Origin of the sequence: Caballeronia glebae, from assembly GCF_001545035.1 — a bacterium.
GTDB lineage: Bacteria > Pseudomonadota > Gammaproteobacteria > Burkholderiales > Burkholderiaceae > Caballeronia > Caballeronia glebae.
The window spans coordinates 1-55,284 of record NZ_FCOJ02000023.1; the positions used below are offsets into that span (position 1 = coordinate 1).

General features: G+C 60.9%; 60 protein-coding genes, 4 tRNA genes and 1 rRNA gene (1 of these 65 only partly in view). 60 read left to right on the top strand and 5 right to left on the bottom strand.

The window, feature by feature from the left end:
* Positions 1-28: 28 nt before the first annotated feature.
* The 50 genes from rrf to dsbD all read left to right on the top strand — a co-directional run bounded on the left by rrf (position 29) and on the right by dsbD (position 38,117).
* Positions 29-141: ribosomal RNA gene (rrf, locus tag AWB82_RS17115) — 5S ribosomal RNA — on the top strand.
* A 152-nt stretch (positions 142-293) separates the two neighbouring features.
* A tRNA-Tyr gene (locus AWB82_RS17120) sits at positions 294-379 on the top strand.
* Between the two features lie 30 nt (positions 380-409).
* Positions 410-483 (top strand) — tRNA-Gly (locus AWB82_RS17125).
* A gap of 15 nt (positions 484-498) precedes the next feature.
* A tRNA-Thr gene (locus tag AWB82_RS17130) sits at positions 499-573 on the top strand.
* Positions 574-635: 62 nt separating this feature from the next.
* On the top strand, positions 636-1,826 hold the full coding sequence (gene tuf / locus AWB82_RS17135) for an elongation factor Tu (RefSeq protein ID WP_062608713.1): 1,191 nt from the start codon (positions 636-638) through the stop codon (positions 1,824-1,826).
* Between the two features lie 67 nt (positions 1,827-1,893).
* Positions 1,894-1,969, top strand: a tRNA-Trp gene (locus AWB82_RS17140).
* Positions 1,970-2,003: 34 nt separating this feature from the next.
* Positions 2,004-2,384: a preprotein translocase subunit SecE gene (gene secE / locus AWB82_RS17145; protein WP_008343790.1), complete on the top strand. Its 381-nt coding sequence runs from the start codon at positions 2,004-2,006 to the stop codon at positions 2,382-2,384.
* A gap of 1 nt (position 2,385) precedes the next feature.
* The gene (gene nusG, locus AWB82_RS17150; RefSeq protein ID WP_086969248.1) at positions 2,386-2,943 is read left to right on the top strand and encodes a transcription termination/antitermination protein NusG; all 558 of its coding nucleotides are present in this window, start codon (positions 2,386-2,388) and stop codon (positions 2,941-2,943) included.
* A 147-nt stretch (positions 2,944-3,090) separates the two neighbouring features.
* Entirely contained in the window at positions 3,091-3,522 is a 432-nt protein-coding gene (rplK, locus tag AWB82_RS17155; protein ID WP_086969250.1) for a 50S ribosomal protein L11, read from the top strand.
* The gene (gene rplA, locus AWB82_RS17160) at positions 3,523-4,221 is read left to right on the top strand and encodes a 50S ribosomal protein L1 (RefSeq protein WP_086969252.1); all 699 of its coding nucleotides are present in this window, start codon (positions 3,523-3,525) and stop codon (positions 4,219-4,221) included. It begins immediately after the preceding gene.
* Positions 4,222-4,524: 303 nt separating this feature from the next.
* Positions 4,525-5,022, top strand: coding sequence for a 50S ribosomal protein L10 (gene rplJ / locus AWB82_RS17165; protein WP_086969254.1), 498 nt, complete (start codon positions 4,525-4,527; stop codon positions 5,020-5,022).
* Positions 5,023-5,105: 83 nt separating this feature from the next.
* Positions 5,106-5,480: a 50S ribosomal protein L7/L12 gene (gene rplL, locus AWB82_RS17170; RefSeq protein WP_035511392.1), complete on the top strand. Its 375-nt coding sequence runs from the start codon at positions 5,106-5,108 to the stop codon at positions 5,478-5,480.
* Positions 5,481-5,846: 366 nt separating this feature from the next.
* Positions 5,847-9,953 (top strand): DNA-directed RNA polymerase subunit beta, encoded by a 4,107-nt coding sequence (gene rpoB / locus AWB82_RS17175; RefSeq protein WP_086969256.1) that lies wholly within the window; start codon positions 5,847-5,849, stop codon positions 9,951-9,953.
* 21 nt (positions 9,954-9,974) lie between these two features.
* The gene (rpoC, locus tag AWB82_RS17180) at positions 9,975-14,216 is read left to right on the top strand and encodes a DNA-directed RNA polymerase subunit beta' (RefSeq protein ID WP_086969258.1); all 4,242 of its coding nucleotides are present in this window, start codon (positions 9,975-9,977) and stop codon (positions 14,214-14,216) included.
* 178 nt (positions 14,217-14,394) lie between these two features.
* Complete coding sequence (gene recQ, locus AWB82_RS17185; protein ID WP_086969260.1) at positions 14,395-16,242, top strand: DNA helicase RecQ; 1,848 nt, start codon at positions 14,395-14,397, stop codon at positions 16,240-16,242.
* Positions 16,243-16,460: 218 nt separating this feature from the next.
* Entirely contained in the window at positions 16,461-16,841 is a 381-nt protein-coding gene (rpsL, locus tag AWB82_RS17190; RefSeq protein WP_006053290.1) for a 30S ribosomal protein S12, read from the top strand.
* Positions 16,842-17,022: 181 nt separating this feature from the next.
* Complete coding sequence (gene rpsG, locus AWB82_RS17195; protein WP_006053291.1) at positions 17,023-17,493, top strand: 30S ribosomal protein S7; 471 nt, start codon at positions 17,023-17,025, stop codon at positions 17,491-17,493.
* A 131-nt stretch (positions 17,494-17,624) separates the two neighbouring features.
* The gene (fusA, locus tag AWB82_RS17200; RefSeq protein WP_086969262.1) at positions 17,625-19,727 is read left to right on the top strand and encodes an elongation factor G; all 2,103 of its coding nucleotides are present in this window, start codon (positions 17,625-17,627) and stop codon (positions 19,725-19,727) included.
* A 54-nt stretch (positions 19,728-19,781) separates the two neighbouring features.
* A complete protein-coding gene (tuf, locus tag AWB82_RS17205) occupies positions 19,782-20,972 on the top strand; it encodes an elongation factor Tu (protein WP_086969264.1) in 1,191 nt (396 codons plus the stop codon).
* Between the two features lie 138 nt (positions 20,973-21,110).
* Positions 21,111-21,422 (top strand): 30S ribosomal protein S10, encoded by a 312-nt coding sequence (gene rpsJ, locus AWB82_RS17210; RefSeq protein WP_006998489.1) that lies wholly within the window; start codon positions 21,111-21,113, stop codon positions 21,420-21,422.
* Between the two features lie 210 nt (positions 21,423-21,632).
* The gene (rplC, locus tag AWB82_RS17215) at positions 21,633-22,292 is read left to right on the top strand and encodes a 50S ribosomal protein L3 (RefSeq protein WP_086969266.1); all 660 of its coding nucleotides are present in this window, start codon (positions 21,633-21,635) and stop codon (positions 22,290-22,292) included.
* Complete coding sequence (gene rplD, locus AWB82_RS17220; RefSeq protein WP_086969268.1) at positions 22,292-22,912, top strand: 50S ribosomal protein L4; 621 nt, start codon at positions 22,292-22,294, stop codon at positions 22,910-22,912. Before rplC ends, rplD begins: the two co-directional genes overlap by 1 nt.
* A complete protein-coding gene (rplW, locus tag AWB82_RS17225) occupies positions 22,909-23,223 on the top strand; it encodes a 50S ribosomal protein L23 (RefSeq protein ID WP_008343846.1) in 315 nt (104 codons plus the stop codon). Before rplD ends, rplW begins: the two co-directional genes overlap by 4 nt.
* Before the next feature lie 2 nt (positions 23,224-23,225).
* Positions 23,226-24,053, top strand: coding sequence for a 50S ribosomal protein L2 (gene rplB / locus AWB82_RS17230; protein ID WP_086969270.1), 828 nt, complete (start codon positions 23,226-23,228; stop codon positions 24,051-24,053).
* A gap of 10 nt (positions 24,054-24,063) precedes the next feature.
* Positions 24,064-24,339: a 30S ribosomal protein S19 gene (rpsS, locus tag AWB82_RS17235; protein WP_086969272.1), complete on the top strand. Its 276-nt coding sequence runs from the start codon at positions 24,064-24,066 to the stop codon at positions 24,337-24,339.
* Positions 24,340-24,351: 12 nt separating this feature from the next.
* Positions 24,352-24,681 carry a 50S ribosomal protein L22 gene (gene rplV / locus AWB82_RS17240; RefSeq protein WP_086969274.1) on the top strand — a complete coding sequence of 110 codons (330 nt, stop codon included), beginning with the start codon at positions 24,352-24,354 and terminating at the stop codon, positions 24,679-24,681.
* 11 nt (positions 24,682-24,692) lie between these two features.
* Positions 24,693-25,487 carry a 30S ribosomal protein S3 gene (gene rpsC, locus AWB82_RS17245; RefSeq protein ID WP_086969276.1) on the top strand — a complete coding sequence of 265 codons (795 nt, stop codon included), beginning with the start codon at positions 24,693-24,695 and terminating at the stop codon, positions 25,485-25,487.
* Positions 25,488-25,489: 2 nt separating this feature from the next.
* On the top strand, positions 25,490-25,906 hold the full coding sequence (gene rplP, locus AWB82_RS17250; RefSeq protein WP_061170924.1) for a 50S ribosomal protein L16: 417 nt from the start codon (positions 25,490-25,492) through the stop codon (positions 25,904-25,906).
* A gap of 10 nt (positions 25,907-25,916) precedes the next feature.
* Positions 25,917-26,111, top strand: coding sequence for a 50S ribosomal protein L29 (rpmC, locus tag AWB82_RS17255; protein WP_086969278.1), 195 nt, complete (start codon positions 25,917-25,919; stop codon positions 26,109-26,111).
* A complete protein-coding gene (gene rpsQ / locus AWB82_RS17260) occupies positions 26,108-26,380 on the top strand; it encodes a 30S ribosomal protein S17 (protein ID WP_008343854.1) in 273 nt (90 codons plus the stop codon). The genes rpmC and rpsQ overlap by 4 nt, the downstream gene beginning before the upstream one ends.
* Positions 26,381-26,682: 302 nt before the next feature.
* Positions 26,683-27,051: a 50S ribosomal protein L14 gene (gene rplN / locus AWB82_RS17265; RefSeq protein ID WP_006052212.1), complete on the top strand. Its 369-nt coding sequence runs from the start codon at positions 26,683-26,685 to the stop codon at positions 27,049-27,051.
* Between the two features lie 9 nt (positions 27,052-27,060).
* Positions 27,061-27,369 (top strand): 50S ribosomal protein L24, encoded by a 309-nt coding sequence (gene rplX, locus AWB82_RS17270; protein ID WP_086969281.1) that lies wholly within the window; start codon positions 27,061-27,063, stop codon positions 27,367-27,369.
* A 14-nt stretch (positions 27,370-27,383) separates the two neighbouring features.
* The gene (gene rplE, locus AWB82_RS17275; protein ID WP_016346472.1) at positions 27,384-27,923 is read left to right on the top strand and encodes a 50S ribosomal protein L5; all 540 of its coding nucleotides are present in this window, start codon (positions 27,384-27,386) and stop codon (positions 27,921-27,923) included.
* Positions 27,924-27,930: 7 nt separating this feature from the next.
* The gene (rpsN, locus tag AWB82_RS17280) at positions 27,931-28,236 is read left to right on the top strand and encodes a 30S ribosomal protein S14 (protein WP_086969283.1); all 306 of its coding nucleotides are present in this window, start codon (positions 27,931-27,933) and stop codon (positions 28,234-28,236) included.
* A gap of 14 nt (positions 28,237-28,250) precedes the next feature.
* Positions 28,251-28,646 (top strand): 30S ribosomal protein S8, encoded by a 396-nt coding sequence (rpsH, locus tag AWB82_RS17285; protein WP_035506756.1) that lies wholly within the window; start codon positions 28,251-28,253, stop codon positions 28,644-28,646.
* A gap of 18 nt (positions 28,647-28,664) precedes the next feature.
* Entirely contained in the window at positions 28,665-29,195 is a 531-nt protein-coding gene (gene rplF / locus AWB82_RS17290; protein ID WP_086969285.1) for a 50S ribosomal protein L6, read from the top strand.
* A 12-nt stretch (positions 29,196-29,207) separates the two neighbouring features.
* The gene (gene rplR / locus AWB82_RS17295) at positions 29,208-29,573 is read left to right on the top strand and encodes a 50S ribosomal protein L18 (RefSeq protein WP_086969287.1); all 366 of its coding nucleotides are present in this window, start codon (positions 29,208-29,210) and stop codon (positions 29,571-29,573) included.
* A gap of 14 nt (positions 29,574-29,587) precedes the next feature.
* Positions 29,588-30,106 carry a 30S ribosomal protein S5 gene (rpsE, locus tag AWB82_RS17300; protein ID WP_061170928.1) on the top strand — a complete coding sequence of 173 codons (519 nt, stop codon included), beginning with the start codon at positions 29,588-29,590 and terminating at the stop codon, positions 30,104-30,106.
* 10 nt (positions 30,107-30,116) lie between these two features.
* Entirely contained in the window at positions 30,117-30,299 is a 183-nt protein-coding gene (rpmD, locus tag AWB82_RS17305) for a 50S ribosomal protein L30 (protein WP_010106952.1), read from the top strand.
* A 31-nt stretch (positions 30,300-30,330) separates the two neighbouring features.
* On the top strand, positions 30,331-30,765 hold the full coding sequence (gene rplO, locus AWB82_RS17310) for a 50S ribosomal protein L15 (RefSeq protein ID WP_086969289.1): 435 nt from the start codon (positions 30,331-30,333) through the stop codon (positions 30,763-30,765).
* Between the two features lie 41 nt (positions 30,766-30,806).
* On the top strand, positions 30,807-32,153 hold the full coding sequence (gene secY / locus AWB82_RS17315; RefSeq protein WP_086969290.1) for a preprotein translocase subunit SecY: 1,347 nt from the start codon (positions 30,807-30,809) through the stop codon (positions 32,151-32,153).
* 8 nt (positions 32,154-32,161) lie between these two features.
* Entirely contained in the window at positions 32,162-32,380 is a 219-nt protein-coding gene (gene infA, locus AWB82_RS17320) for a translation initiation factor IF-1 (RefSeq protein WP_004521905.1), read from the top strand.
* 20 nt (positions 32,381-32,400) lie between these two features.
* Positions 32,401-32,517, top strand: coding sequence for a 50S ribosomal protein L36 (gene rpmJ, locus AWB82_RS17325; RefSeq protein WP_004199844.1), 117 nt, complete (start codon positions 32,401-32,403; stop codon positions 32,515-32,517).
* A 41-nt stretch (positions 32,518-32,558) separates the two neighbouring features.
* Positions 32,559-32,924, top strand: coding sequence for a 30S ribosomal protein S13 (rpsM, locus tag AWB82_RS17330; RefSeq protein WP_061179113.1), 366 nt, complete (start codon positions 32,559-32,561; stop codon positions 32,922-32,924).
* A 28-nt stretch (positions 32,925-32,952) separates the two neighbouring features.
* On the top strand, positions 32,953-33,357 hold the full coding sequence (gene rpsK / locus AWB82_RS17335; protein ID WP_035506748.1) for a 30S ribosomal protein S11: 405 nt from the start codon (positions 32,953-32,955) through the stop codon (positions 33,355-33,357).
* A 160-nt stretch (positions 33,358-33,517) separates the two neighbouring features.
* Complete coding sequence (gene rpsD, locus AWB82_RS17340) at positions 33,518-34,141, top strand: 30S ribosomal protein S4 (RefSeq protein ID WP_086969292.1); 624 nt, start codon at positions 33,518-33,520, stop codon at positions 34,139-34,141.
* A 134-nt stretch (positions 34,142-34,275) separates the two neighbouring features.
* Positions 34,276-35,253 (top strand): DNA-directed RNA polymerase subunit alpha, encoded by a 978-nt coding sequence (locus tag AWB82_RS17345; protein WP_086969294.1) that lies wholly within the window; start codon positions 34,276-34,278, stop codon positions 35,251-35,253.
* A gap of 138 nt (positions 35,254-35,391) precedes the next feature.
* Positions 35,392-35,787 carry a 50S ribosomal protein L17 gene (rplQ, locus tag AWB82_RS17350; RefSeq protein ID WP_086969296.1) on the top strand — a complete coding sequence of 132 codons (396 nt, stop codon included), beginning with the start codon at positions 35,392-35,394 and terminating at the stop codon, positions 35,785-35,787.
* 157 nt (positions 35,788-35,944) lie between these two features.
* The gene (gene cutA / locus AWB82_RS17355) at positions 35,945-36,277 is read left to right on the top strand and encodes a divalent-cation tolerance protein CutA (RefSeq protein ID WP_086969298.1); all 333 of its coding nucleotides are present in this window, start codon (positions 35,945-35,947) and stop codon (positions 36,275-36,277) included.
* A complete protein-coding gene (gene dsbD, locus AWB82_RS17360) occupies positions 36,270-38,117 on the top strand; it encodes a protein-disulfide reductase DsbD (RefSeq protein WP_086969300.1) in 1,848 nt (615 codons plus the stop codon). The genes cutA and dsbD overlap by 8 nt, the downstream gene beginning before the upstream one ends.
* A 55-nt stretch (positions 38,118-38,172) precedes the next feature.
* On the opposite strand, the gene hemB is transcribed toward dsbD, so the two are convergent.
* Positions 38,173-39,171 carry a porphobilinogen synthase gene (hemB, locus tag AWB82_RS17365; protein ID WP_086969302.1) on the bottom strand — a complete coding sequence of 333 codons (999 nt, stop codon included), beginning with the start codon at positions 39,169-39,171 and terminating at the stop codon, positions 38,173-38,175.
* 255 nt (positions 39,172-39,426) lie between these two features.
* Positions 39,427-40,089, bottom strand: coding sequence for a ribosome biogenesis GTP-binding protein YihA/YsxC (gene yihA, locus AWB82_RS17370; protein WP_086969304.1), 663 nt, complete (start codon positions 40,087-40,089; stop codon positions 39,427-39,429).
* A 348-nt stretch (positions 40,090-40,437) separates the two neighbouring features.
* Between yihA and AWB82_RS17375 the strand changes: the two genes are divergently transcribed.
* From AWB82_RS17375 to msrQ, 5 genes are all read left to right on the top strand, one after another.
* Entirely contained in the window at positions 40,438-41,112 is a 675-nt protein-coding gene (locus AWB82_RS17375) for a c-type cytochrome (protein ID WP_086969418.1), read from the top strand.
* Positions 41,113-41,288: 176 nt separating this feature from the next.
* On the top strand, positions 41,289-43,520 hold the full coding sequence (locus tag AWB82_RS17380) for a cytochrome c biogenesis protein ResB (RefSeq protein ID WP_086969306.1): 2,232 nt from the start codon (positions 41,289-41,291) through the stop codon (positions 43,518-43,520).
* Positions 43,521-43,524: 4 nt separating this feature from the next.
* Positions 43,525-44,727, top strand: coding sequence for a c-type cytochrome biogenesis protein CcsB (gene ccsB, locus AWB82_RS17385; RefSeq protein ID WP_086969308.1), 1,203 nt, complete (start codon positions 43,525-43,527; stop codon positions 44,725-44,727).
* Positions 44,728-44,859: 132 nt separating this feature from the next.
* Complete coding sequence (gene msrP / locus AWB82_RS17390) at positions 44,860-45,849, top strand: protein-methionine-sulfoxide reductase catalytic subunit MsrP (RefSeq protein WP_086969310.1); 990 nt, start codon at positions 44,860-44,862, stop codon at positions 45,847-45,849.
* The gene (gene msrQ / locus AWB82_RS17395) at positions 45,849-46,511 is read left to right on the top strand and encodes a protein-methionine-sulfoxide reductase heme-binding subunit MsrQ (protein ID WP_086969312.1); all 663 of its coding nucleotides are present in this window, start codon (positions 45,849-45,851) and stop codon (positions 46,509-46,511) included. The genes msrP and msrQ overlap by 1 nt, the downstream gene beginning before the upstream one ends.
* Positions 46,512-46,561: 50 nt before the next feature.
* On the opposite strand, the gene lysA is transcribed toward msrQ, so the two are convergent.
* On the bottom strand, positions 46,562-47,824 hold the full coding sequence (gene lysA / locus AWB82_RS17400) for a diaminopimelate decarboxylase (protein ID WP_086969314.1): 1,263 nt from the start codon (positions 47,822-47,824) through the stop codon (positions 46,562-46,564).
* 43 nt (positions 47,825-47,867) lie between these two features.
* Positions 47,868-48,176 (bottom strand): LPS translocon maturation chaperone LptM, encoded by a 309-nt coding sequence (gene lptM / locus AWB82_RS17405; protein ID WP_086969316.1) that lies wholly within the window; start codon positions 48,174-48,176, stop codon positions 47,868-47,870.
* 35 nt (positions 48,177-48,211) lie between these two features.
* Here lptM and cyaY point away from each other — a divergent pair, with 35 nt between their 5' ends.
* Positions 48,212-48,529: an iron donor protein CyaY gene (gene cyaY, locus AWB82_RS17410; protein WP_086969318.1), complete on the top strand. Its 318-nt coding sequence runs from the start codon at positions 48,212-48,214 to the stop codon at positions 48,527-48,529.
* Between the two features lie 53 nt (positions 48,530-48,582).
* On the opposite strand, the gene AWB82_RS17415 is transcribed toward cyaY, so the two are convergent.
* On the bottom strand, positions 48,583-50,991 hold the full coding sequence (locus tag AWB82_RS17415) for a penicillin-binding protein 1A (RefSeq protein ID WP_086969320.1): 2,409 nt from the start codon (positions 50,989-50,991) through the stop codon (positions 48,583-48,585).
* 262 nt (positions 50,992-51,253) lie between these two features.
* Between AWB82_RS17415 and pilM the strand changes: the two genes are divergently transcribed.
* The 4 genes in view from pilM to AWB82_RS17435 are tightly spaced (at most 35 nt apart) and all read left to right on the top strand, a layout consistent with a single transcriptional unit that may run on beyond the window.
* A complete protein-coding gene (gene pilM, locus AWB82_RS17420; RefSeq protein ID WP_086969420.1) occupies positions 51,254-52,255 on the top strand; it encodes a pilus assembly protein PilM in 1,002 nt (333 codons plus the stop codon).
* The gene (locus tag AWB82_RS17425) at positions 52,252-52,923 is read left to right on the top strand and encodes a fimbrial assembly family protein (RefSeq protein ID WP_200818132.1); all 672 of its coding nucleotides are present in this window, start codon (positions 52,252-52,254) and stop codon (positions 52,921-52,923) included. Before pilM ends, AWB82_RS17425 begins: the two co-directional genes overlap by 4 nt.
* Positions 52,920-53,789 carry a type 4a pilus biogenesis protein PilO gene (gene pilO / locus AWB82_RS17430; protein WP_086969322.1) on the top strand — a complete coding sequence of 290 codons (870 nt, stop codon included), beginning with the start codon at positions 52,920-52,922 and terminating at the stop codon, positions 53,787-53,789. The genes AWB82_RS17425 and pilO overlap by 4 nt, the downstream gene beginning before the upstream one ends.
* A gap of 35 nt (positions 53,790-53,824) precedes the next feature.
* Positions 53,825-55,284 carry the 5' portion of a type IV pilus secretin PilQ gene (locus AWB82_RS17435; RefSeq protein ID WP_086969324.1) on the top strand. Its footprint extends 22 nt past the window's final position, so only the first 1,460 of its 1,482 coding nucleotides appear in the window; its start codon is at positions 53,825-53,827; its stop codon lies off the right edge, out of view.

Consider the following 55,284-nt stretch of genomic DNA (forward strand, 5'->3'; position numbering starts at 1 on the left):
GCCTCAAGGCCCACAACAACAAGTCATGCCTGATGACCATAGCGAGTCGGTCCCACCCCTTCCCATCCCGAACAGGACCGTGAAACGACTCCACGCCGATGATAGTGCGGGTTCCCGTGTGAAAGTAGGTAATCGTCAGGCTCCTCATGCTGAAAAGCAAGCAAAAGCCCCGACTCCGAGAGTTGGGGCTTTTGTGTTTTCGTCCTACCTATAGGTGAGAGCCTCGATTGTTTCGGGTCGTAAGAAACGCTTGACATCAATGCGTTGTTACCCCATAATCGATAGTTCTCTGCGGAGGGGTGCCCGAGTGGCTAAAGGGGGCAGACTGTAAATCTGTTGGCTTACGCCTACGTTGGTTCGAATCCAACCTCCTCCACCAGAATTCAAGCGGTAAGGGAATCCAACCCTCGCGGGTGTAGCTCAATGGTAGAGCAGAAGCCTTCCAAGCTTATGACGAGGGTTCGATTCCCTTCACCCGCTCCAGTGTCGGTTTGTAGTGCCCATGTGGCTCAGTGGTAGAGCACTCCCTTGGTAAGGGAGAGGTCGGCAGTTCGATCCTGCCCATGGGCACCAGCTGTATCAGTCTAGTAAGTTGCGCGCGGCGCAAGGTGCGAAAATCCTGTTAGGAGTCGAAAATGGCCAAAGGTAAATTCGAGCGGACCAAGCCGCACGTGAACGTGGGCACGATCGGTCACGTTGACCACGGCAAGACCACGCTGACGGCAGCGATCACGACGGTGCTGACCAAGAAGTTCGGTGGCGAAGCGAAGGCATACGACCAGATCGATGCAGCGCCGGAAGAAAAGGCACGTGGTATTACCATCAATACCGCGCACGTCGAGTACGAAACGGCTAACCGCCACTACGCACACGTCGACTGCCCGGGCCACGCCGACTACGTGAAGAACATGATCACGGGTGCAGCGCAGATGGACGGCGCGATCCTGGTGTGTTCGGCCGCTGACGGCCCGATGCCGCAAACGCGTGAGCACATCCTGCTGGCTCGCCAGGTTGGCGTGCCGTACATCATCGTGTTCCTGAACAAGTGCGACATGGTGGACGACGCCGAGCTGCTCGAACTCGTCGAAATGGAAGTGCGCGAGCTTCTCTCGAAGTACGACTTCCCGGGCGACGACACGCCGATCATCAAGGGTTCGGCCAAGCTGGCGCTGGAAGGCGACACGGGCGAGCTGGGTGAAGTGGCAATCATGAGCCTGGCCGACGCGCTGGACACGTACATCCCGACGCCGGAACGCGCAGTTGACGGCTCGTTCCTGATGCCGGTGGAAGACGTGTTCTCGATCTCGGGTCGCGGCACGGTGGTGACGGGCCGTATCGAGCGCGGTGTGGTGAAGGTCGGCGAGGAAATCGAAATCATCGGCATCAAGCCGACGGTGAAGACGACCTGCACGGGCGTGGAAATGTTCCGCAAGCTGCTCGACCAAGGTCAGGCAGGCGACAACGTCGGTATCCTGCTGCGCGGCACGAAGCGTGAAGACGTGGAGCGTGGCCAAGTTCTGGCCAAGCCGGGTTCGATCACGCCGCACACGCACTTCACGGCTGAAGTGTATGTGCTGAGCAAGGACGAAGGCGGCCGTCACACGCCGTTCTTCAACAACTACCGTCCGCAGTTCTACTTCCGTACGACGGACGTGACGGGCTCGATCGAGCTGCCGAAGGATAAGGAAATGGTGATGCCGGGCGACAACGTGTCGATCACGGTCAAGCTGATCGCTCCGATCGCCATGGAAGAAGGTCTGCGCTTCGCCATCCGCGAAGGCGGCCGTACCGTCGGCGCCGGTGTCGTGGCAAAGATTATCGAGTAAGAGCCAGAAATCTTCTCGGTAGTTAGCGGTTTCGGGGTCGGCGAAATCCGTCGACCCCAAATGGTTTAGGGGTATAGCTCAACTGGCAGAGCGTCGGTCTCCAAAACCGAAGGTTGGGGGTTCGATTCCCTCTGCCCCTGCCAAATTCTCGCGCCAAGTGGCGCTGTTTAAGGTGTTATGGCGAATCCTTCCGTCGAAACTGTAAATACTTCCGGCGACAAGTTGATGTTGGTGGCGGGCGTATTGTTGGTCTTGGCCGGGTTCGTTGGCTTTTTCTGGCTTTCGGGCCAAGAATGGTACGTCCGCGGCGCAGCGCTTGCTGTTGGTGTCATCGCGGGTGTCGCAGTCGGTCTTCTCTCTGCGCCGGGCAAAGGTTTCATCGCTTTTGCCAAAGACTCGTACAAGGAAGTCCGCAAGGTTGTCTGGCCGACTCGCAAAGAGGCCACGCAAACGACCTTGGTGGTCTTCGCGTTTGTTTTGATCATGGCCATCTTCCTTTGGCTTAGCGATAAGTCGATCGAGTGGGTGATCTTCTCGGCGATTCTGGGTTGGAAATGATATGAGCGATACTCCGGCATCCCCGAGTGGAAAACGTTGGTATGTGGTGCACGCCTACTCCGGCATGGAGAAGAGCGTGCAACGTGCGCTTCAGGAGCGCATCGAACGCGCAGGCATGCAGGACCAATTCGGTCAGATTCTCGTCCCGACTGAAGAAGTTGTTGAAGTAAAGGGCGGCCACAAGTCGGTCACCGAGCGTCGTTTCTTCCCGGGCTACGTCCTGGTCGAAATGGAAATGACGGACGAAACGTGGCACTTGGTCAAGAATACGGCCAAAGTGACCGGTTTCGTCGGCGGTGCGCGTAATCGCCCGAGCCCAATCTCGCCGCGTGAAGTCGAAAAGATCATGTCGCAGATGCAGGAAGGCGTCGAGAAGCCGCGACCCAAGACGCTCTTCGAAGTTGGCGAGATGGTTCGCGTGAAGGAAGGTCCGTTCACCGACTTCAACGGCAACGTCGAAGAAGTGAATTACGAAAAGTCCCGAGTCCGTGTCTCCGTCACGATCTTCGGGCGATCGACGCCGGTCGAACTTGAGTTCGGTCAGGTCGAAAAAGTTTAATCGAATAGATCGCGCGTGGCTTTCGGGCCATCGCGCGATTCGCGCTTACGGTCCGCGTAATGGCCGTTGAGGAGCGTCAGTAGCCGGCAACGTCGAACGCGCGCTATCACTCACCGAACGCTCACGCGTTCAGCAGAGGTTTTCAACATGGCAAAGAAAATTGTCGGCTTTATCAAACTGCAGATTCCTGCAGGTAAAGCCAACCCGTCGCCGCCGGTCGGTCCGGCACTGGGCCAGCGTGGCCTGAACATCATGGAGTTCTGCAAGGCGTTCAACGCGCAGACTCAGGGCATGGAGCCGGGCCTGCCGGTGCCGGTCGTCATTACGGCATTCGCGGACAAGAGCTTCACGTTCATCATGAAGACGCCGCCGGCTACCGTTCTGATCAAGAAGGCAGCTGCAGTGCAGAAGGGTTCGCCGAAGCCCCACACCGACAAGGTCGGCAACATCACCCGCGCTCAAGCGGAAGAAATCGCGAAGACCAAGATGCCGGATCTTACGGCAGCTGATCTCGACGCAGCCGTGCGTACGATCGCCGGTAGCGCGCGTTCGATGGGCATCACTGTGGAGGGCGTGTAAATGGCTAAGCTTTCTAAGCGCCTTAAGGCATTCGCGGCCAAGGTTGATCGTCAGAAGCTGTACGCGATCGACGACGCACTGATCCTCGTGAAGGAATGCGCGAGCGCGAAGTTCGACGAGTCGATCGACGTTGCGGTGCAACTCGGCATCGACGCGAAGAAGTCGGATCAAGTGGTTCGTGGCTCCGTGGTTCTCCCGGCCGGTACCGGTAAGTCGGTTCGCGTGGCAGTGTTCGCGCAAGGCGAAAAGGCGGAACAAGCACGCGCAGCTGGCGCAGATGTGGTCGGTATGGAAGATCTGGCTGAGCAAGTCAAGGCCGGCAATCTGAATTTCGACGTCGTGATCGCTTCGCCGGACACGATGCGCGTGGTCGGTACGCTCGGTCAGATTCTCGGTCCGCGTGGCCTGATGCCGAACCCGAAGGTCGGCACGGTTACGCCGGACGTCGCCCAAGCGGTGAAGAACGCGAAGGCGGGTCAGGTTCAGTTCCGCGTGGACAAGGCCGGTATCATTCACGGCACGATCGGTCGCGCATCGTTCGAATCGGCATCGCTGCGTCAAAACCTGTCCGCGCTGATCGAAGCGCTGCAAAAGGCAAAGCCGGCGACGAGCAAGGGTGTGTACCTGCGCAAGATCGCCGTGTCGAGCACGATGGGCGTTGGCGTTCGCGTCGATCAAGCCACGCTCGCGCAGCAGTAAGAAATTCTAGCGTGGTCGGATGACCGCGCTTCATATGGGCTTTGGGCGGTTGCAAGATTGCGGTTTCGAGTCGGGCAACCGGTTGTCAAAGACCGTTGGTGGTAATGCAGCAGGCAGGCAGTGCCTTAATTCAAGCCAACGCAGATGGCGAACCCGGAACAGTTTTGTAGTGGTTGAAGTCGGTTATCGAGCGTCGTGAGACGTCTCACCAATCGATCGAAATACTCCTAACAGTCGGACGCCGTTGTTGAACGTGGTGCACAAGGGTTGGTACCCGAATGCATCGAATCTGGAGGTTTAACCGTGCCACTGAACAAAGAAGATAAGCAGGCAGTTGTCGCTGAAGTCGCCGCGCAAGTCGCGAAGGCTCAGACGATGGTGCTCGCTGAGTATCGTGGGATCACGGTTGGCGATCTGACCAAGCTGCGCGCGAAAGCGCGTGAGCAACAGGTGTATCTGCGCGTGTTGAAGAACACGCTGGCGCGTCGCGCTGTGGAAGGTACCCCGTTCGCTCCGCTGGCTGAGCAGATGACCGGTCCTCTGATCTACGGCATCTCGGAAGATGCCATTGCCGCTGCCAAGGTCGTCAACGACTTCGGTAAGAGCAATGACAAGTTGATCATCAAGGCTGGTTCCTACGAAGGCAACGTGATGGACAAGGCAGGCGTGCAAGCGCTGGCCAGCATCCCGAGCCGCGAAGAACTGCTCTCCAAGCTGCTGTACGTCATGCAAGCACCTGTTTCCGGCTTCGCGCGCGCTTTGGCCGCGCTCGCCGAGAAGAAGCAAGGCGAAGCTGCATAACGTCCGCACTTGGGCACCAGTTGCTCAGTTAGGTATTAGCTAGATCGCTAGCTCGATCCGAATTCAATTTAGGAGTATTTCAAATGGCAATCGCAAAAGAAGACATCCTGGAAGCCGTTGGCTCGATGTCGGTTCTCGAACTGAACGAACTGGTCAAGGCGTTCGAAGAGAAGTTTGGCGTGTCGGCTGCTGCTGTGGCAGTTGCTGGCCCCGCTGGCGGCGGCGCTGCTGCTGCAGTCGAAGAGCAAACCGAGTTCACCGTGAACCTGCTTGAAGTGGGCGCGAACAAGGTTTCCGTGATTAAGGCTGTTCGCGAACTGACGGGTCTCGGCCTGAAGGAAGCGAAGGACCTGGTCGACGGTGCACCGAAGCCTGTCAAGGAAGCGGTTCCGAAGGCTGCTGCTGAAGAAGCGAAGAAGAAGCTGGAAGAAGCAGGCGCGAAGGCTGAAATCAAGTAAGGTTTTCGGCGCTATGCGAAGGCTGGCGGTTTTCCACCGCCGGCCTTTTTGTGCTTTGTGGGGACGCAGTTTTTATGCTTGTCAGCAAGCATAAATGTCTCCGCAGAAGCCAAAGAGAACGCCCGGAACGGCAGAATTTTCCGATCGTTCTCTTTGTCTTCTGAAGCGACTGCAGAAGGCAAGTTTGGTCGGGTAGCGGGAAGTACAGGCATCCGCTGCCGTCAGCCAGCGGTTGGTAGCGGCCAACCACCAAGCTTCTAGATTCGCGCGTCTCCTTGGGGCTGGCGCGAGTCTCAGTCGGTGAACACCGGGCTGTGGCATCGAGGTATCCCGCCTCGGTAACGCCCGCCGTGATTCGGAGATCGTATGCAATATTCCTTCACCGAGAAGAAGCGTATTCGCAAGAGTTTCGCGAAGCGCCCCATCGTTCACCAAGTTCCCTTTTTGCTGGCGACCCAGCTTGAATCATTCCAGACGTTTCTGCAAGCGGACACGTCTTCTTCGCAGCGCAAGTCAGAAGGCTTGCAGGCTGCGTTCAGCTCTGTTTTCCCGATCGTCTCGCACAACGGTTTCGCGCGACTCGAATTCGTCAGCTACATGCTCTCGTCGCCCGCGTTCAACATCAAGGAATGCCAGCAGCGCGGTCTGACGTACTGTTCGGCCCTGCGCGCGAAAGTGCGCCTGGTTTTGCTCGATAAGGAGTCCCCGAGCAAGCCGGTCGTCAAGGAAGTGAAGGAGCAGGAAGTGTACATGGGCGAAATTCCGCTCATGACGCCGACGGGCTCGTTCGTCATCAACGGTACGGAGCGCGTGATCGTGTCGCAGCTCCACCGTTCGCCTGGCGTGTTCTTCGAGCATGACAAGGGCAAGACGCACAGCTCCGGCAAGCTGCTGTTCTCGGCTCGGATCATCCCCTACCGCGGTTCGTGGCTCGACTTCGAATTCGATCCGAAGGACGTGCTGTATTTCCGCGTCGACCGGCGCCGCAAGATGCCGGTCACGATCCTGCTGAAAGCCATCGGCATGTCGCCGGAGCAGATCCTCGCGAACTTCTTCGTATTCGACAACTTCGGTCTGATGAGCGAAGGCGCGCAAATGGAATTCGTTCCTGAGCGTCTGCGTGGCGAAGTCGCGCGTTTCGACATCCAGGATCGCGATGGCAACGTCATCGTCACGAAGGACAAGCGGATCAACGCGAAGCACATTCGCGACCTCGAAAACGCCAAGACGAAGTTCATCTCGGTGCCGGAGGAGTACCTTCTTGGCCGCGTGCTGGCGAAGAACGTGATCGATCCGGAAACGGGCGAAGTGATCGCGAACGCTAACGAGGAAATCACCGAAACGGTCCTCGAAAAGCTGCGTGAAGCGAAGGTCAAGGACATCCAGACGCTCTACACGAACGATCTGGATCAGGGACCGTACATTTCGTCGACGCTGCGTATCGACGAAACGGCCGACAAGATGGCCGCGCGTATCGCGATCTACCGCATGATGCGTCCGGGCGAGCCGCCGACCGAAGAAGCGGTCGAGGCGCTGTTCAACCGTCTGTTCTACAGCGAAGACGCCTACGACCTGTCGAAGGTCGGCCGCATGAAGTTCAACCGCCGCGTGGGCCGTGACGAAATCGTCGGCCCGATGACGCTGCAGGACGACGACATTCTCGCGACCATCAAGATCCTCGTCGAGCTGCGTAACGGCAAGGGCGAAGTGGACGATATCGACCACTTGGGCAATCGTCGCGTGCGTTGCGTCGGCGAACTCGCGGAGAACCAGTTCCGCGCGGGTCTCGTGCGTGTCGAGCGTGCTGTGAAGGAACGCCTCGGCCAGGCCGAAAGCGAAAACCTGATGCCGCACGACCTGATCAACTCGAAGCCGATTTCATCGGCGATTCGCGAGTTCTTCGGTTCGTCGCAGCTCTCGCAGTTCATGGACCAGACCAACCCGCTGTCGGAAATCACCCACAAGCGCCGTGTATCGGCTCTTGGCCCGGGCGGTCTGACGCGTGAGCGTGCTGGCTTTGAAGTCCGCGACGTGCACCCGACGCACTACGGTCGCGTGTGCCCGATTGAAACGCCGGAAGGTCCGAACATCGGCCTGATCAACTCGCTGGCTCTGTACGCGCACCTGAACGAATACGGCTTCCTCGAAACGCCGTATCGCAAGGTGACGGACAGCAAGGTCACGGATCAGATCGACTATCTGTCGGCGATCGAAGAAGGCCGTTACGTGATCGCTCAGGCGAACGCCGCGGTGGCCGAAGACGGCACGCTGACCGACGAACTCGTGTCGTCGCGTGAAGCGGGCGAAACGCTGATGGTCACGCCGGACCGTATTCAGTACATGGATGTGGCGCCGTCGCAGATCGTGTCGGTGGCGGCATCGCTGATTCCGTTCCTCGAACACGACGACGCGAACCGCGCGCTGATGGGTTCGAACATGCAGCGTCAGGCCGTGCCTTGCCTGCGTCCGGAAAAGCCGGTCGTCGGTACGGGCATCGAGCGTACGGTGGCGGTCGACTCGGGTACGACGGTTCAGGCGCTGCGCGGTGGCGTGGTCGATTATGTCGACGCGGGCCGTATCGTGATTCGCGTGAACGACGATGAAGCCGTGGCCGGCGACGTCGGCGTGGACATCTACAACCTGATCAAGTACACGCGTTCGAACCAGAACACGAACATCAACCAGCGTCCGATCGCGAAGGTCGGCGACAAGGTTTCGCGCGGCGACGTGCTGGCCGACGGCGCCTCGACGGACCTGGGCGAGCTCGCGCTTGGCCAGAACATGCTGGTCGCGTTCATGCCGTGGAACGGCTACAACTTCGAAGACTCGATTTTGATCTCGGAGAAGGTTGTTGCGGACGATCGCTATACGTCGATCCACATCGAAGAGTTGAACGTCGTTGCTCGCGACACGAAGCTCGGACCGGAAGAAATCACGCGCGACATTTCGAACCTCGCGGAAGTGCAGCTTGGCCGTCTCGACGAGTCGGGCATCGTGTACATCGGCGCGGAAGTCGAAGCGGGCGACGTGCTGGTCGGCAAGGTCACGCCGAAGGGCGAAACCCAGCTGACGCCGGAAGAAAAGCTGCTGCGCGCGATCTTCGGCGAGAAAGCATCGGACGTGAAGGACACGTCGCTGCGCGTGCCCTCGGGCATGAGCGGCACGGTTATCGACGTGCAAGTGTTCACGCGCGAAGGCATCACGCGTGACAAGCGCGCGCAACAGATCATCGACGACGAACTGAAGCGCTATCGCCTCGACCTGAACGACCAGCTGCGTATCGTGGAAGGCGACGCGTTCTCGCGTCTCGCCCGCATGCTGAACGGCAAGATCGCGAACGGCGGTCCGAAGAAGCTCGCGAAGGGCACGGCGATCGATCTCGCGTACCTCGAAGATCTCGACCACTACCACTGGTTCGACATCCGCCTCGCGGACGAAGAAGCGGCGGCGCAGCTGGAAGCGATCAAGGACTCGATCGAGCAGAAGCGTCACCAGTTCGACCTCGCGTTCGAAGAGAAGCGCAAGAAGCTCACGCAAGGCGACGAATTGCCGCCGGGCGTGCTGAAGATGGTCAAGGTGTATCTCGCGGTCAAGCGTCGTCTGCAGCCTGGCGACAAGATGGCGGGCCGTCACGGTAACAAGGGTGTCGTGTCGAAGATCGTGCCGATCGAAGACATGCCGTACATGGCCGATGGCCGTCCGGCCGACGTCGTGCTGAATCCGCTCGGCGTGCCGTCGCGGATGAACGTGGGTCAGATTCTCGAAGTGCATCTGGGCTGGGCCGCGAAGGGTCTCGGCTGGCGCATCGGCGAGATGATGCAGCGTCAGGCGAAGATCGAAGAAATGCGTCAGTTCCTCACGCAGATCTATAACGAGTCGGGCCGCAAGGAAGAGCTGGAAAGCTTCTCGGACGACGAGATCGTCGAACTGGCGAAGAACCTGCGCGAAGGCGTGCCGTTCGCGACGCCGGTGTTCGACGGCGCGACGGAAGGCGAAATGACGCGCGCGCTCGATCTGGCGTTCCCGGACCAAATCGCCGCGAACCTCGGCATGACGCCGTCGAAGAACCAGGTCACGCTGCACGACGGTCGCACTGGCGAACCGTTCGAACGCACGGTCACGGTTGGCTACATGCACTACCTGAAGCTGCACCACTTGGTCGACGACAAGATGCACGCGCGTTCGACCGGCCCGTACTCGCTCGTCACGCAGCAGCCGCTGGGTGGTAAGGCGCAGTTCGGTGGTCAGCGCTTCGGTGAGATGGAAGTGTGGGCACTGGAAGCGTATGGCGCGTCGTATGTGCTGCAAGAAATGCTGACGGTCAAGTCGGACGACGTGAACGGCCGGACGAAGGTTTATGAGAACCTCGTCAAGGGCGACCACGTGATCGACGCGGGCATGCCGGAATCCTTCAATGTGTTGGTGAAGGAAATCCGCTCGCTCGGTATTGATATCGATCTGGACCGCAACTAATCGGACTACGGAGAGAAAGCAATGAAAGCTCTGCTCGATCTATTCAAGCAAGTCCAACAAGAAGAAGTTTTTGATGCGATCAAGATCGGCCTCGCGTCGCCCGACAAGATTCGTTCTTGGTCGTTCGGCGAAGTGAAGAAGCCGGAGACCATCAATTACCGCACGTTCAAGCCGGAGCGGGATGGTCTGTTCTGCGCGAAAATTTTTGGTCCGATCAAGGACTACGAATGCCTGTGCGGCAAGTACAAGCGCCTGAAGCATCGCGGCGTGATCTGCGAGAAGTGCGGCGTCGAAGTGACGCTGGCGAAGGTGCGTCGCGAACGGATGGGCCACATCGAGCTGGCCTCGCCGGTCGCGCACATCTGGTTCCTGAAGTCGCTGCCGTCGCGTCTGGGCATGGTGCTCGACATGACGCTGCGCGACATCGAACGCGTGCTGTACTTCGAAGCATATGTGGTGATCGATCCGGGCATGACGCCGCTGAAAGCGCGGCAGATCATGACCGAAGAGGATTACTACAACAAGGTCGAAGAGTACGGTGACGAATTCCGTGCCGAAATGGGCGCGGAAGGCGTGCGCGAACTGCTGCGCGCGATCAACATCGACGAACAGGTCGAAATGCTTCGCACCGAACTCAAGAACACGGGTTCGGAAGCGAAGATCAAGAAGTACGCGAAGCGCCTGAAGGTGCTCGAAGCCTTCCAGCGTTCGGGCATCAAGCCTGACTGGATGGTGCTCGAAGTGCTGCCGGTGCTGCCGCCGGAACTGCGTCCGCTCGTGCCGCTGGATGGCGGCCGTTTCGCGACGTCGGACCTGAACGACCTGTATCGCCGCGTGATCAACCGTAACAACCGGTTGAAGCGTCTGCTCGAACTGAAGGCGCCTGAAATCATCGTCCGCAACGAAAAGCGGATGCTGCAGGAAGCCGTCGATTCGCTGCTCGACAACGGCCGTCGCGGCAAGGCGATGACCGGCGCGAACAAGCGTCCGCTGAAGTCGCTCGCCGACATGATCAAGGGTAAGGGCGGTCGTTTCCGTCAGAACTTGCTCGGTAAGCGCGTGGACTACTCGGGCCGTTCGGTGATCGTGGTCGGTCCGACGCTCAAGCTGCACCAGTGCGGTCTGCCGAAGCTGATGGCGCTCGAACTGTTCAAGCCTTTCATCTTCAACAAGCTGGAAGTGATGGGCGTGGCTACAACCATCAAGGCCGCGAAGAAGGAAGTCGAGAACCAGACGCCGGTCGTGTGGGACATCCTGGAAGAGGTGATCCGCGAGCATCCGGTGATGCTGAACCGCGCGCCTACGCTGCACCGTCTTGGCATTCAGGCTTTCGAGCCGGTGCTGATCGAAGGTAAGGCGATCCAGCTGCACCCGCTCGTCTGCGCGGCGTTCAACGCCGACTTCGACGGTGACCAGATGGCCGTTCACGTGCCGCTGTCGCTCGAAGCGCAGATGGAAGCGCGCACGCTGATGCTGGCGTCGAACAACGTCCTGTTCCCGGCCAACGGCGATCCGTCGATCGTGCCGTCGCAGGATATCGTGCTCGGCCTTTACTATGCGTCGCGTGAAGCGGTGAATGGCAAGGGCGAGGGCATGACGTTCACGGGCGTGTCGGAAGCGATCCGCGCGTACGAGAACAAGGAAGTCGAGCTGGCTTCGCGCGTCAACGTGCGTATCACCGAAATGGTGGCGAACGAGGACACGAGCGAAGGCGCGCCGAAGTTCGTGCCGAAGATCTCGCTGTTCGCGACGACCGTCGGCCGTTCGATCCTGTCGGAGATTTTGCCGCCGGGTCTGCCGTTCACGGTGCTGAACAAGCCGCTGAAGAAGAAGCAGATTTCGCAACTGATCAACACGGCGTTCCGCAAGTGCGGTCTGCGCGAAACGGTGATCTTCGCCGACCAGTTGATGCAAATGGGCTTCCGTCTCGCAACGCGCGCCGGTATCTCGATTTGCGTCGACGACATGCTCGTGCCGCCGCAGAAGGAAACCATCGTCGGCGACGCCGCGAAGAAGGTGAAGGAGTACGACCGCCAGTACATGTCGGGTCTCGTCACCGCGCAGGAACGCTACAACAACGTGGTCGACATCTGGTCGGCAACGTCGGAAGCGGTCGGCAAGGCGATGATGGAGCAGCTCGCAACGGAGCCGGTGGTCGATCGCGACGGCAACCAAACGAAGCAGGAGTCGTTCAACTCCATCTACATGATGGCCGACTCGGGCGCGCGTGGTTCCGCGGTGCAGATTCGTCAGCTCGCCGGTATGCGCGGCCTGATGGCGAAGCCGGATGGCTCGATTATCGAGACGCCGATTACCGCGAACTTCCGCGAAGGCCTGAACGTGTTGCAGTACTTCATCTCGACGCACGGCGCCCGTAAGGGTCTGGCGGATACGGCGTTGAAGACCGCGAACTCGGGTTATCTGACGCGTCGTCTCGTCGACGTCACGCAGGATCTGGTCGTCGTCGAAGAAGATTGCGGCACGTCGAACGGCGTGGCGATGAAGGCGTTGGTCGAAGGCGGTGAAGTCGTCGAAGCGCTGCGTGACCGTATTCTCGGTCGCGTCGCGGTGGCGGACGTCGTCCATCCGGAAACGCAGGAAACGCTGTACGCGTCGGGTGATTTGCTCGACGAAGACTCGGTGGAAGAGATCGAACGCCTCGGCATCGACGAAGTGCGCGTACGCACGCCGCTGACTTGCGAAACGCGTTATGGCCTGTGCGCGTCGTGCTATGGCCGCGACCTCGGCCGTGGTTCGCGCGTGAACGTCGGCGAAGCGGTTGGTGTGATCGCTGCTCAGTCGATCGGCGAGCCGGGCACGCAGCTGACGATGCGTACGTTCCACATCGGTGGGGCGGCATCGCGTGCGGCGGTGGCTTCGACGGTGGAAGCGAAGAGCAACGGTACGCTGCGCTTCACGGCCACGATGCGCTACGTCACCAATGCGAAGGGCGAGCAGGTCGTCATTTCGCGTTCGGGCGAGGCGATCATCGCGGACGACTTCGGTCGCGAGCGTGAGCGTCACAAGGTCCCGTACGGCGCGACGCTCCTGCAGCTCGACGGTGCGGCGATCAAGGCCGGCGCGCAACTGGCTCAGTGGGATCCGCTGACGCGTCCGATCATCACCGAGTGGGGCGGTACGGTGAAGTTCGAAAACGTCGAGGAAGGCGTGACGGTGGCCAAACAGATCGACGACGTGACCGGTCTTTCGACCCTCGTCGCGATCGATGCGAAGCGCCGCGGCTCGCAGGCCGGCAAGAGCGTGCGTCCGCAGGTCAAACTGCTCGACGCGAACGGCGAGGAAGTGAAGATCCCGAACACCGAGCATTCGGTGCAGATCGGCTTCCAGGTCGGCGCACTGATCACCGTGAAGGATGGTCAGCAAGTGCAGGTCGGTGAAGTGCTGGCGCGTATCCCGGTTGAAGCGCAGAAAACGCGTGACATTACCGGTGGTCTGCCGCGCGTGGCCGAACTGTTCGAAGCGCGCTCGCCGAAGGACGCCGGCATTCTGGCGGAAGTCACGGGCACGACGTCGTTCGGTAAGGACACGAAGGGCAAGCAGCGTCTTGTCATCACGGACCTCGAAGGCAATCAGCACGAGTTCCTGATCGCGAAGGAAAAGCAGGTGCTGGTGCACGATGGTCAGGTCGTCAACAAGGGCGAAATGATTGTCGACGGTCCTGCCGATCCGCACGACATCCTGCGTCTGCAGGGTATCGAGGCGCTGTCGCGCTACATCGTGGACGAAGTGCAGGACGTGTACCGTCTGCAGGGCGTGAAGATCAACGACAAGCACATCGAAGTGATCGTGCGTCAGATGCTGCGTCGCGTGCAGATCGTCGACAACGGCGATACGCGCTTCATCCCTGGCGAGCAGGTCGAGCGTTCGGACATGCTCGACGAAAACGACAAGATGATCGCGGAAGACAAGCGTCCGGCGGCGTACGACAACGTGCTGCTCGGTATCACGAAGGCATCGCTGTCGACCGATTCGTTCATCTCGGCGGCTTCGTTCCAGGAAACGACCCGCGTGCTGACCGAAGCGGCGATCATGGGCAAGCGCGACGATCTGCGTGGCCTGAAGGAAAACGTGATCGTCGGCCGTCTGATTCCGGCTGGTACGGGTCTCGCGTTCCACAAGGCACGCAAGGCGAAGGAATCGTCGGATCGCGAGCGTTTCGACCAGATCGCGGCCGAAGAATCTTTCGACTTCGGTACGCCGGAAACGCCGGCAGCGGAGCAACAGCCGCACACCAACGAGTAAGCGTCTCTCGCTCGTAGCACCTACGAACCGCTCAGCTTCGGCTGAGCGGTTTTTTTTCGCGTGCCGATTCTCGCTTCTACCTCTGCCATTCGGCTAACGATGCGTTCGGCCGCGTCGGCGAGTGCGGATGCGTTGGTAGAATTCGTTATCTTCCACGTCGCCTCGCACGCTCTCGTTCATGTCCCGGTCGCTCGAAATACTCAACGAAATCTTCGGCTATCCCGCCTTTCGCGGACAACAGGCGGAGATCGTCGAGCATGTCGCGAACGGCGGCGACTCGCTCGTGCTCATGCCCACGGGCGGCGGCAAGTCGCTGTGTTATCAGATTCCGTCGCTCGTGCGCAGCGAGGCCGGGCTCGGCGCGGGTATCGTGGTGTCGCCGCTCATCGCACTGATGCAGGATCAGGTCGCCGCGATGAAGGAAGTCGGCGTGCGCGCGGCCTATCTGAACTCGACGTTGTCGGGCGCCGAGGCCGCCGCGACCGAGCGCGCGTTGCGCGACGGCGATATCGATCTGCTCTACGTCGCACCCGAACGTCTGATGACGCCGCGCTTTCTGGAATTGCTCGAACGCGCGCGGGTCGGTCTTTTCGCAATCGACGAGGCGCATTGCGTATCGCAATGGGGTCACGATTTCCGTCCCGAGTACATTCAGCTTTCGGTTTTGCACGAGCGGTTTCCGGATGTGCCGCGCATTGCGCTCACGGCGACCGCCGACGCAATCACGCGCGACGAAATCGTCCATCGCCTCGCGCTCGACGACGCGCGCATCTTCGTTTCCAGCTTCGATCGGCCGAACATTCGCTATCGGATCGTCGAGAAGGACAACGCGCGCGCGCAACTGCTCGACTTCATTCGCGCGGAGCATACGAACAACGACGGCACGACGGATGCAGGCGTCGTGTATTGCCTGTCGCGCCGCAAGGTCGAGGAAACGGCCGAGTGGCTGAAAGGGCATGGCGTTCGCGCGCTGCCATATCACGCGGGCATGGAGTTCGAAAAGCGTCAGAAGCATCAGGAGATGTTTCAGCGCGAGGAGGGCGTCGTGATGTGCGCGACGATCGCGTTCGGCATGGGCATCGACAAGCCGGACGTGCGCTTCGTTGCGCATCTGGATTTGCCGAAGAGCGTCGAGGGCTACTACCAGGAAACCGGGCGCGCCGGCCGCGACGGCATGCCGGCGAACGCGTGGATGGCCTATGGCCTCGGCGATGTCGTGCAGCAGCGCAAGATGATCGACGAATCGGAAGCCGACGACGCCCACAAGCGCGTGCAGACAGGCAAGCTCGACGCGCTGCTCGGACTGTGCGAAGCCGCGTCATGCCGGCGCGTGCGTCTGCTCGCGTACTTCGGCGAAGCGAGCCAGCCGTGCGGCAATTGCGACACGTGTATCGAACCGCCCGCATCCTTCGATGCCACGCGCGAGGCGCAGATGGCGCTGTCGTGCGTTTATCGTGCTGAGAAGGCGAGCGGCTTCCGTTTCGGAGCCGGGCATCTAATCGACATCCTTCGCGGCACGCGCAGCGAAAAGGTCCTGCAACGCGGACACGAGAAGATTTCGACGTTCGGCGTCGGCGCGGCGCTGTCTGAACCCGAGTGGCGCGCGGTGTTCCGCCAACTGGTCGCGTTCGGCTATCTCGCAGTCGATCACGACGGCTTCGGCGCGCTCGTTCTGACGGACGCCAGCAAGCCCGTGCTCAAGGGCGAAGAGGGCGTTACCCTGCGCAAATATGTGAAGCCCACGCGCGCCCGACAGTCGTCGAGCCGCACGGGCGAACGCGCCGACCCGACCGCCGGCATGTCGCCGCGCGAGAAGGCTCGCTGGGAGCGCCTGCGGACCTGGCGCGCGGAGACCGCAAAGAGCGACGGCGTGCCGGCCTACGTCATTTTCCACGACGCCACGCTTGCCGAAATTGCGCGCAGCGACCCCGATACGATCGACGACTTGCGCCATATTCCGGGCATCGGCGTGCGCAAACTGGAGCGTTTCGGCGACGAACTGCTCGATGTGGCCGGATCGGATTGACGTCCGTCGCTCGAAATGTGACCGAAATCGCTCCAACGTATTGACCCGATTGCGATTTTCAGAATATCATGCTTGGTTCTCGTTATTGGTCCGCCTTCGGATCTGGCCCTGCGTCAGATGCCAAACGTGGAATCAATTGGCGAGATCGCTAAACACGCAAGTCTTTTCGCTTTGCCCGAGAAAATTGCGTGGATTCTGTTCATTTTTAGGATTAGACAATGCCAACCATCAATCAATTGGTTCGCAAAGGCCGCACGTCGGAAACGACGAAGAGCAAGTCTCCGGCCCTGCAGGACTGCCCCCAGCGTCGCGGCGTGTGCACTCGCGTGTACACGACGACGCCGAAGAAGCCGAACTCGGCACTCCGTAAGGTCGCCAAGGTTCGCCTGACCAACGGCTTCGAAGTCATTTCGTACATCGGCGGTGAAGGCCACAACCTGCAGGAGCACTCGGTTGTGCTGATTCGCGGCGGCCGTGTGAAGGACTTGCCGGGTGTGCGTTACCACATGGTTCGCGGCTCGCTGGATACCCAGGGCGTCAAGGACCGTAAGCAAGCTCGCTCGAAGTACGGTGCGAAGCGCGCGAAGGCTGGCAAGTAAGTCGCCGGTCGAAGTAAGGAATCAGGTCGCCGCAAGGCGGTTAAGGCGGTGGTGCCGGAAGTGCCGGTGCTATCGAGTAAGTGGTCACCCGGCCAAGCTGGTTTAGTCGAATAGATGGATCGGGTTCGTTGGTGGCCGCGGAGCGGAAAATCGCTCCAACTGAAAACGTAAAGGAAGAATCATGCCGCGTCGTCGCGAAGTCCCCAAGCGGGAAGTGTTGCCGGATCCGAAGTTCGGCAACGTAGATGTAGCCAAGTTCATGAACGTGCTGATGCTCTCCGGCAAGAAGTCGGTTGCCGAGCGTATCGTGTACGGCGCTTTTGAGCAGATCCAGACCAAGGGTGGCAAGGACCCGCTGGAAGTGTTCACGGTTGCGCTCAACAACGTGAAGCCGGTGGTCGAAGTGAAGAGCCGTCGCGTTGGTGGTGCCAACTATCAGGTTCCGGTCGAAGTGCGTCCCTCGCGTCGTATGGCATTGGCGATGCGTTGGTTGCGTGAAGCCGCGAAGAAGCGCAGCGAAAAGTCGATGGCCCTGCGTCTTGCAGGTGAACTTTCGGAAGCGGCTGAAGGCCGTGGCGGCGCAATGAAGAAGCGCGACGAAGTTCACCGCATGGCCGAGGCCAACAAGGCATTCTCGCATTTCCGTTTCTAAGCTCCCGCTCCAGGGCATAACGGAAAATCAGGGCGGGTGCGCTACTCCAGGCGCCTCGCCCGTTTGTGTTAGAACGCTCCAGCTCATCAAAAAAAATGAGGGCTGGTGCGTTGACCGAAAAAGGATCCAAAGTGGCTCGCAAGACACCTATCGAGCGCTACCGCAATATCGGTATTAGCGCTCACATCGACGCCGGCAAGACGACGACGACCGAGCGAATTCTGTTTTACACGGGCGTGAACCACAAGATTGGTGAAGTTCACGACGGCGCTGCGACGATGGACTGGATGGAACAGGAGCAGGAGCGCGGCATCACGATTACGTCGGCTGCCACGACCGCCTTCTGGAAGGGCATGGGCGGCAACTATCCCGAGCACCGCATCAACATCATCGACACCCCGGGTCACGTCGACTTCACGATCGAAGTCGAGCGCTCGATGCGCGTGCTCGACGGCGCGTGCATGGTCTACTGCGCAGTGGGCGGCGTGCAGCCGCAGTCGGAAACCGTGTGGCGTCAGGCGAACAAGTACAAGGTTCCGCGTCTCGCGTTCGTCAACAAGATGGACCGTACGGGCGCGAACTTCTTCAAGGTCTATGAACAGTTGAAGACGCGTCTGAAGGCGAACCCGGTGCCCGTCGTGGTGCCGATCGGCTCGGAAGAGAACTTCAAGGGCGTCGTCGATCTGATCAAGATGAAGGCGATCATTTGGGACGAAGCGTCCCAAGGTACGAAGTTCGATTACGTCGACATCCCCGCTGAACTCGTCGATAGCTGCAACGAGTGGCGCGAGAAGATGATCGAATCGGCCGCCGAAGCTACCGAAGAACTGATGGAAAAGTACCTCGGCGGCGAAGAGCTGACCGAAGCGGAAATCGTCAAGGCGATCCGTGACCGGACCATCGCGTGCGAAATCCAGCCGATGCTGTGCGGCACCGCGTTCAAGAACAAGGGCGTGCAGCGCATGCTCGACGCCGTGATCGATTTCCTGCCGTCGCCGGTCGACATTCCGCCGGTCACGGGCGAACTGCAAAGCGGCGAGAAGGGCGAGCGCCGCGCAGCCGACGACGAGAAGTTCTCGGCGCTGGCGTTCAAGATCATGACGGATCCGTTCGTCGGTCAGCTGATCTTCTTCCGCGTGTATTCGGGCATCGTGAATTCGGGTGACACCGTGCTGAACGCGACCAAGGACAAGAAGGAACGTCTCGGCCGTATTCTGCAGATGCACGCGAATCAGCGCGAAGAAATCAAGGAAGTGCGCGCGGGCGACATCGCGGCAGCCGTCGGCCTGAAGGAAGCGACCACGGGCGACACGCTGTGCGATCCGCAAAGCCCGATCGTGCTCGAACGCATGATTTTCCCGGAGCCGGTGATTTCGCAGGCCGTCGAGCCGAAGACGAAGCCCGACCAGGAAAAGATGGGCCTGGCGCTGAACCGTCTGGCACAGGAAGATCCGTCGTTCCGCGTTCAAACGGACGAAGAATCGGGCCAGACCATTATTTCGGGCATGGGCGAACTGCACCTCGAAATTCTGGTTGACCGGATGCGCCGTGAATTCGGCGTGGAAGCGACCGTCGGCAAGCCGCAGGTTGCTTACCGCGAAACGATTCGCAGCAAGGCGGAAGACGTTGACGGCAAGTTCGTCAAGCAGTCGGGTGGTCGCGGCCAGTACGGTCACGCGGTCATCACGCTTGAGCCGAATGAGCAGGGCAAGGGCTACGAGTTCCTGGACGAGATCAAGGGCGGCGTGATTCCGCGCGAATACATCCCGGCCGTGGACAAGGGTATCCAGGAAACGCTGAAGGCTGGCGTGCTGGCTGGCTTCCCGGTTGTAGACGTGAAGGTTCACCTGACGTTCGGTTCTTACCACGACGTCGACTCGAACGAAAACGCGTTCCGTATGGCCGGCTCGATGGCCTTCAAGGAAGCAATGCGCAGGGCAAGCCCGGTCATCCTCGAACCGATGATGGCTGTGGAAGTCGAAACGCCGGAAGACTACATGGGCAACGTGATGGGCGACCTGTCGGGCCGTCGCGGTATCGTCCAGGGCATGGAAGACATGATTGGCGGCGGCAAGATCGTCCGCGCTGAAGTGCCGCTGTCGGAAATGTTCGGCTATTCGACCTCGCTGCGTTCGCTGACGCAAGGCCGCGCGACGTACACGATGGAATTTAAGCACTATGCTGAAGCTCCGCGTAACGTCGCCGACGCGATCATCAACGCGAAGGGCAAGTAATTTCGGCAGGCCACAAGCTTTAACCGACAAACAATCTCTGAAAAGAAGGTAATCATGGCAAAAGGTAAATTCGAGCGGACCAAGCCGCACGTGAACGTGGGCACGATCGGTCACGTTGACCACGGCAAGACCACGCTGACGGCAGCGATCACGACGGTGCTGACCAAGAAGTTCGGTGGCGAAGCGAAGGCATACGACCAGATCGATGCAGCGCCGGAAGAAAAGGCACGTGGTATTACCATCAATCCCGCGCGCGTCGAGTACGAAACGGCTAACCGCCACTACGCACACGTCGACTGCCCGGGCCACGCCGACTACGTGAAGAACATGATCACGGGTGCAGCGCAGATGGACGGCGCGATCCTGGTGTGTTCGGCCGCTGACGGCCCGATGCCGCAAACGCGTGAGCACATCCTGCTGGCTCGCCAGGTTGGCGTGCCGTACATCATCGTGTTCCTGAACAAGTGCGACATGGTGGACGACGCCGAGCTGCTCGAACTCGTCGAAATGGAAGTGCGCGAGCTTCTCTCGAAGTACGACTTCCCGGGCGACGACACGCCGATCATCAAGGGTTCGGCCAAGCTGGCGCTGGAAGGCGACACGGGCGAGCTGGGTGAAGTGGCAATCATGAGCCTGGCCGACGCGCTGGACACGTACATCCCGACGCCGGAACGCGCAGTTGACGGCTCGTTCCTGATGCCGGTGGAAGACGTGTTCTCGATCTCGGGTCGCGGCACGGTGGTGACGGGCCGTATCGAGCGCGGTGTGGTGAAGGTCGGCGAGGAAATCGAAATCATCGGCATCAAGCCGACGGTGAAGACGACCTGCACGGGCGTGGAAATGTTCCGCAAGCTGCTCGACCAAGGTCAGGCAGGCGACAACGTCGGTATCCTGCTGCGCGGCACGAAGCGTGAAGACGTGGAGCGTGGCCAAGTTCTGGCCAAGCCGGGTTCGATCACGCCGCACACGCACTTCACGGCTGAAGTGTATGTGCTGAGCAAGGACGAAGGCGGCCGTCACACGCCGTTCTTCAACAACTACCGTCCGCAGTTCTACTTCCGTACGACGGACGTGACGGGCTCGATCGAGCTGCCGAAGGATAAGGAAATGGTGATGCCGGGCGACAACGTGTCGATCACGGTCAAGCTGATCGCTCCGATCGCCATGGAAGAAGGTCTGCGCTTCGCCATCCGCGAAGGCGGCCGTACCGTCGGCGCCGGTGTCGTGGCAAAGATTATCGAGTAAGATATCGGGCTTGCTCGATTTGAAGTTGCTGTAATGCAGTAAACCGGGGCCGGATGCTCGTTCTCAACGGGTATCCGGTCCTACGCTCTTTTGCCAATGTGCGGTGCAATACCGCCTCGCTCTTTTCAAGGAATCGTCATGCAAAACCAAAAAATCCGCATTCGTCTGAAGGCTTTCGACTATCGCCTGATCGATCAATCGGCAGCCGAGATCGTCGACACGGCGAAGCGGACTGGCGCGATCGTCCGTGGCCCGGTGCCGCTGCCGACGCGTATTCAGCGTTTTGACATTCTGCGTTCGCCGCACGTCAACAAGACGTCGCGCGATCAGCTCGAAATCCGTACGCACCAGCGCCTGATGGACATCGTCGATCCGACGGACAAGACCGTCGACGCGCTGATGAAGCTCGACCTGCCGGCAGGCGTCGACGTAGAAATCAAGCTGCAGTAAGTCCCAAAAGCTCCGCTGGCTCGCCAGACGAAGCTAAGTCTTTGATTGCTTGCGGGATTCGAAAAGCCTTGTTATACTCCAAGGCTTTTCGCGCCTATGCGCATGAAAAGAACGCAAGACAAGACGTAAAAAGGCCGACCCAGTTTCTCGTAACGAAGCCGGCATTTGTAAATCAGCCCCGACCAATCGCAGTTGGGAATGGAGAAAACGATGAGCCTTGGACTCGTAGGTCGCAAGGTTGGCATGACCCGTATCTTCACGCCTGAGGGGGACTCCATCCCCGTCACCGTGCTGGACGTGTCGGACAACCGCGTGACGCAGATCAAGACCGTTGAAACGGATGGTTATACCGCCGTTCAGGTTGCATTCGGTACTCGCCGCGCCTCGCGCGTGACGAAGCCGTTGGCGGGTCACCTCGCCAAAGCCGGCGTTCAAGCCGGTGAAGTCCTCAAGGAATTCCAGATCGATGCGGCCAAGGCAGGTGAACTGTCGAACGGCGCTGTCATCGCTACGGATATTTTCGAAGTTGGCCAGAAAGTTGATGTGCAAGGCACGTCGATCGGTAAGGGCTACGCCGGTACGATCAAGCGCTACAACTTCGCTTCGGGCCGCGCATCGCACGGTAACTCGCGTTCGCACAACGTTCCGGGTTCGATCGGTATGGCGCAGGATCCGGGTCGCGTGTTCCCGGGTAAGCGCATGACTGGTCACCTCGGTGACGATACCGTTACGGTTCAAAACCTCGAAATCGCCCGCATCGACGCTGAGCGCAATCTGCTGCTCGTCCGCGGTGCTGTTCCGGGTGCGAAGGGCGGCAAGGTCTTCGTGACCCCGGCCGTCAAGACGCGTGCTGTGAAAGGAGCGAAATAATGGAACTTAAGCTCCTGAATGCCAATGGTCAGGAAGGTGCTGGCGTGAACGCATCGGACGTCGTGTTCGGTCGCGATTACAACGAAGCCCTGATTCACCAGGTCGTCGTCGCTTATCAAGCGAACGCACGTAGCGGCAACCGCGCGCAGAAGGATCGCGAGCAGGTCAAGCACACCACCAAGAAGCCGTGGCGCCAGAAGGGTACGGGCCGTGCTCGTGCCGGTATGTCGTCGAGCCCGTTGTGGCGTGGCGGTGGTCGCATCTTCCCGAATTCGCCGGAAGAAAACTTCTCGCACAAGGTCAACAAGAAGATGCATCGCGCGGGTCTCCGTTCGATCTTCTCGCAGTTGGCTCGCGAAGGCCGTATCGCTGTGGTCGAAGAATTCGTGCTCGAAGCTCCGAAGACCAAGCTGTTGGCCGAAAAATTCAAGGCAATGGGTCTCGACTCCGTGTTGGTCATTACCGATACGGTTGACGAAAACCTGTACCTCGCGTCGCGCAACCTGGCCCACGTGGCGGTTGTCGAGCCGCGTTACGCCGACCCGCTCTCGCTGATCTACTTCAAGAAGATTTTGATCACGAAGGCCGCGGTCGCTCAGATCGAGGAGTTGCTGTCATGAGCGAGATTCGCAAAAACGATCATCGTTTGATGCAAGTTCTGCTCGCGCCGGTGATCTCCGAAAAGGCGACGCTGGTTGCCGACAAGAACGAACAAGTCGTGTTCGAAGTCGCGCCGGACGCCACGAAGCAGGAAGTTAAGGCTGCTGTCGAGCTGTTGTTCAAGGTCGAAGTCAATTCCGTCAACGTGCTCGTCACGAAGGGCAAAGCAAAGCGCTTTGGCCGCTTCAACGGCAAGCGCAAGGACGTGAAGAAGGCGTACGTCTGCCTGAAGCCCGGCCAGGAAATCAACTTTGAAGCGGAGGCCAAGTAATCATGGCAATCGTGAAAGTTAAGCCGACCTCGCCGGGTCGCCGCGCGATGGTCAAAATCGTCAACAAGGATCTGCATAAGGGCAAGCCGCACGCAGCGCTGCTCGACGCACAATCCAAGTCGGCGGGCCGTAACAACAACGGCCGTATCACCACGCGTCACCAAGGTGGCGGTCACAAGCAGCAGTATCGTATCGTCGATTTCCGTCGCAACAAGGACGGCATTCCGGCAAAGATCGAGCGTCTTGAGTACGACCCGAACCGTAGCGCGAACATCGCGCTGGTTCTGTACGCAGACGGCGAGCGCCGCTACATCATCGCGCCGAAGGGCGTGACGGTCGGCACGCAGCTGATGTCCGGTTCGGAAGCGCCGATCCGCGCAGGTAACACCCTGCCGATCCGCAACATTCCGGTCGGTACGACGATCCACTGCATCGAAATGCTGCCGGGCAAGGGCGCGCAAATGGCGCGTTCGGCTGGCACGTCGGCAATGCTGCTGGCTCGCGAAGGCGTCTACGCTCAGGTGCGTCTGCGCTCGGGCGAAATTCGCCGCGTGCACGTCGAGTGCCGCGCGACGATCGGTGAAGTCGGCAACGAAGAGCATAGCCTCCGTCAAATCGGTAAGGCTGGCGCGAACCGCTGGCGCGGCATCCGCCCGACGGTGCGTGGCGTTGCAATGAATCCGGTCGATCACCCGCACGGCGGTGGTGAAGGCAAGACGGCTGCAGGTCGCGATCCGGTGAGCCCGTGGGGCACGCCGACGAAGGGCTATCGCACCCGCAGCAATAAGCGCACGACGACGATGATCGTCCAGCGCCGTCACAAGCGTTAAGGAGTAGGCAATGACACGTTCTGCTAAAAAAGGTCCGTTCTGCGACGCTCATTTGCTGAAGAAAGTCGAGACGGCTGCATCTACGCGTGACAAGAAGCCGATCAAGACCTGGTCGCGTCGTTCGACGATCCTGCCGGACTTCATCGGCCTGACGATCGCTGTTCACAACGGCCGTCAGCACGTCCCGGTGTACGTCACGGAAAACATGGTCGGCCACAAGCTTGGCGAGTTCGCATTGACCCGTACGTTCAAGGGTCACGCGGCCGACAAGAAGGCCAGAAAATAAGGGGCTATCAAGATGGAAGTGAAAGCAATTCATCGCGGTGCCCGCATCTCGGCGCAGAAAACGCGCCTTGTGGCTGACCAGATTCGTGGTTTGCCGGTCGACAAGGCGCTGAACGTCCTGACGTTCTCGCCCAAGAAGGCGGCGGGTATCGTCAAGAAGGTCGTGCTGTCTGCGATCGCGAATGCGGAACACAACGAAGGCGCCGATATCGACGAGCTCAAGATCACGAGCATCTGTATCGATAAGGCTGCTTCGCTGAAGCGTTTCACCGCCCGCGCAAAGGGTCGCGGTAATCGCATCGAGAAGCAATCCTGTCACATCACTGTGACGGTCGGGAATTAAGGAGCCATACGATGGGACAGAAAATTCATCCGACTGGCTTCCGTTTGGCCGTCAGCCGCAATTGGGCTTCGCGCTGGTATGCGAACAACAACAATTTCGCGGCGATGTTGCAGGAAGACATTGGTGTTCGTGAATACCTGAAGAAGAAGCTGAAGAACGCTTCGGTTGGTCGCGTCGTCATCGAGCGTCCGGCGAAGAACGCGCGCATCACGATTTACAGCTCGCGTCCTGGCGTTGTCATCGGCAAGAAGGGTGAGGACATCGAAGCGCTGAAGGCTGAACTGCAGAAGCGCATGGGCGTTCCGGTTCACGTCAACATCGAAGAGATCCGCAAGCCGGAAACGGATGCGCAACTGATCGCCGACTCCATCACGCAGCAGCTCGAACGCCGGATCATGTTCCGCCGTGCGATGAAGCGCGCGATGCAAAACGCGATGCGTCTTGGTGCCCAAGGCATCAAGATCATGAGCGCGGGTCGTCTGAACGGTATCGAAATCGCTCGTACCGAGTGGTATCGCGAAGGTCGCGTGCCCCTCCATACGTTGCGTGCCGATATCGACTACGCGACGTCCGAAGCGAAGACCACGTACGGCATCATCGGCGTGAAGGTGTGGGTCTATAAGGGCGACACCCTGGGCCGCAACGACGCACCGGTCGTGGAAGAATCGGCTGAAGAAAAGCGTCCGCGCCGCAACGCACGTCCGGGTGGCGATCGCCGTCCGCGCCGTGACGGTGAAGGCGCTCCGGGCGGCGCGCGTCGTGGTGCACCCCGTCGCGCTGGCGGTGACGCGAAGACTGGAGAATAACGATGCTGCAACCGAAACGCAGAAAGTATCGCAAAGAGCAGAAGGGTCGTAACACCGGCAAGGCGACGCGCGGCAACGCGGTGTCGTTCGGTGAATACGGTCTGAAGGCTATCGGTCGCGGCCGTTTGACCGCGCGTCAAATCGAAGCGGCGCGTCGTGCAATGACGCGTCACATCAAGCGTGGCGGCCGGATCTGGATCCGTATTTTCCCGGACAAGCCGATTTCGCAAAAGCCGGCCGAAGTGCGTATGGGTAACGGTAAGGGTAACCCGGAGTACTACGTCGCTGAAATTCAACCGGGCAAGATGCTGTACGAAATGGACGGCGTCACCGAAGAACTGGCGCGCGAAGCGTTCCGTCTGGCTGCAGCCAAGCTGCCGCTCAAGACGTACTTCGTCGTCCGTCAGCTCGGCGCCTAAGGAGTAAATGATGAAGGCAACTGAACTTCGCCAGAAAGACCAGTCCGCGCTCAACACGGAGCTGTCGGATCTGCTCAAGGCGCAATTTGGCTTGCGTATGCAGCTCGCGACCCAGCAGCTCACGAACACGAGCCAGCTGAAGAAGGTCCGTCGCGACATCGCACGTGTGCGCACCGTCATGACCGAGAAGGCGAACCAGAAATGAACGATAGCGTAAAAACCTCGCTCAAGCGGACGCTGGTCGGCAAGGTCGTCAGCAACAAGATGGACAAGACGGTCACCGTGCTGGTCGAGCACCGCGTGAAGCATCCGATCTACGGCAAGTACGTCGTGCGCTCCAAGAAGTACCACGCGCATGACGACGCGAACACGTACAACGAAGGCGATCTCGTCGAAATCCAGGAAACTCGTCCGATTTCCAAGACGAAGGCCTGGGTTGTGTCGAAGCTGGTTGAAGCGGCTCGCGTGATCTAAAGCTGTAGTTGTAGTGCCGCGATGCGGTAAATAATCGTATCGCAGTAAGTTTCGCTTGCAAGACCGAGATTATTTGTTATAATCTCGGTCTTCCCTCTTTGTGGGAGCCCCGTCGCGGGCGAAGTTGGTGGGGGAAGCCGGTTCGGGCGCTAGCCTGTGCCGACAGATTCACCGGATAGCGATGGCGGGTTTCGTCTGCCGTTGCTGCCTGTTCTAACCCAAGCAGCCATTTGGCTGACGGGACCAAGACTGACCGGTTGTGCCATGGTGGTGCGATCGGATTAAGTTGGGAAAGATAAACCATGATCCAGACCGAAACTCGGCTTGAAGTGGCCGACAACACGGGTGCGCGTGAAGTCATGTGCATCAAGGTGCTCGGCGGCTCGAAGCGTCGTTACGCAAGCATTGGCGACATCATCAAGGTGACCGTCAAGGAAGCGACGCCGCGCGGGCGCGTGAAAAAGGGCGAAATCTACAACGCCGTGGTCGTTCGCACGGCCAAGGGCGTGCGTCGCCAGGATGGCTCGCTCATCAAGTTCGACGGCAATGCCGCCGTTTTGCTGAATGCGAAGCTCGAGCCGATCGGCACACGTATTTTCGGGCCGGTTACGCGTGAACTGCGTAGCGAACGATTCATGAAGATCGTTTCGCTCGCTCCGGAAGTGCTGTAAGGAGGCGCGATGAACAAGATTCGCAAGGGTGACGAAGTCATCGTCACTACCGGCAAGGACAAGGGCAAGCGCGGTACCGTGCTGGTCGTTGGGGAAGATCGTGTCACGGTCGAGGGCATCAACCTCGTCAAGAAACACGTGAAGCCGAACCCGATGAAGGGTACGACGGGCGGTGTGGAAGCCAAGACGATGCCGCTGCATATTTCGAACGTCGCATTGGTCGACGCGAATGGCAAGGCATCGCGTGTGGGCATCAAGGTCGAAGACAACAAGAAGGTTCGCTTCTTGAAGTCGACCGGCGCCACGCTTAACGCCTGACGCGGAGTTAAAAAATGGCTCGTCTGCAAGAGATTTACAAAGAAAAGGTTGTGCCGCAACTCGTAGAAAAGTTCGGTTACAAGTCCGTCATGGAAGTGCCGCGCATCACCAAGATCACCCTTAACATGGGTCTTGGCGAAGCCGTCGCTGACAAGAAGATCATCGAAAACGCCGTGGGCGACCTGACGAAGATCGCTGGCCAGAAGCCGGTTATCACGAAGGCGCGCAAGGCAATCGCAGGCTTCAAGATTCGTCAGGGCTACCCGATCGGCGCGATGGTCACGCTGCGCGGCCAAGCGATGTACGAATTTCTCGACCGTTTCGTGACGGTTGCGCTCCCCCGTGTGCGTGACTTCCGTGGCGTGTCGGGCCGTGCATTCGACGGTCGTGGCAACTACAACATCGGTGTGAAAGAGCAGATCATTTTCCCCGAAATCGACTACGACAAGATCGACGCGCTGCGTGGGCTGAACATCAGCATCACGACCACCGCGAAGACTGACGACGAAGCAAAGGCGCTGCTCGCCGGCTTCAAGTTCCCGTTCAGAAACTGAGGTTACCGTGGCTAAACTGGCACTGATCGAACGTGAAAAGAAGCGCGCGCGCCTGGCAGCCAAGTACGCTCCGAAGCGTGCTGAGCTGAAGGCTGTGATCGACGACGCAAGCAAGTCGGACGAAGATCGTTACCTCGCGCGTCTGGCGCTGCAACAACTGCCGCGTAACTCGAACCCCACTCGCAAGCGTAACCGCTGCGCGCTCACGGGTCGTCCGCGTGGCACGTTCCGTAAGTTCGGACTCGCACGCAGCAAGATTCGTGAAATCGCTTTTCGCGGCGAAATCCCTGGCCTGACCAAGGCGAGCTGGTAATAGGAGAAACGTAAATGAGCATGAGTGATCCTATCGCCGATATGCTGACTCGCATCCGCAATGCGCAGATGGTCGAGAAGGTTTCGGTGACTATGCCCTCGTCAAAAGTCAAGGTTGCGATTGCGCAGGTTTTGAAGGACGAAGGTTATATCGACGACTTCGCGGTGAAAGCCGAAGGTGCGAAGATCGAATTGAACATCGCGTTGAAGTACTACGCTGGCCGTCCGGTTATCGAGCGCCTCGAACGCGTTTCGAAGCCCGGTCTGCGCGTGTACCGCGGTCGCAACGACATCCCACAGGTCATGAATGGCCTGGGCGTTGCAATCGTGTCGACGCCGAAGGGTGTGATGACCGACCGCAAGGCGCGCCAGAACGGCGTCGGTGGCGAAGTCATCTGCTACGTCGCTTAACGCCTAAGGAGAAGAAACATGTCTCGAGTAGGTAAAAGCCCGATCGCGCTGCAAGGCGCGGAAGTGGCCATCAAGAGCGACGTCATCACCGTGAAAGGTCCGCTCGGCACGATCTCGCAACCGGTCAATAAGCTGGTTGCCGTGACGAACGAAGACAGCACGTTGAAGCTGGCTCCGACGGATGAAAGCCGCGAAGCGAACGCGATGTCCGGCACGATGCGCGCCATCCTGGCGAACATGGTGCAAGGCGTCACCAAGGGTTTCGAGCGCAAGCTGACGCTGGTTGGCGTTGGCTATCGTGCGCAAGCGCAAGGCGACAAGCTGAACCTGTCGCTGGGTTTCTCGCACCCCGTGGTGCACCAGATGCCGGAAGGCATCAAGGCTGAAACCCCGTCGCAGACCGAAATCGTGATCAAGGGGATCGACAAGCAGAAAGTCGGACAGACCGCAGCAGAAGTGCGCGGTTATCGTCCGCCGGAGCCCTACAAGGGTAAGGGCGTGCGTTATTCCGACGAAGTCGTGATCCTTAAAGAAACGAAGAAGAAGTAAGGGTGCGCAATCATGGATAAGACTCAATCTCGCCTGCGCCGCGCTCGTCAGACGCGTGTCAAGATCGCTGAGCTACAGGTTCCGCGTCTGGCCGTGCATCGCACGAATACGCATATCTACGCGCAAGTGTTCTCGGCATGCGGCACGAAGATCGTGGCAAGCGCCTCGACGCTCGAAGCTGAAGTGCGCGCTGAACTGGCCGACAAATCGGGCAAGGGCGGCAACGTCAACGCTGCGACCTTGATCGGCAAGCGTATCGCCGAAAAGGCCAAGGCAGCCGGCATCGAATCCGTCGCCTTTGACCGCTCGGGTTTCCGCTACCATGGCCGCGTCAAGGCGCTGGCTGATGCGGCGCGTGAAGCCGGGCTCAAGTTCTAAGGGAAGAATTCGTCATGGCAAAGATGCAAGCGAAAGTTCAGGCTGACGAACGCGACGACGGCCTGCGCGAAAAGATGATTTCGGTCAACCGCGTGACCAAGGTCGTGAAGGGTGGCCGTATTCTCGGCTTCGCCGCACTGACCGTGGTTGGCGACGGTGATGGCCGCGTCGGCATGGGCAAGGGCAAAGCGAAGGAAGTTCCGGTCGCCGTTCAAAAGGCAATGGAACAAGCCCGCCGCAACATGTTTAAGGTGCCCCTGAAGAACGGCACGCTGCAACACGAAGTGCACGGAAAGCACGGCGCCTCGGCGGTCCTCCTCGCTCCGGCGAAGGATGGTACCGGCGTGATCGCTGGCGGCCCGATGCGCGCCGTGTTCGACGTGATGGGCGTGCAAAACGTCGTGGCCAAGAGCCACGGTTCGACGAACCCGTACAACCTCGTTCGTGCGACGCTGGACGGACTGCGCAAGCAGTCGACCCCGGCTGACATCGCCGCGAAGCGTGGTAAGTCCGTCGAAGACATTCTGGGCTAAGGTGGTCACCATGTCTGAAAAAACTGTCAAGGTTCAGCTCGTCAAGAGTCTGATCGGGACCCGCGAAACGCACCGTGCAACGGTGCGTGGCCTCGGCCTGCGTCGTCTGAACTCGGTCTCCGAGTTGCAGGACACGCCCGCGGTGCGCGGGATGATCAACAAGGTCTCGTACCTCGTTAAGGTCATCGGCTAAGCGGCTGACCCTAGGATCCAAGGAGTTGAACATGGAATTGAATAACCTGAAGCCGGCAGAAGGCGCGAAGCATGCGAAGCGCCGCGTCGGTCGCGGTATCGGTTCGGGCCTCGGCAAGACTGCTGGCCGCGGCCACAAGGGTCAGAAATCGCGTTCGGGCGGCTTTCACAAGGTCGGCTTCGAAGGCGGTCAGATGCCTCTGCAGCGTCGTCTGCCGAAGCGTGGCTTTACCTCGCTGACGAAGGAATTCGTCGGTGAAGTGCGCCTGTCCGATCTCGAAAAGCTGCCGGTCGACGAAATCGATCTGTTGGCGTTGAAGCAAGCGGGTCTGGTCGGCGAGCTCATCAAGAGCGTGAAGATCATCAAGACCGGCGAGATTACGCGCAAGGTCACGGTAAAGGGTCTGACGGCAACGAAGGGCGCCCGTGAAGCAATCGAAGCCGCTGGCGGCTCGTTTGCCGAGTAACGCGCTTTCGGCGTTACTAGCACTAGCATCGGAGAAGGTACTTGGCTAACAGCCCGAGTCTCGCAAAAACCGGTCGAAGCGCGGCGAAATTCGGCGATTTGCGTCGGCGTGCAGTATTCCTGCTGCTGGCGCTGATCGTCTACCGCCTTGGTGCGCATATTCCGGTACCCGGCATCGATCCGGACCAACTGGCGAAGCTGTTCCAAAGCCAGTCGGGCGGCATCCTGGGCATGTTCAACATGTTCTCGGGTGGCGCACTGTCGCGGTTCACGATCTTTGCGCTGGGCATCATGCCCTACATTTCGGCGTCGATCATCATGCAGTTGCTGTCGATCGTTTCGCCGCAGATGGAGGCGCTGAAGAAGGAAGGGCAAGCGGGACAACGGAAGATCACGCAGTACACGCGTATCTTCACGGTGGTTCTGGCGACCTTCCAGGCGTTTGGTATCGCGGTCGCGCTGGAGAATCAGCCGGGCCTGGTGCTGGACCCCGGCATGGTGTTCCGGCTGACGACGGTCGTCACGCTGGTGACGGGCACGATGTTCCTGATGTGGCTCGGTGAGCAGATCACGGAGCGCGGTCTCGGCAACGGCATCTCGATCATCATCTTCGGTGGTATCGCGGCGGGTTTCCCGAATGCGATCGGTGGTCTGTTCGAGCTGGTTCGTACCGGTTCGATGAGCATCATCTCGGCGATCATCATCGTTGTTTTGATCGCGGCGGTCACGTATCTGGTCGTGTTCATCGAACGCGGTCAGCGCAAGATCCTCGTGAACTATGCGAAGCGCCAGGTCGGTAACAAGATTTACGGTGGACAGTCGTCTCATCTGCCGCTGAAGTTGAACATGTCGGGTGTGATTCCGCCGATCTTCGCGTCGTCGATCATTCTCTTCCCGGCAACCATCCTGAACTGGTTCAGTTCGGGTACGCGCACCAACTGGTTCGCGAACACGCTTCACAATGTGGCCGAGGCGCTGAAACCCGGTCAACCGGTGTACGTGTTGCTGTATGCGTTGGCGATCGTCTTCTTCTGCTTTTTCTACACCGCACTGGTGTTCAATAGCCGGGAGACCGCCGACAACTTGAAGAAGAGCGGTGCTTTCGTTCCGGGTATCCGTCCGGGCGATCAGACTGCACGGTATATCGACCGCATCCTCACGCGTTTGACGCTGGCTGGTGCGATCTACATCGTATTTGTGTGCCTGCTGCCTGAGTTTCTGGTGTTGCGCTGGAACGTGCCGTTTTATTTTGGTGGAACGTCGCTGCTGATCATTGTCGTCGTCACGATGGACTTCATGGCTCAGGTGCAGTCGTACGTTATGTCGCAACAATATGAATCGCTGCTCAAGAAGGCAAACTTCAAGGGTGGCAACGTCCCGATGCGTTAATTAGGACTATGGCCAAAGACGATGTAATCCAGATGCAGGGTGAGGTCATCGAAAACCTCCCCAACGCTACTTTCCGGGTGAAGTTGGAAAATGGCCATGTCGTTCTGGGGCATATCTCCGGAAAGATGCGGATGCACTACATCCGCATCCTACCGGGCGACAAGGTTACGGTTGAATTGACGCCTTACGATCTGTCTCGTGCACGGATCGTGTTCCGGGCGAAGTGATTTGAAAAAAGGGTAATATCATGAAAGTGATGGCATCGGTTAAGCGCATTTGCCGCAATTGCAAGATCATCAAGCGCAAGGGCGTTGTGCGCGTGATTTGCAGTTCTGATCCGCGCCACAAACAGCGTCAAGGCTGAACGCCGCGCTTTTGCTTGCGCTTTTTGTTTGAGGAAAAACAATGGCTCGTATCGCAGGGGTTAACATCCCGAATCACCAGCATACCGAGATCGGCCTGACGGCAATCTTCGGCATCGGTCGCACGCGTTCCCGCGGCATTTGCTCGGCAGCTGGTGTGGAATTTTCGAAGAAGGTCAAGGACCTTACCGACGCAGACCTCGAAAAGCTGCGTGACGAAGTGGGCAAGTTCATCGTCGAAGGCGACCTGCGTCGCGAAGTGACGATGAACATCAAGCGCCTGATGGACTTGGGGTGCTATCGTGGCATGCGCCATCGCAAGGGCTTGCCCCTGCGTGGCCAGCGTACGCGCACGAATGCCCGTACGCGCAAGGGTCCGCGTCGTGCAGCGCAATCGCTGAAGAAGTAAGCGGAACTGACAGTTACAGGAAAACGTAATGGCTAAGGCTTCGAACAACTCCGCGGCGCAACGCGTTCGCAAGAAGGTCAAGAAGAACGTCGCCGAGGGCGTGGTTCACGTTCACGCGTCGTTCAACAACACCATTATCACGATCACCGACCGTCAAGGCAACGCGCTGGCATGGGCGACTTCGGGTGGTCAGGGCTTCAAGGGCTCGCGTAAATCGACCCCCTTCGCAGCTCAGGTCGCAGCCGAATCGGCTGGTCGTGTGGCGTTGGAATACGGCGTAAAGAACCTCGAAGTGCGGATCAAGGGCCCCGGTCCTGGCCGTGAATCGGCGGTGCGCGCGCTGCATGGTCTTGGCATCAAGATTACCGCGATCTCCGACGTGACGCCGGTCCCGCACAACGGCTGCCGTCCGCCGAAGCGCCGTCGTATCTAATACGTCGACGCAACCGCATGTTGCCTGTCGATGCGCAAGTATCGGCGGGTTTCGTGCGTTAGTAAGTTTTGACTAAGCCCACCGTTCGGCCCAGAGGGTTCGGACTAGCGCAGACCGACGTTCAACGGAAGTTTGCGTGATCAATATTTAAGGATGCAACGTGGCACGCTATACCGGTCCCAAAGCAAAGCTGTCCCGCCGTGAAGGCACTGATCTGTTCCTGAAGAGCGCACGCCGCTCCCTCGCCGACAAGTGCAAGCTCGACAGCAAGCCCGGCCAACACGGCCGCACCTCGGGCGCGCGTACGTCCGACTACGGTACCCAGTTGCGCGAAAAGCAGAAAGTGAAGCGTATCTACGGTGTGCTGGAACGTCAGTTCCGCCGCTACTTTGCTGAAGCTGACCGCCGCAAGGGCCCGACGGGCGAAAACCTGCTGCAATTGCTCGAATCGCGTCTCGACAACGTCGTCTATCGCATGGGCTTCGGCTCGACGCGCGCTGAAGCACGTCAGCTCGTGAGCCACAAGTCGATCACGGTGAACGGCCAAGTCGCGAACATCCCGTCGCTGCAAGTGAAGTCGGGCGATGTGGTGGCCGTGCGCGAGCAGTCGCGCAAGCAGGCTCGTATCGTCGAAGCGCTTTCGCTGGCGCAGCAAGGCGGTCTGCCGGGCTGGGTTTCCGTCGACGAGAAGAAGTTCGAAGGCACGTTCAAGTCGATGCCCGAGCGTAGCGACATCGCCGGCGACATCAACGAAAGCCTGATCGTCGAATTGTATTCGCGTTAATCGCGGCGGTAATGGATGGACAGCCGGGGAGCCTGATTGCTCGTGGCAAGAGGTGGCCTCGGCTGTTTATTTTCAGGTTGTCACCGGTCAGCCTTATCGGTGTAACGAGCCGAGGGTATTGAAAAGGAAAACCTATGCAAACCAGTTTGTTGAAGCCCAAGATCATTGCAGTTGAATCGCTTGGCGAGAGCCACGCGAAAGTGGTTATGGAGCCGTTCGAACGCGGCTATGGCCACACCTTGGGTAACGCGCTTCGGCGCGTGCTGCTGTCGTCGATGATCGGCTATGCGCCGACCGAAGTGACGATCGCAGGCGTCGTGCACGAATACTCGACGCTCGATGGCGTGCAAGAGGATGTGGTCAACCTGCTGTTGAACCTGAAGGGCGTCGTCTTCAAGCTGCACAACCGCGACGAAGTCACGGTGACGCTGCGCAAGGAAGGCGAAGGCGTTGTCACGGCCGGCGATATCGAACTCGCGCACGACTGCGAGGTCATCAATCCCGACCACGTGATCGCTCACTTGTCGAAGGGCGGCAAGCTCGACGTTCAAATCAAGATTGAAAAGGGCCGTGGCTACGTGCCGGGTAACGTGCGTCGTTACGGCGAAGAGTCGGCCAAGATCATCGGCCGCATCGTGCTGGACGCGTCGTTCTCGCCGGTTCGCCGCGTGAGCTACGCCGTTGAAAGCGCGCGTGTCGAACAGCGTACCGACCTCGACAAGCTCGTGATGAACATCGAGACCAACGGCGTGATCTCGCCGGAAGAAGCGATCCGCCAGTCGGCTCGCATTCTGGTCGATCAGTTGTCGGTGTTCGCAGCGCTGGAAGGTACGGAAGCGGCAGCGGAAGCGCCGTCGCGCGCGCCGCAGATCGATCCGATCCTGCTGCGTCCGGTGGACGACCTCGAACTGACGGTTCGTTCCGCGAACTGCCTGAAGGCCGAGAACATCTACTACATCGGCGATCTGATCCAGCGCACGGAGAACGAGCTGCTGAAGACGCCGAATCTGGGTCGCAAGTCGCTGAACGAAATCAAGGAAGTCTTGGCTTCGCGCGGTCTGACGCTCGGTATGAAGCTCGAAAACTGGCCGCCGGCTGGTCTCGACAAGTAATAGCGAACGCCATCGCGTAACTTGGCAAAGACGCGGATTTTGCTTTAGAATCCGCGTCTTGCTTTTATCTGACCGGCCCGTGCACCCAAATAGGGCGCAATAGAAGAGCTGGATCAAAACTCGTTAAAGGAACTGAAAATGCGTCATAAGCATGGTCTGCGGAAACTGAACCGCACGAGCAGCCACCGTCTGGCAATGCTCCGCAATATGTCGAATTCGCTCATCGAGCACGAAGTCATCAAGACGACGCTGCCGAAGGCCAAGGAACTGCGCAAGGTCGTCGAGCCCCTCATCACGCTGGGCAAGAAGCCGTCGCTCGCGAACCGTCGTCTGGCGTTCAACCGCCTGCGCGATCGTGATTCCGTCGCGAAGCTGTTCGACGTCCTCGGCCCACGCTACGCGAACCGTCCGGGCGGCTACCTGAGCATCCTGAAGTTCGGTTTCCGCGTCGGCGACAACGCACCGATGGCGCTGATCCAGTTGATGGATCGCCCGGACGTCGAAGAGACGGAAGAAGTGCAAGAAGCGGAATAAATTCCGTCTTCGGTTGTTAGCAGAAAGGCCAGGCTCGAAGCTTGGCCTTTTTGCTTTCTGGCTGCGACGTTTCAGCGCATCGGAGCGTAAAAGTGCGTGTCAGCGGGCGATGCTACGATATGCAATTGGCCTTCCGCGCTTCTCCGGAGCACTTCGAGTGAATGTCCCCGTCGTTTTGATGTTATCCACGCTGCCCGACGCCGCAGCAGCCGATGCGCTCGCGCAAGCGGTGCTTGAAGCGCGGCTCGCAGCATGCGTGTCGAACCTCGGCGCGGTGTCATCGCAGTATCGCTGGAAAGGCGCGCTGGAGTCGTCGCAGGAAGTGCAGTTGTTGTTCAAGACGAGCATCGCGCGCAGCGAAGAATTGCAGCAATTCGTCGAGACTCGGCATCCCTATGAAACACCCGAAATCCTCGTCTGGCAGGTGGATGCATCGCCGGGCTACGGTCAGTGGGTCAACGCAGAAACGCAGCGTCCTCTTCATGTTTGAGTTTTCCCGTCTCTTCGCGCGTCGATTTTTCGGCGCGTTCCTGTTCCTGGCGGCGTTCGCGCTGCTGTCGGGCACCGCGCGCGCAGCCGACGATTTCCTCGATCCCGGCGTCGCGTTCAAATTCAGCGCATCGGAAAAGCCGGGCGAAGTGGACGTGCGCTACAAGATTGCGGACGGCTACTACATGTATCGCGAGCGCTTCGAATTCGCGGTGAAGAGCGGCGACGCGACCATCGGCGCCGCGCAACTGCCCGCCGGCAAGGTCCACTTCGATCAGACGTTCAACAAGGACGTCGAGACGTATCGCGGCGACCTGGTCATTCGCATTCCGGTGACGAAGGCAAGCGGGCCGTTTGAAATCGCGGTGACGTCGCAGGGCTGCGCGGATGGCGGCATTTGCTATCCACCGATGGAAAAGACCTATCGCGTGCGCGGCGACGCGCTTCAGCCCGCGAACGCCACGCCCAGTGCAACGACGGCCGCGACGACGGCCGCGAACCCGGGCGACTCCTGGTTCGAGCGCGCGACCAGCGCCGACTACGCGCAATCGATGCTCGAAGGCGGCGGATTCTTCGCCGTCGTCGGACTGTATTTTCTTGCTGGCATGGTGTTGAGCCTCCTGCCGTGCTCGTATCCGATGATCCCGATCTTGTCCGCGATCATCGTTGGAGAAGGGGCGCGCGTGACGCGTTCGCGCGGGTTCGCGCTGTCGGTCTCGTATGTGATCGGCATGGCGCTTGTTTATACCGTGCTCGGCATCGCCGCCGCGCTGATCGGGCAAAGCCTCGGCGCATGGTTGCAGAATGCGTGGGTGCTCGGCGCGTTCGGCGTGCTGCTCGCGGCGTTCGCGCTCGCGCTGATTTCGGGCGTCGATATCGCGCTGCCCGAACGCTGGCAAAGCGGCGTCAACGAGGCATCCCGGAAGCGCAGCGGCGGAAAGTTCGCGGCGGTCGCGGTGATGGGCGCGCTGTCCGCGCTGGTCGTCGGCGCGTGCATGACCGCGCCGCTTTTTGCGGTGCTCGCGTTCATCGCGCATACGGGCAACGCGGTGCTCGGCGGCGCGGCGCTTTTCGCGATGGGCGTCGGACTCGGCGTGCCGCTGCTCGTCATCGGGCTCGGCGCGGGTTCGGTTCTGCCGCGCGCCGGCGTGTGGATGGATGGCGTCAAGGTATTCTTCGGCGTCGTGCTGCTCGCGGCCGCGCTGTGGATCGTCTGGCCGGTCATCGGCGGCGTCGCGCAAATGCTGCTCGCGGCGCTGTGGCTGTTGATCGCGGCGGCATCGCTCGGATTGTTCTCGTCGGGCGCGGCGGCGTCTGTCGGCGTCTGGAGGCGCCTCGGGCGCGGGCTCGGCGCGGCGTTCGCGATCTGGGCCGCGACGCTGCTCGTCGGGCTGGCCGCGGGATCGACCGATCCGCTGCGCCCGCTCGTCGTGCTGGTAGCCCGGGGCGATTCGTCAGCGTCGGCGAATGCGCAATCGCCGGGGCCGGCTTTCGCGCCGGTGCGTTCGTCGGCGGAACTGGACTCGGCGGTCAAGGCGGCGGGGCGTCCCGCGATGCTCGACTTCTACGCCGACTGGTGCGTGTCGTGCAAGGAAATGGAGAAGCTGACTTTCTCCGATCCTCGCGTGCAAGCGCGCCTCGCGCAATTGAATCTTCTGCGCGCGGACGTGACCGCCAACAACACGAACGATCAGATTCTGCTCAAGCGCTTCAGGCTGTTCGGGCCGCCGGGCATCATCTTTTTCGATGCGCAAGGCAACGAAGTCGCGCGCGTGGTCGGCTACGAATCGGCGGATACGTTCCTGAAGAGTCTCGACAAGCTCGGTCCTTCGAACGGCTAAAAAGAAAGGGCGATGCCGCAAAGCATCGCCCTTCTCTCATTTCAGGCAAGCATACTTACTTCGACGCGCGCAGAATCCGTGCGGCATCCAGCGCGAAGTACGTCAGCACGCCATCCGCGCCCGCGCGCTTGAACGCGAGCAGCGCTTCCATCATCACCTTGTCGTGATCGATCCAGCCGTTCTGCGCGGCCGCCTTGATCATCGCGTACTCGCCGCTCACCTGATACGCATACGTCGGGAAGCGGAACTCGTCCTTCACGCGGCGCACGATGTCGAGATACGGCATGCCCGGCTTGACCATTACCATGTCCGCGCCTTCCTCGATGTCCATGCGCACCTCGCGCATCGCTTCGTCGGAATTGGCCGGGTCCATCTGGTACGTCATCTTGTTGCTCTTGCCGAGATTCGCGGCGGACCCGACGGCATCGCGGAACGGGCCATAGAACGCCGACGCGAACTTCGCGGCATAAGCCATGATGCGGGTGCGAATGTGGTCTTCACTTTCGAGCATCTCGCGGATTGCGCCGATGCGGCCATCCATCATGTCCGACGGCGCGACGATATCCACGCCCGCTTCAGCTTGCGTGCGCGCCTGTTCGACGAGGATTTCGCTTGTTTCGTCGTTCTTCACGTAGCCTTCTTCGTCGAGCACGCCGTCCTGACCGTGGCTCGTGTAGGGATCGAGCGCGACGTCCGTCAGCACGCCGAGCATCGGGAAGTTCTTCTTCAGCTCGCGCACCGCGCGCGGAATGAGACCTTCGGGATTCGTGGCTTCGCGGCCATCGGGCGTTTTGAGCGACGGCTCAATGGCCGGAAACAGCGACAGCACCGGCACGCCCAGCTCGACGCATTGCTCGGCGACTTTCATCAGCAGATCGACGGACGTGCGCTCGACGCCGGGCATCGACGGCACGGTTTGCCGCACATTCGTGCCTTCGACGATGAACACGGGATAGATGAGGTCGTTCGTCGTGAGGATGTTTTCGCGCATCAGACGGCGCGAGAAGTCATCGCGGCGCATCCGGCGCGGGCGATGGTGGGGATAGAAGCTCATGTCGTGACTCGAATTTGGAGTGGTCTTCCGGGGACGTCGAAACGACTTGCGAAACGCGTAAATCCTTGCCGAACAAGCACTTAGCCGCGTCTGAAACCGTTCAGAGACAATGGTATATCATACCGATCGAGCGAGGCGCTTGCCGCCGGACTCCCCGCTTCTCCTCCCTGAGCGGGCGCCTGTCGATGTTCGATTAGGCTGTTAACCCGCCGTCATGCGGCGGGTTTTTTTATGCCCGCGCCCGGTGCGCGCGCCTTATTCGGCAGCGCCTTCTGGCGCGTTCTCGCCGGCTTCTTCGGGTATCAGCCAGCTTTCGATCCGCTCATGCGCTTCGTCGATGCCGGTGCGCTTGAGCGCGGAGAAGAGCTGCACGGTGAGCTCGCCGCGATAGCCCGCATCCTTGTATTCCGCGAAGGATTTCTTGGTTGCGCGCAGAGCGTTGGTCATCTCTTGTCGCGTCAATTTGTCGCATTTGGTGAGCAGCGTGTGGATCGGCTTTCCGGTCGGTGCGAACCAGTCGATCATGATTCGATCGAGGTCGGTGAGTGGGCGGCGCGAATCCATCATCAGGATCATGCCGCACAGTTGCGCGCGGCTTTGCAGATACGTGGAGAGCAGCCGCTGCCAATGCTCCTTCGCGGCGCCCGGCACTTCGGCGTAACCGTATCCGGGAAGATCGACGAGATAAGCAACGGGCGCGACTTCCGGGCCGACCGAGAAATAATTGATGTGCTGCGTGCGCCCCGGCGTTTTACTCGCGAAAGCGAGCCGCTTCTGGTTGCACAGGATGTTGATCGCCGTGGATTTACCGGCGTTCGAGCGCCCCGCAAATGCGATTTCGGGCTGCGGCGTCGGCGGCAGATCGCGCAGATGATTGACGGTCGTGAAGAAACGGGACTGATGAAGCAGGAATGACATGAGCGGGTCCAATCGAAAGCACTGCGAAAACCGAAGCCTTGAGAACCCGGCAAATACTGGGCATGCCCCGACTGGCGTCTTTGCGTATAGCGGGTTATTGTACAATACGACGGATTTTTAAAGATCAGCGCGGGCACGCAAGACCCAAGCCGCAAACGGCACCCACAGCTTTGGATCGGAGTAAGGCGTACGGAGCGCACACTCTGATCGACATAGGAGCGAGACAGTTTTCGAGGCGCTTTTTGAGCCTCTTCGTTCAGCGAGTTCGGGTATCTTGCGGCGATGATCGATCGCCGTCGTTTTTTGCAGAACCTCACATTCTCACAAGACGAAAAACAGGGTACGCGAATGAACCGACTGTACAGGTCTCTGGTGGTGATTCGGGCAGCGGCGGCTTTCAGTGCAGGTTTGAGTGGACTAGCAGTATCGATGTCGGCGAATGCGGCGGAGCCCGCGCAACCGGCGAAGCCGGATGCGGCGCGAGGGCAGGCCATCGCGACTCAGGTATGCGCGGCGTGTCACGCGGCGGACGGCAACAGCGCCGGCGCGGCGTTTCCAAAGCTCGCGGGGCAGCACGCCGAGTACATCGTCAAGCAGTTGAAGGATTACAAGACGCAGCCCGGCGCGAAGGCGCCGGCGCGTAACAATCCGATCATGGCGGGCATCGCGGGCGCGCTATCGGATCAGGACATGGTGAATGTTGCGGCGTACTTCGAGTCGCAGAAGGCCAAGCCCAACTATGCGCGCGACAAGAACGACGTCGCGCTGGGTCAGAAGATTTACCGCGGTGGCATTGCGGACAAGGGCGTGCCGGCGTGTGCGGCGTGCCACGGCGCAACGGGCATGGGCATTCCGGTGCAGTATCCGCGGCTGTCGTGGCAGTGGGGCGATTACACGGTGGCGCAGTTGAACGCCTTCGCATCGGGACAGCGCGCCAACAGCGAGCCGATGCACCAGATTTCCTCGCGCCTGAACGAAGCGGAGATGAAGGCGGTTGCCGACTACATCGCCGGTTTGCATTAAACGCGAGAGCAGTCAGCGTCCAGCGGTTCCGGCGGCAAACGCGGGAGTCGCCCATACTACGAAGCCGGTCCCGGGAATATCCGAGAAGACCGGCGCGAAAACAAAAAAAGGGTGGGACGCCGGTCGATGAGATCGCCAGCGTCTCCACCCTTTTTTGCTGTCCAGTCGGAGTTTGAATGAGCGTCACCACATCGGGTTTGCAGTCGAAGTCGAGCCGTCGGGCCATCAGATATTTCGTCGAACTCGTCAGTTCGATGCGCTTTGCCATCGCGTTGCTGGTCATTCTGGCGATCGCGAGCATTATCGGCACGGTGCTTACGCAGGACGATCCGTACCCCAACTACGTCAATCAGTTCGGCCCGTTCTGGGCGGACATCTTCCGTGGTCTCAGCATCTACACCGTGTACAGCGCGTGGTGGTTCATGCTGATCCTGATTTTCCTCGTGATCTCGGTGTCCCTGTGCATCATCCGCAACAGCCCGAAGATGATCGCGGACATCAAGAGCTGGAAGGATCGCGTGCATGAAGGCGGCCTGCATGCGTTCCATCACAAGGGCGAGTTCACGGTTTCGGCGAATCGCACGCAGACCGTGGCGACGCTCGAACGCCTCGCCGCGAAGATGGGCTACCGGTTCAAGACGCGCGAGACCGACACCGGCGCGACGCTCATCACGGCCAAGCGCGGCGCGCTGACGAAGATCGGCTATATCTCGGCGCATCTGGCGATCGTCGTGATCTGTCTCGGCGGGCTGCTGGACAGCAATCTGCCCATCAAATTGCAGATGTGGCTGTTCAACAAGACGGCGATCAACAGCAACGCCGTCATCAACGACATTCCGCCGGAGCATCGACTTTCGACGTCGAACCCGACGTTCCGCGGCTACGCGTGGGTGCCCGAGGGCCAGTTCGTCGGCACGGCGATCCTGAACCAGCAGGACGGTTCGATCATTCAGGACCTGCCGTTCTCGATTCAACTGAACAAGTTCATCGTCGATTACTACTCGACCGGCATGCCGAAGCTCTTCGCGAGCGACATCGTCGTGATCGATCACAAGACGGGCAAGCGCATTCCGGCGCGCGTCGAGGTGAACAAGCCCTTTACCTACGACGGCGTTTCGATCTATCAATCGAGCTTTCAGGACGGCGGCTCGAAGCTCGACATGACCGCCTGGCCGATGACCGGCGGCAGCACGAAGACCGCGCCGTTCAGCGGGACGATCGGCGGCACGGCGCCCATCGGCGCGCAGTTCACGGGCGCGCAGGGCGAAACCGTCGAGTTCACGGATTTCCGCGCGATCAACGTCGAGAACATGACCGATGGCAGCGGCGCGCCCGACGCGCGCGGCGTCGGCAAGAAGGAAACGCTGCGCGACGCGTTCGACGAACGCCTCGGTTCCGGCGCGAAAACTTCGAAGCCGACTGATTTGCGCAATATTGGCCCCTCGGTGCAATACAAGGTGCGCGGCACGGACGGCCAGGCGCGCGAGTACAGCAACTACATGCTGCCGGTGGACGTGAGCGGCCAGCGCATGTTCCTCGCGGGCATGCGCCTGAGCCCGAACGATTCGTTCCGCTACCTGCGTATTCCGGCCGACGAGCAAGGCACGGTCAAACAGTGGATGGATCTGCGCGCCGCGCTTGCCACGCCGGCGACGCGCGCCGAAGCCGCGCACCGTTTCGCGCTGCGCTCGGTGCCGCAGGAAAACGGCGAATTGCAGAAGCATCTGGAGGAAAGCGCCGTTCGCGTGCTGAATCTCTTCGCAGGCGCGGATGAAACCGGCAAAGCGACGACGAATCCTCAGATGATTGGCGGTTTCCAGAGCATCGCAATGTTTATCGACAAGTCGGTGCCGAAGGGCGAGCAGGAAAAAGCCGCAGGGCTTTTGATGCGCATGCTCGAAGGCGCGATGTGGGACGTATGGCAGATTTCCCGAGAGCAAAACGGCCAGCCCGACGCTAAAGCGGATGAGAAGAACTCCGCGTTCGTGCAGTCGTCCATCAATGCGCTTTCGGACAGCTTTCTGTACGGTTCGCCGGTCTTCCTTCAACTGGACAACTTCAAGCAGGTGCAAGCTTCGGTATTCCAGTTGACGCGCGCGCCGGGCAAAAATCTGGTGTATCTTGGCAGCCTTCTGCTGGTGGTCGGCATTTTCTCGATGTTCTACGTTCGTGAACGCCGGCTCTGGTTCTGGCTCAAAGATACGGAGCAGGGTGGCGCGAGCGTGCTGATGGCGATGTCCACGGCGCGCCGGACGCTCGATTACGAAAAAGAGTTCGTGCGCACGCGCGCGCAGATCGCGGCGGCGCTCGGTGTGAAGCCGGACGAACCGGCTGATCCGTCCCCGGCGACAAGTGCGCCCCGGCATTCGCAATCCGAGACCCCGAGCTCGGAAGTTTCAACACGGTAAGATCATGGACCTCACACAGACCTCCTCCCACGCCTCCGCCAAGACGGAACGTCCGGCATCGGGGCTTCCCGATGTCGCCGTGTTCGACGATCGTCCGTTCCTGCGCAGGCTGACGCCGATCGACTGGCTGTTCGCCCTCGCGATGGTCGCGGGCGCGGGCTTCGCGCTGAACCGCTATCACGCGTACATGGACGTGTACGACACGGCCGTGCTGGTCGGCGCGGTGCCGACCTTCGTCGTGCTCGGCTGGCGCTGGAAACCGGTGCGTTTGCTGATCGCGGCGATCGCGGTTTTGTCGCTCTTTTCGATTCAGCTCTATCAGCACGACCTCGCGCGCGCCGAAACGAACTTCTTCCTCAAGTACTTCCTGTCGAGCCAGTCCGCGATTTTGTGGATGAGCGCGCTCTTCATTCTCGCAACGCTCTTCTACTGGATCGGCCTCGTGAGCCGCTCGCAAACGGGCGGCGCGATCGGCTCGCGCATGACGTGGGTCGCGGTGCTGATGGGCTTCACCGGCCTGATGGTGCGCTGGTACGAGTCGTACATGATCGGCGCGGACGTCGGCCATATTCCGATCTCGAATCTGTACGAAGTCTTCGTGCTGTTCTGCCTGATCACGTCGCTGTTTTATCTTTACTACGAGCAGCATTACGCGACGCGGCAGATGGGCGCGTTCGTGCTGCTCGTGATCAGCGCGGCGGTCGGCTTCCTGATGTGGTATTCGATCGCACGCGACGCGCAGCAGATTCAACCGCTCGTGCCCGCGCTGCAAAGCTGGTGGATGAAGATTCACGTGCCGGCGAACTTCATCGGCTACGGCAGCTTCGCGCTTTCCGCGATGGTCTCAGTCGCGTATCTCTCCAAGCAGCGCGGGTTCCTGGCGGACCGCCTGCCGTCGCTCGAAGTGCTCGACGACGTGATGTACAAGTCGATCGCAGTCGGCTTCGCGTTCTTCACCATCGCGACGATCCTCGGCGCGCTGTGGGCGGCGGAAGCGTGGGGCGGCTACTGGAGCTGGGACCCGAAGGAAACGTGGGCGCTGATCGTCTGGCTGAACTACGCGGCGTGGCTGCACATGCGCCTTATGAAGGGCCTGCGCGGCGCGGCGGCGGCGTGGTGGGCGCTGACGGGCCTGATCGTCACGACCTTCGCGTTCCTCGGCGTGAACATGTTCCTCTCGGGCTTGCATAGCTACGGCAAGCTCTGATCGGCTCTATCGGATCAAAGAAAACCGCCGCGCGTGATGAACGCTGGCGGTTTTTTTTCGTTTTGCGGTGGAATACTGGCATCCAAACTGCTGTTTTCCCCGTACAAGGATGAACGGAAGGAGTAGCGCTTTATGTGGATCAAAAGCAATCGCCCGCTCTACGGCGATGACATCGCGAGTCACGAAATCACGCCGCGCGACGTGTTCGAGAATCGCCGGCGCGCCCTTCGTTCGATCGGCGCGTTCGCGGCGACTGGGCTCGCGGGCGCGAGCGGTCTCGCCCACGCGACGCTGACTTCGCCCGACGCCAAAGGCCAGAAGCTCGCGGCGACGACCAACCCGAAGTTCGTCGCGCTCGATAAGCCGACGCAGTTCAAGGACATCACGAGCTACAACAACTTCTACGAGTTCGGCACCGACAAGGACGATCCCGCCGCGCACGCCGGCACGCTGCGTCCGCGGCCGTGGAAGGTGTCCGTCGAAGGCGCGATCAAGAACCCGAAGGTCTACGACATCGACGACATTTTGAAGCTCGCGCCGCTGGAGGAACGCGTGTACCGGCTGCGCTGCGTCGAAGGCTGGTCGATGGTGATTCCCTGGATCGGCGTGTCATTGTCCGAGCTCATCAGACGCGCCGAGCCGACGGGCAACGCGAAGTACGTGCAATTCGTCACGCTGGCCGACCCGTCGCAGATGCCGGGACTCTCGACGCCGATCCTCGAATGGCCGTATTCCGAAGGGCTGCGCATGGACGAGGCGATGAATCCGCTCACGCTCCTGACCGTCGGCTTGTACGGCGAAGTGTTGCCGAATCAGAATGGCGCACCGGTGCGCGTCGTCGTGCCGTGGAAATACGGCTTCAAGAGCGCGAAGTCGCTGGTGAAGATTCGCTTCGTCGAGAAGCAGCCGCCGACGAGCTGGAATCTCTACGCGCCGAGCGAGTACGGCTTCTTCTCGAACGTGAATCCGAACGTCGATCATCCGCGCTGGAGCCAGGCGACCGAGCGACGCATCGGCGAGGACGGGTTTTTTCAGCCGAAGCGCAAGACGCTCATGTTCAACGGCTACGGCGATCAGGTGGCGTCCTTGTATCAGGGCATGGATCTGAAGAAGAACTTCTGATGGCGAGCGCAACGGATATCGAAGGCGCTCGCGCGCGTCCCGCTTTAGGGCCGCGCTGGGTCGTCCCGGTCAAGATCGTCGTGTTCGTTGCGATGCTGTTTCCGCTCGCGCGCCTCGTGTTGCTTGGCGCGACGGGCGGTCTGGGCGCGAATCCGATCGAATTCATCACGCGCTCGACCGGCCTCTGGACGCTCGTGTATCTCTGCATCACGCTCGCGATCACGCCCGCGCGCCGGCTGACTGGCTTGACGGCGCTCGCGCGCTTTCGCCGGATGATCGGGCTCTACGTGTTCTTCTTCGCCGTGCTGCACTTCACGACGTACATCTGGTTCGACAAATGGTTCGATGTCGCCGCGATGCTGAAGGACATCGGCAAGCGGCCGTTAATCACGGTGGGTTTCGCGGCGTTCGTGCTGCTGATTGCGCTTGCGGTCACGTCGCCCAAGGCGATGGTGCGCAAGCTCGGCCGGCGCTGGCAGACCTTGCATCGCGCGATCTATCTGATCGCCGCGCTCGCGATCCTGCATTTCTGGTGGATGAGAGCGGGCAAGCACGATCTCGAATTGCCGAAGCTCTACGGCGCGATCGTGATCGCGCTGCTCGCGTGGCGTGCGATCGCGTGGCTTCGCGTCCGGCTTCGAGCGCGAAACAAACGCGCATAAAAAAAAGCGATGCAGCCCGTGCATCGCTTTCTCGTATCGCCGTGGACGAATCAGTCCGGCAGAATCGATTCGCCGGCGAACAACTGCGTGACTTCTTCACGCTCGCGCACGAGACGCGCGCGTTCGCCGTCGACCATGATTTCGGCGGCGCGCGGACGCGTGTTGTAGTTCGAGCTCATCACGAAGCCGTACGCGCCCGCCGAGCAGATCGCGAGCAGATCGCCGGGTGCGATGGCCAGTTCGCGATCGCGCCCGAGCCAGTCGCCGCTCTCGCACACCGGACCGACGACATCGTACTTGTGCGCTTTCTCATCGCGCTTCACGACCGGCACGATGCGATGAAACGCCTCGTACATCGCGGGACGCGCGAGGTCGTTCATCGCGGCGTCGACGATGGCGAAGTTCTTTTCCTCGCCCGGCTTCAGAAACTCGATGCGCGTCAGCAGCACGCCCGCGTTGCCGACGAGCGAGCGCCCCGGCTCGAAATACACTTCGCGCTGGCCGTGGCCGCGCTTTTCGATGTGATCGAGCAGCGTCTTCACGAACTCGCCGATATCGGGCGGCGTTTCGTCGTCGTAGGTGATGCCGAGACCGCCGCCGACATCCACGTGACGAATGCTCATGCCGTCCGCTTCGATTTGCTCGACGAGTTCGAGCAGTTTGTCGAGCGCGTCGAGATACGGGCTGATCTCGGTGATCTGCGAACCGATATGGCAATCGATGCCGATCACATCGAGATTCGCCATCTCGCGCGCTTGCGCGTAGGTCGCGCGCGCATCTTTGAACGCGACGCCGAACTTGTTCGACTTGAGGCCGGTGGAAATGTACGGATGCGTTTTTGCGTCGACGTCGGGATTCACGCGTAGCGAAACGGGCGCTTTCTTGCCGAGCGACTTCGCGACTTCGTTAAGCGCGTGCAGCTCGGGAATCGACTCGACGTTGAAGCACTTCACGCCTGCTTCGAGCGCCTCGCGCATTTCCGCCGCCGATTTGCCGACGCCCGAAAACACCGTGTTTTCCGCCTTGCCGCCCGCCGCGAGCACGCGCGCGAGCTCGCCCGACGACACGATGTCGAAGCCCGCGCCCATGCGCGCGAACACGTTGAGCACCGCGAGGTTGCTGTTCGCCTTCACCGCGACGTGTACCGTCGCACGGCGGCCGGCGCAGGCATCGGCGTAAGCGTGGTAGGCGCGCGTAAGCGCATCGCGCGAATAGACGTAGAGCGGCGTGCCGAACTGCTCCGCGAGCGACGCGGCTGAGACGCCCTCGGCGTACAGCACGCCGTCGACATAATAGAATGCGGAATGACTCATGCGTGAAATCGTAAGTGCGCCGGTGAGGCGCGAAGGCTTGAGATCAGTATGCGGACGACGCGGCTTTCGGCGCCGATGCAGCGTTGGGACTCGTATTCAGTTCGTTCTCCGGCGACAGCGAAAGCGGCTGACCCGAAGTGTCCGGAACACTGCCCGCGCGCGACGCGGTTTCGCTGTCCGGAGCGACTTTCGAAGGCGGCGTATTCTGGAGATCGTTGGGACGTTGCGGTAGCGGCGGCACTCTTGGCAGATACAGCGGACCGCGTTGCCCACAACCACCGAGCGAGAGTGTTGCCGCGGCGCCGATGCTCAAAGCCGCTACAATCGCGCTCATCCTGAAAACGACTCGCATGACCGTCCCTATACGTTTAATCGATGGAGTTTAGCATGACAGACCAGGAATACCTGACGCTGGCGGAGGCCGCGCTGACGGCCATCGAGCGCGCGGTGGACAACGCCGACGCCGATATCGAATTCGAGCGCAGCGGCAATGTGCTCACGCTGGAATTCGAGAATCGCACGAAGGTGATCGTCAACTTGCAGCCGCCGAAACATGAAATCTGGCTCGCGGCGAAGGCGGGCGGATTCCACTACAAATACGTCGATGGCGCCTGGCGCGACACGCGCGACAACAGCGAATTCTTCGCCACGTTGAGCAAATATTCGAGCGAGCAGGCCGGCGAGCCGATCCGCTTCAAGGCATAAAAAAAGCGAGCGGACCGCGTGGTCCGCTCGCTTCGCGACGTTCCAGGGCGAGCTTACTGCCCCTTGAACAGATTCATGATGTCCTGCTTCTCCTGCTCGCCGACCTCGGGCGCGGGCGTCGTCACACCGGACACGCCTTCCTGCGGCGGCGCCTGACTGACACCGATCGTCGCGACGAAGCCGTGGCCCGGCGTCATGTCGTCGTAGTACAGCTCGTTGCCGAGCGGCGTGATATCGGGCGGCATCATCGGCTTGTACTCGGGCATGCCCTTCAGCGCGCGACCCATGTAATCCATCCACACCGGCAGCGCGAGACCGCCGCCGGTTTCCTTGTCGCCGAGGCTGCGCGGATTGTCATAGCCGATCCACGCGACCGCCACGAGCGTGCGCTGATAGCCGGCGAACCATGCATCGCGCGAATCGTTCGTCGTGCCCGTCTTGCCGGCGAGATCGCCACGCTTCAATTGATTCGTCTTCGCGGCCGTGCCGTGCTGCGCGACGCTCTGCAACAGGCTGTTCATCACGAACGCGTTGCGCGGCGTGATCGCGAGCGGCGCGCTTTGCTGCGCGACGAGCGGCTGCGGATGCGACACGACGCGCCCGTAAGGATCGGTGATATCGGCGATCAGATACGGATTCACGCGATACCCGCCGTTTGCGAACACCGCGTAACCGGTCGCCATTTGCAGCGGTGTCACGAGCCCCGCGCCTAGCGCCATCGGCAGATAGGCGGGATGCCGGTCCGCGTCGAAGCCGAAGTGCGTGATGTACTGCTGCGCGTACTTCGTGCCGATATGATTCAGGATTCGGATCGACACCATGTTTTTCGAACGCTGCAGCGCGGTTCGCATGGTCATCGGGCCGTCGAAGCCGCCGCCGTAGTTCTTCGGCTCCCACGCCTGGCCGCCGGTCTCGGCGGCGCTGAAAAAGAGCGGACCGTCGTTGATGATGGTCGCGGGTGAAAGACCCTTTTCGAGCGATGCCGAATAGATGAACGGCTTGAAGCTCGAACCCGGCTGACGCCATGCCTGCGTGACGTGATTGAATTTGTTCTTGTTGAAGTCGAAGCCGCCGACGAGCGCGCGGATCGCGCCGTCCTGCGGAACCATCGACACGAGCGCGCCTTCGACTTGCGGCAGTTGCGTGATGATCCAGCGGCCGTCGTCGTCCTTCATGAGCCGCACGATCGCGCCCGGGCGGATGCGCGAATTCGGCTGCGCGCGCGAGGAGAGCGCGGACTGCACGAAGCGCAGATCGCTGCCGCTGATCGTTGCCGTGTTGCCGTCGATGAAGCTCGCCTTCACTTCCTTCGGATTCGCCGACGTCACGACCGCCGCGACGATCTCGCCGTTGTCGGGATGCTCCGCAAGCGCATCGTCGATGGCCTGCTCGCGGTCATCCGCGTTCGACGGCAGATCGATATAACCTTCCGGCCCGCGATAGCCGTGCCGATGCTCGTAGTCCATCAAGCCCTTGCGCACCGCGCGATACGCGGCGTCCTGATCGGCGGAATCGATTGTCGTGACGACATTCAGGCCGCGCGTGTACGCCTCTTCGCGGTATTGCGCGTACATCATCTGACGCACCATTTCAGCGACGAACTCGGCGTGCACGCTGAACTCACGGCCCTGTCCCTTCACGACGAGCGCCTGCTTCGCGGCCTGCTCGTAGTCGGCCTGCGTGATGAAGTTCAGCTCGCGCATGCGTTGCAGGATGTACTCCTGCCGCACCTTCGCGCGCTTCGGATTGACGACCGGGTTATACGCCGACGGCGCTTTGGGCAGACCCGCGAGCATCGCGGCCTCGGCGAGCGAGATGTCCTTCAGATCCTTGCCGAAGTAGACCCGCGCTGCGCTCGCGAAACCATACGCGCGCTGCCCGAGATAGATCTGATTCATATAGACCTCCAGAATCTGATCTTTCGTCAGCGCGCGTTCGATCTTGTACGCGAGCAGCATTTCGTAAATCTTGCGCGTATAGGTCTTTTCGCTCGACAGGAAGAAGTTGCGCGCGACCTGCATGGTGATCGTGCTCGCGCCTTGCGACGCGTGGCCGTTGGTCAGCGCGACCGAGCCCGCGCGCAGAATGCCGGTGAGATCGACGCCGCCGTGATCGTAGAAGCGCGCATCTTCGATGGCGAGCACGGCTTTTTTCAGTTGATCCGGCACGTCCTGAATGCGCACGACGCTGCGGCGCTCTTCGCCGAATTCGCCGATCATGACGTGGTCCGCCGTATAGATGCGCAGCGGCACCTTCGGCTTGTAGTCCGTGAGCGCTTCGAGCGTAGGCAGATTCGGCATCGCGACGACGAGCGCGTAGCCGAGCACGAGACCCGCGCAGACGACGAGCGCGAAAACGCTGACGAAAAATCCGAGCATGAGCCTTGCCCACCATGGGCGCTTGGCTTTTTTCGGCTTTTCGGGCGGTGTGGACGGCGGGTTGGACGGGGAAGAGGATTGCATAGCACCACCAAAAACAATCACGCGATTATAGCTGCCCGGCTTTAGGACTTTTCCGGGCGCTTACAGCGCACGCGGCCGTCGTGTGCGCCTGCACACGTGTTTACCGCTGTCTTCAAGATACGCGCGATCGTGCGCGGAAGCATCCTTCTGTTGTGCGCGTTAGCCATTCGGCCGAGTGTTCGCCGCGCTCGACGCTCGCGACAATCCTTCCAACGTCAAGCGCCCGAACGGTTCGGTGCGCGACCAAATGGAAGGGGTAGTCATGAGCCAAGAAAACACGCTGCGCGGCACGTTGCTAACGGTTACGCGGCGCTACGCGGCGGGCATCGACGTGGGCGAGGACGCGGTGCGCGTCGCCATCGTGAGCAGACGATTGCGGGCGAATGCGGCGGTGTGCGTCGAACATCTGGAGTCGGTGGCGTTGCCGTCGGGCGCGGTGATCGGCGGCGATTTCGTGGATCGCGCGGCTATCGTCGCGGCGCTGCGCGAGGCATTCGCGCGCCTGCCGGAAAACGGCGTGTGGCGGGCGTTGCGTTGCGCGATTGGATTGCCCGCTTCGGCGACGCTCACGACGCAGATCCCGCTTGCGCGTCTGATCGACACCCACGGGCAGCTCGCGGCCTCGATCGGCGGCGATCCGCGCGGCCTTCTCGAACCAGCCGTGCTCGCGGAAGCCGAGCGCGCGGCGGGCATCGAACGCGGCGCGCTGGCGGTCGACTGGTCGGTGCAGACGCGGGAAAACGGCGAAGCGCTGGTCGCGATCGCGGCGACGGCGCGGCGGCACGTCGAGGCGCGCGTCGAGGCTGCGGCGGAAGCGGGCATCGCGCTATCGGCCATCGACGGCGAACCGGCCGCCGCGTTGCGCGCGATGCGCCATGCCGGTTCCGTCGAACTGGATGCCGACGCACGCTATCTCGTTTGCTGGCTGGAAAGCGTCGGCTTGCACGGCTGGCTCGTCGGCCCGCGCGGCGTCGAAGACGAGGTTCGATATCCCGCGCCGGAGCATCGGAGCATCGCCGACGCGTTGCACGAACTCGCTGGCGAGCGTGCGCCGCTCGATTGCATCTACGTAGGCGGGCAGATCGAGTTGATGGCGCACGCGTGCCTTCCGCTTCCCATGCTCGGCAAGACTTTCGGCTGCGCGGCGTTGCCTTTCGAGGCCGCGCCGTATTGCAACGGAGCGGCCGAGATCCCGACGGCGCACAAGCATTCGCCGCGCTTCGCGGTCGCGTTCGGTCTGGCGTTGCGCGAGGTGATGCAATGAGCGTCGCCATGCTCGACGGGTTCAACCTGCTTCCCTACCGCGCGCGAAAACGCCGTGAGTTACGGCGGCAGCGGCTCGCGCTGATCGGCGCGGTGACGCTGGCAGGTTGCGCGGCCGTCGGCGCCATGGCGGGCCGGGACGCGTGGGAGTGCGCCCGTCTGGATGAAAGGCGCGTGGCGCTGGAGACGTCGCTGCGTGCATCGAGCGCGCAGATCGACGAACACGCCCGGCTCGTGCGCGCGGAAAGCGACCGGCGGCGCGCGCGTGAGGCCGCGCAGCCGTTGACGTTGCCGCGCGAGCGCTTCCTCGCGCTGCTCGAAGCGCTCGCCGACGCGCCTTTGCAACGCGGCGTCGCGCTTCAGCGTGTGTCGCAGCGAACGAACGAGGTCGAACTTGCCGCGCTTGCGCCCGATTCGCAGGCCGCCTCGCAATGGCTCAAGAGACTGGAGCGGCTGCGCGGCGTGCAGGCGGTCGAGGTAATCGAGATGAAGCGGCGCGCGAATACGGCGGCGTCGGCTAGGCGCGATGCGTCCACGGCGTTCGACGAGCATTCGGCGCGATTCGAGTTCGTCGCGCTCGTGCGTTACGCGCCGGATCATTCGCGCGATGAAGCGGCTTCGCGTCAGGCGCGTCCGGTTTCGACGCCAGCGCAGGGGAAACGCTCATGAGCACGATTCCGATGAATATTGCCGTCAAGAAGCGATCGCGCGGCGCGCGGTCCATCCTGAAGCCGTTCGACGAATGGTCGTGGCGTCGGACCGCGTGTGTCGCGCTCGCGTTGGGTCTCTTCGTCTTCGCGCTCGGTCTGCGAGCGTGGCGCATGTCGGACACGAGCCGGCTCGATGCGAGCCGCGCCGCGTGGGCGGCGATGCAAGCGAAGGCGCAGGATGCGGCGCGCATTGCCGGCGAATTGTCTGACTTGCGAGCGCGAGCATCCCCGGGCCGCCTGGAGCCGGAGCACTGGAGCGCCGCCGACGCGTTGCGTGCAGTCGCGGATCTGGCGGCCCAAAGCGGTGTGCGCGTCGCGGACATCGAGCCTGTCGCGCTCAAGAGCGGCGGGCCGAAGCTAAGCGAGCCGATCCCGGAGCGCGCGCTCAGACTGCGCGCGGACGGCAGCTTCGCGGAGATGCGGCGCTTTCTCGAAGCGCTCGCCGGTCTGCCTCGACTCGTCCTGCCCGACGACGTGCAGATCAAACGACAGGCGAACGCGCTCGCCATCGAAGCGACATTGCACATCTTCGAAACGTTGCCAGCGGTTGCGCCCGCGGCGGCGTCGCGCGCGAACGCGTTCGTCGTCGATCCGTTCGGCGGCGCGGACGTCGCTCCTCAGGGAGGCGACATGCTGCTGGTGGGCACGTTCGTCGCACGGCGTCGCGCGCTGGCGCTTTTGCAGAGCGGCGGCGATGTGGACAGTTTCGCGCCGGGGCAGAAAGTCGGCGACGAACGGCTCGGGCGTGTCATGCCGCGCGCGATCGAGCTTGCCCGCGAAGACGGCATGTCGCGCAAGCTGGCCTTCGCGGAGGATCGCAAGTGAGCCGGTTCGCGAAGCTTTCAGGCAGATTCGTGGGAATGGTGGCGGCGTTGTCGTTGTCGGCGCATCCGGCGTTCGCCGCCGATAGCGTCGATGCGAGCATCGCGCCGCTTCCGCCGCTACCCGCATCGTTCGACGCGCAGCCTATCGATCTGCTCGCTCCCGCGACGCCCGTCGTGGAAAGCGCGGAGGCCGCTCCGCCCGCAAAGCCCGCAGCGCAAATGGCGGAATCGGCGGAATCGGCGGAAGCGCTGGAAGGCCCGCCCGTGCCTTTGCCGAAACTCGAACGGCTGAGCAACGCATCGCCTGGCGACGACGGCAAGCCGATCACCCTCGATCTGAAAAACGCCGACTTGAGCGCCGCGCTGCATGCATTCGCGCGCTTCACGGGCCTGAATATCGTCGCGAGCGAAAAGGTACGCGGACAGGTGTCGATGAATCTCGTCGCGGTGCCGTGGCGGCGCGCATTCGATACGTTCCTCGAAGTCCACGGTCTCGCGATGGAGCGGCACGGCAACGTGATCTGGGTCGCGCCGCTCACCGAACTCGCCGCGCGCGAGAAGCTGCGCTTCGAAGCTCACGCGCGCGCGGCGGACCTCGAACCGCTTGCGAGCCGCACGTTCGTGCTGCGCTATTCGCGCGCCGAAGACGTCCGCAAGATGCTGTCCGGCTCGGGTAGTCAGCGCGTGCTGTCGAAACGCGGCTCGGCCATCTCCGATGCGCGCACGAATCTGCTCTTCATCACCGATCTCGACGCCCGCGTCCAGCAGATCGCCGAGTTGATCGCGCTGATCGACAAGGCGACGCCACAGGTGATGATCGAGGCGAAGATCGTCGAAGGCGAGGTGGGACTGTCGCGCAATCTCGGCGTCAAGCTGGGCGTCGCGCCGCAGAGCGATCCGGCGACCGGGATCGCGGGCGGCAAGGACGGTGTGGTATACGATTTGTCGGCGGGGCCGATCAACGGTTTCGACGCGGCGACGGCCGGGCTTACGTTGTTCGTCGCGCAGGCCACGCGGCTGCTCAACGTGCAATTGAGCGCACTGGAGGCGCAAGGGCGCGGAAAAATCGTTTCGCGGCCGCGCGTCGTGACGGCGGACCGCGCGAAGTCCGTCGTCGAGCAGGGCATGGAAGTGCCGTATCAGGCGAAGGTCGGCAACGGCATGTCGGGCGTGCAGTTTCGGCGCGCAACGCTCAAACTGGAGGTTGAGCCGCAGATCACGCCGCATGGCCACGTCATTCTCGATCTCGACATCACGAAAGACAGTCTCGGCGAGCAAACGGCGAACGGCCCGGCGATCCATACCAAGCATATTCAGACGCGCGTGGAAGTGGAAAACGGCGGCACCGTGGCGATCGGCGGCATTTATTCCGACGATGACCGCGAAGACACGACCGGCGTGCCGGGACTGTCGAAGTTGCCGCTGATCGGCTGGCTGTTTCGCAATGACACGCGGCGCAGCTCCAAGAGCGAACTCGTCATATTGATTACGCCGCA

What these genes read in the sequence shown, in the direction of transcription:
- cyaY (WP_086969318.1), top strand. Translation starts at nt 48,212, where the DNA reads ATGACAGACCAGGAATACCTGACGCTGGCGGAGGCCGCGCTGACGGCC.
- AWB82_RS17415 (WP_086969320.1), bottom strand. Translation starts at nt 50,991, where the DNA reads ATGCAATCCTCTTCCCCGTCCAACCCGCCGTCCACACCGCCCGAAAAG.
- rplX (WP_086969281.1), top strand. Translation starts at nt 27,061, where the DNA reads ATGAACAAGATTCGCAAGGGTGACGAAGTCATCGTCACTACCGGCAAG.
- rplO (WP_086969289.1), top strand. Translation starts at nt 30,331, where the DNA reads ATGGAATTGAATAACCTGAAGCCGGCAGAAGGCGCGAAGCATGCGAAG.
- rpsG (WP_006053291.1), top strand. Translation starts at nt 17,023, where the DNA reads ATGCCGCGTCGTCGCGAAGTCCCCAAGCGGGAAGTGTTGCCGGATCCG.
- rpsQ (WP_008343854.1), top strand. Translation starts at nt 26,108, where the DNA reads ATGAACGATAGCGTAAAAACCTCGCTCAAGCGGACGCTGGTCGGCAAG.
- rplC (WP_086969266.1), top strand. Translation starts at nt 21,633, where the DNA reads ATGAGCCTTGGACTCGTAGGTCGCAAGGTTGGCATGACCCGTATCTTC.
- yihA (WP_086969304.1), bottom strand. Translation starts at nt 40,089, where the DNA reads ATGTCATTCCTGCTTCATCAGTCCCGTTTCTTCACGACCGTCAATCAT.
- recQ (WP_086969260.1), top strand. Translation starts at nt 14,395, where the DNA reads ATGTCCCGGTCGCTCGAAATACTCAACGAAATCTTCGGCTATCCCGCC.
- lysA (WP_086969314.1), bottom strand. Translation starts at nt 47,824, where the DNA reads ATGAGTCATTCCGCATTCTATTATGTCGACGGCGTGCTGTACGCCGAG.
- rpoB (WP_086969256.1), top strand. Translation starts at nt 5,847, where the DNA reads ATGCAATATTCCTTCACCGAGAAGAAGCGTATTCGCAAGAGTTTCGCG.
- rplN (WP_006052212.1), top strand. Translation starts at nt 26,683, where the DNA reads ATGATCCAGACCGAAACTCGGCTTGAAGTGGCCGACAACACGGGTGCG.
- rpmJ (WP_004199844.1), top strand. Translation starts at nt 32,401, where the DNA reads ATGAAAGTGATGGCATCGGTTAAGCGCATTTGCCGCAATTGCAAGATC.
- rpsS (WP_086969272.1), top strand. Translation starts at nt 24,064, where the DNA reads ATGACACGTTCTGCTAAAAAAGGTCCGTTCTGCGACGCTCATTTGCTG.
- dsbD (WP_086969300.1), top strand. Translation starts at nt 36,270, where the DNA reads ATGTTTGAGTTTTCCCGTCTCTTCGCGCGTCGATTTTTCGGCGCGTTC.
- hemB (WP_086969302.1), bottom strand. Translation starts at nt 39,171, where the DNA reads ATGAGCTTCTATCCCCACCATCGCCCGCGCCGGATGCGCCGCGATGAC.
- rpsM (WP_061179113.1), top strand. Translation starts at nt 32,559, where the DNA reads ATGGCTCGTATCGCAGGGGTTAACATCCCGAATCACCAGCATACCGAG.
- nusG (WP_086969248.1), top strand. Translation starts at nt 2,386, where the DNA reads ATGAGCGATACTCCGGCATCCCCGAGTGGAAAACGTTGGTATGTGGTG.
- msrQ (WP_086969312.1), top strand. Translation starts at nt 45,849, where the DNA reads ATGGCGAGCGCAACGGATATCGAAGGCGCTCGCGCGCGTCCCGCTTTA.
- rpoC (WP_086969258.1), top strand. Translation starts at nt 9,975, where the DNA reads ATGAAAGCTCTGCTCGATCTATTCAAGCAAGTCCAACAAGAAGAAGTT.
- rpmC (WP_086969278.1), top strand. Translation starts at nt 25,917, where the DNA reads ATGAAGGCAACTGAACTTCGCCAGAAAGACCAGTCCGCGCTCAACACG.
- tuf (WP_086969264.1), top strand. Translation starts at nt 19,782, where the DNA reads ATGGCAAAAGGTAAATTCGAGCGGACCAAGCCGCACGTGAACGTGGGC.
- rplE (WP_016346472.1), top strand. Translation starts at nt 27,384, where the DNA reads ATGGCTCGTCTGCAAGAGATTTACAAAGAAAAGGTTGTGCCGCAACTC.
- ccsB (WP_086969308.1), top strand. Translation starts at nt 43,525, where the DNA reads ATGGACCTCACACAGACCTCCTCCCACGCCTCCGCCAAGACGGAACGT.
- rplB (WP_086969270.1), top strand. Translation starts at nt 23,226, where the DNA reads ATGGCAATCGTGAAAGTTAAGCCGACCTCGCCGGGTCGCCGCGCGATG.
- rplD (WP_086969268.1), top strand. Translation starts at nt 22,292, where the DNA reads ATGGAACTTAAGCTCCTGAATGCCAATGGTCAGGAAGGTGCTGGCGTG.
- infA (WP_004521905.1), top strand. Translation starts at nt 32,162, where the DNA reads ATGGCCAAAGACGATGTAATCCAGATGCAGGGTGAGGTCATCGAAAAC.
- rpsE (WP_061170928.1), top strand. Translation starts at nt 29,588, where the DNA reads ATGGCAAAGATGCAAGCGAAAGTTCAGGCTGACGAACGCGACGACGGC.
- rpsL (WP_006053290.1), top strand. Translation starts at nt 16,461, where the DNA reads ATGCCAACCATCAATCAATTGGTTCGCAAAGGCCGCACGTCGGAAACG.
- rplK (WP_086969250.1), top strand. Translation starts at nt 3,091, where the DNA reads ATGGCAAAGAAAATTGTCGGCTTTATCAAACTGCAGATTCCTGCAGGT.
- rpsH (WP_035506756.1), top strand. Translation starts at nt 28,251, where the DNA reads ATGAGCATGAGTGATCCTATCGCCGATATGCTGACTCGCATCCGCAAT.
- rplL (WP_035511392.1), top strand. Translation starts at nt 5,106, where the DNA reads ATGGCAATCGCAAAAGAAGACATCCTGGAAGCCGTTGGCTCGATGTCG.
- rplR (WP_086969287.1), top strand. Translation starts at nt 29,208, where the DNA reads ATGGATAAGACTCAATCTCGCCTGCGCCGCGCTCGTCAGACGCGTGTC.
- tuf (WP_062608713.1), top strand. Translation starts at nt 636, where the DNA reads ATGGCCAAAGGTAAATTCGAGCGGACCAAGCCGCACGTGAACGTGGGC.
- msrP (WP_086969310.1), top strand. Translation starts at nt 44,860, where the DNA reads ATGTGGATCAAAAGCAATCGCCCGCTCTACGGCGATGACATCGCGAGT.
- rplA (WP_086969252.1), top strand. Translation starts at nt 3,523, where the DNA reads ATGGCTAAGCTTTCTAAGCGCCTTAAGGCATTCGCGGCCAAGGTTGAT.
- rpsK (WP_035506748.1), top strand. Translation starts at nt 32,953, where the DNA reads ATGGCTAAGGCTTCGAACAACTCCGCGGCGCAACGCGTTCGCAAGAAG.
- rplQ (WP_086969296.1), top strand. Translation starts at nt 35,392, where the DNA reads ATGCGTCATAAGCATGGTCTGCGGAAACTGAACCGCACGAGCAGCCAC.
- rplP (WP_061170924.1), top strand. Translation starts at nt 25,490, where the DNA reads ATGCTGCAACCGAAACGCAGAAAGTATCGCAAAGAGCAGAAGGGTCGT.
- rplV (WP_086969274.1), top strand. Translation starts at nt 24,352, where the DNA reads ATGGAAGTGAAAGCAATTCATCGCGGTGCCCGCATCTCGGCGCAGAAA.
- rplF (WP_086969285.1), top strand. Translation starts at nt 28,665, where the DNA reads ATGTCTCGAGTAGGTAAAAGCCCGATCGCGCTGCAAGGCGCGGAAGTG.
- pilM (WP_086969420.1), top strand. Translation starts at nt 51,254, where the DNA reads ATGAGCCAAGAAAACACGCTGCGCGGCACGTTGCTAACGGTTACGCGG.
- secE (WP_008343790.1), top strand. Translation starts at nt 2,004, where the DNA reads ATGGCGAATCCTTCCGTCGAAACTGTAAATACTTCCGGCGACAAGTTG.
- AWB82_RS17375 (WP_086969418.1), top strand. Translation starts at nt 40,438, where the DNA reads ATGAACCGACTGTACAGGTCTCTGGTGGTGATTCGGGCAGCGGCGGCT.
- AWB82_RS17380 (WP_086969306.1), top strand. Translation starts at nt 41,289, where the DNA reads ATGAGCGTCACCACATCGGGTTTGCAGTCGAAGTCGAGCCGTCGGGCC.
- AWB82_RS17345 (WP_086969294.1), top strand. Translation starts at nt 34,276, where the DNA reads ATGCAAACCAGTTTGTTGAAGCCCAAGATCATTGCAGTTGAATCGCTT.
- pilO (WP_086969322.1), top strand. Translation starts at nt 52,920, where the DNA reads ATGAGCACGATTCCGATGAATATTGCCGTCAAGAAGCGATCGCGCGGC.
- rplW (WP_008343846.1), top strand. Translation starts at nt 22,909, where the DNA reads ATGAGCGAGATTCGCAAAAACGATCATCGTTTGATGCAAGTTCTGCTC.
- rpsJ (WP_006998489.1), top strand. Translation starts at nt 21,111, where the DNA reads ATGCAAAACCAAAAAATCCGCATTCGTCTGAAGGCTTTCGACTATCGC.
- rpsC (WP_086969276.1), top strand. Translation starts at nt 24,693, where the DNA reads ATGGGACAGAAAATTCATCCGACTGGCTTCCGTTTGGCCGTCAGCCGC.
- rpmD (WP_010106952.1), top strand. Translation starts at nt 30,117, where the DNA reads ATGTCTGAAAAAACTGTCAAGGTTCAGCTCGTCAAGAGTCTGATCGGG.
- lptM (WP_086969316.1), bottom strand. Translation starts at nt 48,176, where the DNA reads ATGCGAGTCGTTTTCAGGATGAGCGCGATTGTAGCGGCTTTGAGCATC.
- AWB82_RS17425 (WP_200818132.1), top strand. Translation starts at nt 52,252, where the DNA reads ATGAGCGTCGCCATGCTCGACGGGTTCAACCTGCTTCCCTACCGCGCG.